Below are 54,643 nucleotides of genomic sequence, written 5' to 3' on the forward strand. Positions count from 1 at the left end.
GAAGGGCGTCTCGCCCACCGTGGTCGACGACCAGATCGGCCGGCTCACCTTCACCGACACGCTCGCTGCCGCCACCGCTCACCTGCTGCGGTCCGGGGCTGCGTACGGGGTCTACAACTGCACCAACGCCGGGGAGCCGTGCTCGTGGCGGGACGTCGCCGCCGAGGTGTTCTCACTGTCGGGGCGTGACCGGGCCGATGTGGGCGCCACCTCGACCGAGGCGTACTTCGCCGGCAAGGACGGCGTCGCGCCGCGACCGCTCAACTCGGTGATGTCGCTCGACAAGCTCGCCGCCACCGGCTACGAGCCCGAGGACCATCTCGAGGCTCTCCGCCGCTACCTGAAGGCCTGACGCATCCGCTGGTCGAGCCGCCGGAGCCGCTAGGCGGAGGCGTGTCGAGACCAACACGGTCCCCTCTGCGCTCGACAGGACTGTGTTGGTCTCGACACGCTCGGCCGCAGGCGGCCTCGCGGCTCGACCAGCGGGCTGCTACTTCTCGGAGCGCTCCGGGAGCCGCCAGGCGGCGGCGTTGTTGTCGAAGGCGTCCAGGCCGCGCGACTGGCGGATGAAGCCCCACAGGAGCGGGCCGAGCAGCAGCATCGCGCCACCGAGGAGCAGCAGGAAGGTGGCATCGGCGCCGAGCATCTTGGCGCCCGAGAGCGTCAGCATGATGACGATGCCGCGCCGGATGACCGACTGGGAGACCCAGCGGGCCATCCGGGAGCCGAGGAAGGTGCCGGGGGTGCCGCCGAGGATGAGCGGGATCAGCACCGCCCATTCGACGCCGTGGTTGATGACCTGGCCGATCGCGGCCGCCAGGACGAGCGGCACCGCCTGGAGCAGGTCGGTGCCGACCAGCTTGACCGCGGAGAGCGTCGGGTAGACCAGCAGCAGAGCGATCATGATGACCGAGCCGGAGCCGACCGAGGTGATGCCGACCAGGAGACCGCCGAGCGCGCCGATGACGATGGTGAGCAGCGGCTTCAGGCGGGGATCTTCGTCGGGAGCCTCGTTGCCGGCAGCGACCTGGCGCAGCTGCAGGTACATCCGGAACATGTAGGACGCCGCCGCGAACAGCAGTGCCCCGCCGAGGACGAGCTTGAGGAAGTGGTCGGTGTCGCCGGGCGCCAGCTTGTGGACGAAGGTGCCCAGGAACGCGCACGGCACCGAGCCGATGATGAGGTAGGTCGCCAGCCGTACGTTGGGCGAGCCGTGGCGCCAGTGCACCGCGGCACCGACCGACTTGTTGACCGAGGCGGCGACGAGGTCGTTGGCGACCGCGGTCGTCGGGGGCACCCCGAGGAAGATCAGCGCCGGCGTCATCAGGGCGCCTCCGCCCATGCCGGTCAGCCCGACGACGATGCCGATGCCGAAGCTGACCACGAGCACGCTGAGCGCGTCTTGGGTGAGGAGGTCGGCGAACACGGGGCAACTCTCACATAGTCTCGCCCCCATGCCAGCACCCGTGCCGTTCGCCGAGATCGTCCGCTCCGACTTCGTCGAGGGACACCACTACGGATCAGTCGTCTCCCTGGCCGCCGACGGCACCGTGAGCTGGTCGCTCGGTGACGTCGACTCGCCGATGCTGCCGCGCTCCTCGAACAAGCCGGTCCAGGCCCTCGCGATGGTGATCCTCGGCCTCGACCTGGCGCCCGACCTGCTCGCCCTCGCCTGCGCCTCGCACTCGGGCGAGGAGTTCCACCAGGAAGGCGTACGCCGCATCCTCGCCACCGTCGGCCTCGACGAGTCCGCGCTCGGCAACATCGAGGACTACCCGTTCGGGGTCGAGGCGCGGGAGGAGGCGCTCCGTCGCGGCGAGCCGAAGACCCGGCTGGCGATGAACTGCTCCGGCAAGCACGCCGCGATGCTCGCCACCTGCGTTGCGGCCGGCTGGCCGCTGGAGGGCTATCTGGACCCGAAGCACCCGCTCCAGGAGGGGATCTGCGAGGTGCTCGAGGCGTGCACCGGCGAGGTCGCGTACGCCACCGTCGACGGCTGTGGGGCGCCTGCCCTGTCCACGTCGCTGACCGGGCTGGCGCGGGCGTTCTCGACGATCGGCTCGGCGGTGGACGGTCCGGCCGCGCGGGTCGCCGAGGCGATCCGGTCCCACCCCGAGTACGTCTCGGGCACGACGCGCGACGAGCTCGCGTTGCACCGTGCAGTACCCGGGCTGATCGGCAAGCTGGGTGCCGAGGCGGTCTATGCCGTCGCGCTTCCGGACGGCCGCGCGTGGGCGCTGAAGGCCGACGACGGCGGTGACCGGGCGCGGGCGGCGGTGATGGCCGCCGCGCTGCTGCGGGACGGGGTCGGTGACCTCGACGGGGTCGACGCCGACGCGTTGCGGGCGACCGGGGACGCACCGGTCCTCGGTGGTGGGCTCAGGGTGGGGGAGATCCGCGCGCTGTTGTGACCTGCTAGCGGCGCGCTAGCGAGTCGGGGATGCCGTGACTGCGCGTGTTTGCCCCGGTTGACGAAGCAACTAGTGGGTGATGTGTGTCACTTCGGTTGCCCAGGACTTGTGATTGCTAGCAATTGTTAGCACACTGGAGTCATGGTCAAGAGCAAGGTCACGAGTGCGGTAGGCACTCTCGGCGAGTATCTGAAGGAACAGAGGATCTCGGCCGAGATGTCTCTGCGTCAGCTCGCCGACCAAGCAGGTGTGTCCAACCCCTACCTCAGTCAGATCGAGCGCGGTCTGCGCAAGCCATCGGCTGAGGTCCTCCAGCAGATCGCCAAGGCGCTGCGGATCTCGGCGGAGCAGGTCTACGTCCGTGCCGGGATCCTCAGCCCCGACTCCAACGTCGGGGGGTCCGTGGAGCTCGCGGTGCTCGCCGACCCGAACCTGACCGAGCGGCAGAAGCACTCGCTGCTCGACGTCTATCACTCGTTCCTTGCTCTCAACAGTCGTGTCACCGACGATGCGCCGGCCGCCGATGAAACCGCTGAACCCCATCACGAGGAGAACCCAGATGCCCACGCTGCCCAAGATTGAGACCACCAAGCCCCTCAACGCCGTCGCCGGCGTCGCGGACCTCGCCTACGAGACCGTCAAGGGCTACGCCACCGACCTGCAGAAGAAGGTCGACGACTACCGCTCCGAGGCGACCACCAAGCTGACCGACGCCCGCTCCAAGGCGACCGAGAAGGCCACCGCCTACCGCACCCAGGCGACCGAGAAGGCGACCGCTGCCAAGTCCACCGTGACCGGCTTCGACCCGAAGTCCCTCCCGGCCCTGGCCAAGGAGCAGTACGCCGTCCTGCCCGAGAAGCTGAAGACCACCGTCAAGGCCAAGCTCGACGAGACCACCGGCTCCGCCACCGGCACTTACGACAAGCTCGCCACCCGCGGTGAGACCTTCGTCGCGAAGTTCAAGAAGGCCGAGACCGAGACCCCCGTTGCCGAGGCTCCGAAGGCTGAGGCTCCGAAGGCTGAGGCCCCCAAGGCCGAGGCTGCTCCGGCCGAGAAGCCGGCCCCCGCCAAGAAGGCTCCGGCGAAGAAGACGGCTGCCAAGAAGGCCTGATCCTGGCCCTGTACGCCCGACGGCTCACCGAGGTAACTCGGTGAGCCGTCGCTTATTTCGTGGAGTTCCACGAGGTGGGTGACCGTTGACCGAGTTGCCTCGGTGAACATCCCGCCCGAGGCGATGTCCTGAGCTTGTCGAAGGGTCAGCTCGGGTAGTCGGCACCCGCGGCCTGGCGGGCCTCCCAGGCGGTGGCGACCATGGAACGCAGGTCGTGGCGCATCTCCCAGTCGAGGTCGCGCCGGGCGAGCTCGCCGGTCGCGACGATGCGGGCGGGGTCACCGGGACGACGCGGCTTGATGACCGGCTCGAAGTCGATGCCGGTGACCTCGCGGATGGCGTCCATGATCTGGCGTACGGAGGAGCCGTCGCCCGAGCCGAGGTTGTAGACCGGCTCGAGGTCCTTGCCCTCGGCGAGCCGCTTGGCGGCGACGACGTGGGAGTGGGCGAGGTCGGCGACGTGCACGTAGTCGCGTACGCAGGTGCCGTCGGGGGTCGCGTAGTCGTCGCCGTTGATCTGCGGTGTCTTGCCCTTGGCCAGCGCGTCGAAGACGAGCGGGAAGAGGTTGTGGGGGCTGGTGTCGTACAGGTCCTTCGAACCCGAGCCGACGACGTTGAAGTAGCGCAGGCTGGTGTGCGCGAGCCCCTCGGATCGCGCCACGTCGGCGATCAGCCACTCGCCGATCAGCTTCGACTCGCCGTAGGGGCTCTCCGGGTTGGTCGGCGTGGTCTCGGTGACCAGGTCGACGTCAGGGGTGCCGAAGGTGGCGGCGGAGGACGAGAAGACCAGCTTGTCGACACCGGTGGCCGTCATCGCCTCGAGGAGGTTGGCGGTGCCGGTGACGTTCTGGGCGTACGTGTGCAGCGGCCGCTGCACCGAGACGCCCGCGTACTTGAAGCCGGCGAGGTGGATGACTCCCTCGACGCCGTGGTCGGAGATCGCCTGCTCGATCGCGGACCTGTCCAGCAGCGTCGCCTCGACGAAGGCGACGTTGTCGGGCACGAACTTCGAGAATCCCGAGGACAGGTCGTCGATGACGATCGGCTCGATGCCTGCGTCGAGCAGTGCCTGCACGACGTGCGATCCGATGTAGCCCGCGCCTCCGGTAACCAACCAACTCATGCGATGAAGATAGCGGGCTGTCCTGAGCGGTTAGGTTTGCGGGGTGAGGCTCCTGCACGGTGACGGCGACCCGACGACCCCCGAAGGCCTGCGCGCCATCTACGCCCCGCCGCGCCTGCCGTGGCTGCGGGTCAACATGGTCAGCTCCCTGGACGGTGCGGCCACCGGCTCCGACGGCCGTTCCGGCACGGTCAACAACGCCGTCGACGTCGACGTCTTCCACGTCCTGCGCGACCTCGCCGACGCCGTCCTGGTCGGTGCAGGGACCGCCGTCGCCGAGACGTACGCCGCCACGGGGGCGCCCATCGTCATCGTCTCCCGCCGCGGCCGGGTCCCCGACGACCTGCGCGGCTGCGAGCCCGGCACGGTCCGGCTCGCCACGGTGGCCGAAGCGCCCGGCCTCGACGCCGCGCGCGACGAGATCGGCGAGGAGAACGTCTACGTCACCGGCACCTCCGAGGTCGACCTGCAGGCGCTCCGCGACCGGTTGCACGAGGAGGGCATGCGTCACGTGCTCTGCGAGGGCGGGCCGAGCCTTCTCGGCTCGCTGCTCGAGGCAGGTGTGGTCGACGAGCTCTGCCACACGATCACGCCCAAGCTCCTCGCCGGCGACGGCAGACGGATCGTGACCGGGCCGCCCACCGACGTACCGGTGTCGCTCGGCTCGCTCATCGAGCACGAGGGCACGTTGCTCGGACGTTGGCTCGTAATCAGATGACGTTCACGGTCAGTTTCCGGTAACGAAATCTTGAGACCGAGAGTTTTACTCTTGACGGGGTCCGACCCAGCCGCTTGACTCACCGATCGTGCCAGGTATGACGGCCGTCACGACCAAGCGACCACGTCAGGCACTCTCGGGAAGACGCTTACGGGAGTGGCTGATCTTTCTGGCGTTCGTGGCACCCAACGTCGCGCTGATCGTGGTCTTCACCTATCGGCCGCTCCTTCAGAACATCTACTACTCGACGCTCAACTGGACGCTGGGATCGAAGTTCGCGACCCCGGTCGGGCTGGGCAACTACCGCGACTTCTTCACCTCCGGCGAGGCGAGGGAGGTGCTGACCACGACCGCGATCTTCACCGTCGCGACCGTCGGTCTCACCCTCGCCCTGGGCCTCGGCGTCGCACTGGCGCTCAACCGCAAGCTTCCCGGCGCCGGGTTCGCGCAGGCGACGGTCTTCGCGCCCTACATCCTCTCCGGCTACGGCGTCGGGCTCGCCTGGCTGTACATCTTCGACCCCAACATCGGCGCGCTCTCGGCGATCCTGCGCGACGTCGGCCTGAACAGCCCGGAGTGGATCAACTCGCCCCGCTGGACGCTGACGATGGTGATCATCGTCTACGTCTGGAAGAACCTCGGCTACGCCGCGGTCATCTACCTCGCGGGCCTCCAGGCGGTGCCGGGCGACGTGCTGGAAGCGGCCGATCTCGACGGTGCCGGTCCGGTGCGGCGGTTCTTCACGGTGACCCTGCCGCTGCTGTCGCCGACCACGTTCTTCCTGCTGGTCACCACGATCCTCAACAGCCTGCAGGCCTTCGACCTGCTGATCGCGATGGACAAGCTCGGCCGGGGCGCCCGCACCCTGATCTTCGACGCCTACCTGACCGGCTTCAAGGAGCAGAGCCAGGCGGGCTACTCCGCGATGCTGTCCACCGTGCTCTTCGCGATCCTCGTGGTGATCACGCTCATCCAGCTGATCGTCGTGGAGAGGCGGGTCCACTACCGATGAGCACGACGACGGCTCCCTCACGCAAGCTGCGGCTGACGCCGCTGACCGTACGCGACTATCTGGTGCTCCTGCTCGCGGTGCTCGTCGTCGTGCTGCCGCTCGGCTACATGATCCTGGCCTCCTTCAAGGGCGCAGGCGACCTGGCGACCACCGACCTGGTCGTCTTCCCCGAGGTCTGGAAGCCGGAGAACTACTCCGAGGCCGCGGTGAAGGTCCCCTTCGGACGCCTCTTCCTCAACTCCACCATCGTCACGGTCGTCGGCGCGGGGCTGAAGGTGCTGCTGGCGATCCTGACGGCGTACGGCCTGGTCTTCTGCGAGTTCCCGGGCAAGAAGTACGTCTTCTGGGGCGTGCTCGCCACGATGATGGTGCCGCCGCAGGTCACCGCGCTGCCCAACTACGTCTTCATCAGCAGCCTCGGCGGCGAGAACACCTACTGGGGACTCATCCTGCCGGGCCTCGCCACCGGCTTCGGTACGTTCCTGCTGCGCCAGGCCTTCATGCAGCTGCCCTACGAGGTGATCGAGGCGGCTCACCTCGACGGCGCCGGCCACTGGCGGAGGCTGTGGCACTGCGTGGTGCCGATGTCGCTGCCGTCGATCGCGACCGTGGCCCTGGTCAACGTGGTCTACGAGTGGAACGACTACCTGTGGCCGCTGATCATCATCACCGACCCGGCGATGATGACGCTGCCGCGCGGTCTGACGCTGCTGCAGAACAGCGAGTCCGCGGCCAGCTCGTTCGGCGTCCTGATGGCCGGCACCGTGATGGTGCTGCTGCCGATCCTCGTCGTCTTCGCGTTCCTGCAGCGTCACATCGTCAACGGCTTCACCCAAGGCGGCGTCAAAGGCTGACGTTCTCAGCCCACAGTTGGCACAACAGGGAAAGGATGCTTCATGAATACCTCGTCCAACCTGCATCGCTCGGGTCTGATCCTGGACCGACGACGGTTCCTCGGCCTCAGCGCCCTGGGCATCTCGGCGGCGGCGCTGTCCGCCTGCGGCGGCGGGCCCTCGACCAGCGGCGGCGGAGGTGCCAGCGCTGTCGAGCAGATCGACTTCAGCGGCGTGAAGCCGGCCAAGGAGGTCACCTTCTGGACCTCCAACCCCGGTGACTCGATCAAGGTCAGCACCGAGATCGTCAACGCCTTCAACGCCTCCCAGTCCGACATCACCGTCAAGCTGGTCACGGCCGGGGCCGACTACGAGGAGATCGCGCAGAAGTTCCAGACCGCGCAGACCGGAGGCGACCTGCCCGACATCATCAACCTGTCGGACGTGTGGTGGTTCCGCTACAAGATGAACGACCAGATCATCCCGCTCGACTCCCTCTTCGAGGCGCTCGAGTTCGACACCGACGACTACGTCGACTCGCTGCTGGGCGACTACCTCTACGACGACGCCCACTGGGCGGTTCCGTGGGCACGCTCGACGCCGCTCTTCTACTACAACAAGGACCACTGGAAGAAGGCCGGACTCTCCGACCAGGGCCCGCAGTCCTGGGAGGAGTTCGACGAGTGGAAGACCAAGCTCGCCGCGACCAGCGGTGCGAAGTTCGCCTTCCAGTTCCCGGCCCTGGCGGGCTACGCCGGCTGGACCCTGCAGAACAACCTGTGGGGCTGGGGCGGCGGCTGGTCGAAGGAGGAGTCCTTCGACATCACCTGCAACTCGGCCGAGGCGGTCGAGGCGCTCTCCTTCCTCAAGGACTGGGTCTACAAGGACAAGGTCGCCGGGGTCGCCGGCGTCGACCAGATCCAGGACTTCGCGGCGGGTGTCGCCAGCGCCACCGTCGGCTCGACCGGTGACCTGATCAACGCGATCACCTCGGCGAAGTTCGATGTCGGCGTCGCGCCGCTGCCCGCAGGGCCGGCGGAGAGCGAGCGGATCTGCCCGACCGGCGGATCCGGCGTCGGCATCCCGAAGGACATCAGCCCCGAGCGGCAGCTCGCGGCTGGCACCTTCATCAAGTTCCTCACCGAGCCCGAGCAGGCGATCAAGTTCTCCGAGGCGACCGGCTACGTGCCGATCCGCAAGTCCGCCGACCCGGCGGCGATCCTGGAGAAGACCCCGCAGGCCCAGGTCGCGATCGACCAGCTCCCCAACACCCGCTCGCAGGACTACGCCCGAGTCTTCCTGCCCGGCGGCGACCTGGAGATGGCCAACCACATGGCCTCGATCCTCACCGAGAACAAGGACGTCCAGGCAGAGATGGACAGCCTGAAGACGGCGCTGGAGAAGATCTACACCGACCAGGTCAAGCCGCACATCTGATGAACACGGCGTAGGGCACCCCCACGGGGTGCCCTACGCTCGGTTCTCGTGAGCGAGGACTTGGTAGTGGAGCGGCGCCCGGGCGTCGTGCAGGTGACCTTCAACCGGCCGCAGAAGCACAACGCCTTCACGCACGCGATGTACGGCGCGCTGCACGACCTGTGCGACGAGCTGGCCACCGACGAGTCGGTGAAGGTGCTGGTGCTGACCGGCACCGGCGGTCGGGCGTTCGCCGCCGGCAACGAGATCTCCGACTTCCTCTCCCGCGACGCGGTGGACTACGAGGACTGGATCCGCTCGCTGCTCGAGAAGCTGTTCGCGCTCCCGCAGGTCACCATCGCCGCGGTCGACGGCGTCTGCGTCGGCGGTGGGCTCGCGGTCGCGACCCACTGCGACCTGCGGGTCGCGACGCCGCACTCCCGCTTCGGCTACCCGATCGCGAAGACCCTCGGCAACGCGCTCGCGGCGTCCATCGTCTACCGCGCCGCCGCCGTCTTCGGCGAGCCGGTCGTGCGCGAGATGCTGCTCGCGGCCCGACTGGTCGGCGCCGACCGTGCCTATGCCACCGGCGCGCTGACCGCCGTCACCGACTCGCTGGCCGAGGAGGTCGACGCCCTGGTCGAGGGCATCCTGCCGCTCTCCGGCGTCACCGTTCGTGCCACCAAGAGCCAGCTCGCCGCCTTCGCCGCCCGGGCCGAGACCTCGCCCGAGGGCGACGAGGACCTGCTGCGCGAGGTCTACACGGGTGCCGACTTCAAGGAGGGCGTACGCGCGTTCCTGGCCAAGGAGAAGCCCGCCTTCCGGTAGTCCGTTTAGTCCGTTGACGGCATCGCTGGGTGGGCCGACGATGGCGTATGCCTTCCGAGCAGTCTGAACAGACGAAGACGTACGTCGACAGCGACCGGTTCCGCGACGCGCTGATCCAGCAGAGCGATGTCGGTGGCCTGGAGATCCGCGACTGCTGGTTCGAGGAGCGGGTGAAGATCGTCGACTGCTGGGGCCCCGAGGTCTATCTCGCCGGGGACATCGGGCGGATCGTGGTCAACGACGTCGACGTGACGGCGTACGTCCAGGCCGAGCTCGACCGGGTCGAGCCCAACCGGGTGCTGGCCCGCGAGGCGCGGACCGCCGACGAGATCCGTGCGGCGTGGACGGCGGTCGAGGAGACCTGGGCGGCGACGGTGTCCCAGGTGCGGGAGATGCCCGAGGAGCTGCACCGCCGGCGGGTCGACGACGAGTGGTCGTTCGTCGAGACCCTGCGGCATCTGCTCTACGCCAGCGACAAGTGGTTCGGCAACCCGGTCCTCGAGGAGGATGCGCCCTACCACCCGCTCGGCTACGGTCCCGGCGGCGATCCTGACGGAGTTCCCGGAATCACCGTCGACGCCGACCCGTCCCTCGACGAGATCTTGGCGCCACGTCTCGCCCGGATGGCCACCATCCGGGCCTACGTCGCGACGGTCACCGATGCGGACCTCGACCGGCTCTGCACCCGCAAGCCGATCGGCAACGACCCCGAGGCCGACTACTCCGTACGCCGCTGCCTCAAGGTCGTGCTCGCCGAAGAAGCCGAGCACCACCGCTACGCCGCGCGTGACCTGGCCGTTCTCGCGGCGGGCTGAGGGCGACGATGAAGGTGTTCGGATGGTCCGTGCTGACCCTGGTGTTCCTCGACGAGCTGCTGGCCATGGCCGCCTTCGGGGTGTGGGGCTGGCAGCAGGAGCCTCGGTGGCTGCTGGTCTGGCTGCTGCCGGTTGCGGCGATGTTCGTCTGGTGGCTGTTCGCCTCGCCGAAGGCGGCTCGTGGCGGGCCAGTGATCCGGCCGGTCGTGAAGGTGATCGTCTTCGGGCTCGCCTCGCTGGCGCTCCTCGATGCCGGTCACCCCGGCTGGGCGCTCGCGCTGCTGGTCTTCTCGGTCGTCGTCAACGGTCTGGCCCAGATACCGGCGATCAGCCGGCTGCCCACCGACGTGCCTCGAGGAGACTCGGTCCGTACCAGGTGATCAGTCGGCCGCTGACCAGCTCGGTCGGCGTCCGGGTGAAGGCCTCCGGGCCGTCTGCTTCGGTGAAGACGTACGGCTCGTCGGGCAGCAGAACGACGTCGGCCCCGGCGCCGTCGACCTCGGCCAGGTCGACGTGCGGATAGCGGTCCGCGTGACGGCCGAAGACGTTCTCCCAGCCCAGCCGCCGCAGCAGGTCACCGGTGAAGGTCCGTGAGCCGACCACCATCCACGGGTCGCGCCAGATCGGCACGACGACCCGGCGGGTGACCCGGGGGAGCGGCCCGCACCACTGCTGACGGGCCTCGGTGAGCCAGTCGGGGCGGTCCCAGCCGAGCCCGTCGAGGAGCCGTTCCATCGAGCTGATGGCATCGGGGACCGTCTCGATGTCGGTGACCCAGACCTGGACGCCGCGCTCCCGCAGCCGGCGTACGTCCAGCTCCCGGTTCTCCTCCTTGTTGGCCACCACCACGTCCGGCGCCAGCGCCGCGATCGCGGCCAGATTGGGGTTCTTGGTGCCCCGCACGCGCGGCACGTCCAGGTCCGACGGATGCGTGCACCAGTCCGTCGCGCCGACCAGCCGGTCCGCCGCGACCGAGGCGAGCGCCTCGGTCAGTGACGGGACCAGCGAGACCACCCGGGTCGCGGGGGTCGGGCCGTCGTACGCGGTTCCCAAGTCGTCGCGCGTGGCCGGATGCTCACCGAGGTAACTCACTCAACGCTCGCTTCCTTCGTGGAACTCCACGCGGGAAGTGGCTGTTCACCGAGGTACCTCGGTGAACAGCCACACCTCACACGTTCCGCCGATACTGCCCGCCCACCTCGAAGAACGCCTCGGTGACCTGCCCGAGCGAGCAGACCCGAGCTGCGTCCATGAGCGCGGCGAAGACGTTCTCGTCGGAGGTGGCGGCCTGCTTGAGACGTACGATCGCCTCTTCCGCCTCCCGGGAGTGGGCGGCCTGGAAGGCGTGGACGCGGTCGAGCTGGGACTTCTTCTCGGTCTCGGTCGCCCGGGCGAGCTCGACGGGACCGGCCGGCTCGCCGTCGGTGGAGCGTACGAACGTGTTGACGCCGACGATCGGCAGGGTGCCGTCGTGCTTGCGGTGCTCGTAGAGCATCGACTCGTCCTGGATCTTGCCGCGCTGGTAGCCGGTCTCCATCGCACCGAGCACGCCGCCGCGCTCGGAGATCCGGTCGAACTCCTTCAGCACTGCCTCCTCGACGAGGTCGGTGAGCTCGTCGATGATGAACGAGCCCTGCAGCGGGTTCTCGTTGAACGCCAGGCCCCACTCGCGGTTGATGATCAGCTGGATCGCCAGCGCGCGCCGTACCGACTCCTCGGACGGGGTCGTCACGGCCTCGTCGAAGGCATTGGTGTGCAGCGACTGGGCGTTGTCGTAGATCGCGATCAGTGCCTGCAGCGTGGTGCGGATGTCGTTGAAGTCCATCTCCTGCGCGTGCAGGGACCGGCCGCTCGTCTGGATGTGGTACTTCAGCTTCTGCGAGCGCTCCGAGGCGCCGTAGCGGTCCCGCATCGCGACCGCCCAGATGCGGCGCGCGACCCGGCCGATGACCGAGTACTCCGGGTCCATGCCGTTGGAGAAGAAGAACGACAGGTTGGGCGCGAAGTCGTCGATCGACATCCCGCGGGCGAGGTAGGACTCGACGTAGGTGAACCCGTTGGCCAGCGTGAAGGCGAGCTGGGAGATGGGGTTCGCCCCCGCCTCGGCGATGTGATAGCCGGAGATCGAGACCGAGTAGAAGTTGCGCACCCCCTGCTCGATGAACCACTCCTGGATGTCGGCCATGCAGCGCAGCGAGAACTCCGTGGAGAACAGGCAGGTGTTCTGGCCCTGGTCCTCCTTGAGGATGTCGGCCTGCACCGTGCCGCGGACCGTCTGCAGCGCCTTCGCCGGGTCGACCCCGCGCTCGCGCGCCTGGTCGATCACCGTGTTGAGGAAGAAGGCCAGGATCGTCGGCGCGGGACCGTTGATCGTCATCGACACCGAGGTCGTCGGGGCCAGCAGGTCGAAGCCGTCGTAGAGCGCCTTCATGTCGTCCAGCGTCGCCACCGAGACGCCGGAGGTGCCGACCTTGCCGTAGATGTCGGGGCGTACGTCGGGGTCACGGCCGTAGAGCGTCACCGAGTCGAACGCGGTCGAGAGCCGGGTCGCGGGCTGGCCCTCGGAGAGCAGCTTGAAGCGGCGGTTGGTGCGGAACGGGTCGCCCTCGCCCGCGAACATCCGCGCCGGGTCCTCGTTGGCCCGCTTGTAGGGGAAGACGCCCGCGGTGAACGGGAAGAACCCGGGCAGGTTCTCGTTGCGCAGGAACCGGGTCAGCTCGCCGCGGTCGGTGTAACGAGGGGTCGCCACCCGCGGGATGTAGTTGCCCGCCAGCGATGTCCGGCCGCTCTCGTCGGCGGCGTACGTCTCCGTGGTCTCCTGCCACGACGAGAGCTGTGTGCGCAGGTCGTCGGGGAGGTCGCCGGCGGGTGCCTCGAGCTCGGGGTGGTCCTCGGCGACGATCTCGTAGGCCTGCTCCTTGCGCGCCGCGGTGACGAGCTCGTCGGTGCGCGCGTGGTAGTCGCGTACGTCGCCCGCGATCTCGGCCAGGTAGCGCACCCGCTTCTCGGGGATGATCGGGTGCAGGCCCGTCGAGTGGCGGGTCGAGACGCGGGGGAGGACGCCCTCGCCCATCGTGAGCCCGGCCTCGGCGAGGAGCCCGCGCAGGTGCTGGTAGAGCGCGGTGACGCCGTCGTCGTCGAAGGCGGCGGCCGAGGTGCCGAAGACCGGCATGTCGTCGGGGGAGGAGGTGAAGGCCTCGCGGTTGCGGACGAGCTGGCGCGACACGTCACGCAGCGCGTCCTCGGCCCCGCGCCGCTCGAACTTGTTGATCGCCACCACGTCGGCGAAGTCGAGCATGTCGATCTTCTCCAGCTGGGACGCGGCGCCGAACTCGGGCGTCATCACGTAGAGCGAGACGTCGACGAAGTCGCTGATCCCGGTGTCGCCCTGGCCGATGCCCGGCGTCTCGACGATCACGAGGTCGACGGCTGCCTTCATCACGGCGAGCACGTCGGCGAAGTGCTCGGGCACGGTGTGTCCACCGCGGGTGGCCAGGGAGCGGTAGAACGTCGTCGAACCGCCGTCGGTGATGGCGGCGAGGGAGTTCATCCGGATCCGGTCGCCCAGCAGCGCCCCGCCGCCGCGGCGACGCGTCGGGTCGATGGCGAGGACGCCGATGCGGAGCTTGTCCTCCTGGTCGGTGCGCAGCCGTCGGACCAGCTCGTCGGTGAGCGAGGACTTGCCGGAGCCGCCGGTGCCGGTGATGCCCAGGACGACCGCCTGGCCCGCCGCGCGCAGCGGGTCCGCGATCTCCGCGGGCAGCCGGCCCTGCTCGGCCGCGGTGATGGACCGCGACAGGGAGAGGGGGCAGCCGGCGAGCACGTCCTCGGCAGCGAAGTTGAAGGTGGGCCACAGGTCGCGGTCGACGTCGCGCACGACCGTGTTGATCATCCCTGGAAGCCCCAGCCGCTGGCCGTCCTCGGGGGAGAAGATCTTGACGCCGGAGTTGGCCAGTCGCTCGATCTCGTAGGGCACGATGACGCCGCCGCCCCCGCCGACGACCTTGACGTGACCGGCGCCGCGCTCCTTGAGCGCGGTGACCAGGTACTCGAAGAACTCCACGTGACCGCCCTGGTAGGACGAGACCGCCACGCAGTGGGCGTCCTCCTGGACAGCAGCGTCGGCGATCTCGGTCACCGAGCGGTTGTGGCCGAGGTGGATCACCTCGCACCCCTGGGCCTGGAAGATCCGGCGCATGATGTTGATCGCCGCGTCGTGACCGTCGAACAGGCTGCTCGCGGTCACGATCCGTACGTGATGCTGGGGGATGTGGAGGTCAGACATCGGCGGTGCTCCCAGGGAATAGTTGGACGTCTAAGTATTTCCAGGATAGGTCGTCCTTCGCATACTCGCCAGTACGCGAAGACTAAGTTTCAGCCGACCGTGTCCCCGGAGGCCGCACGGAGCTGGGTGAGCAGCGCGGTCAGGTCGTGCACGTCCTCGATGCCGGGCTTCTCGAAGACCTCGCTGTTGAGCGAGATCGTGGCCGCCTCGACCGTCTCGCGGCCGGTGTCGGAGATGGCGGCGAGGACCACGCGTCCGTCGGCGGCGGAGCGGCTGCGGCGTACGAAGCCCTGCTTCTCCAGCCGGGCGACGGCGCTGGTCACCGAGGCCGGGTGGACCTGGAGGCGGGAGCCGAGCTTGGCCATCGGGAGCTGGCCGTCCTGGGTGAAGGAGAGGAGGCGGAGCACCTCGTAGCGGGCGAAGGAGAGGTCGTGGGGTCGCAGCGCCGAGTCGACGCGCTCCATCACCAGCTGGTGCACGCGCACGAGCGAGGTCACCAACGCCATCCCGTCAGCGGCGTCGGCCCAGCCGTGCGCGATCCACTGCCGTTCTGCCTCGCGGATCGGATCCATGCGGGCCAGCATCACACAGTTGGCTTGATGATCGTCCTACGACGGCGTGCCGAACGTCCCGAGCAGGTTGAGAATCACGGCGAGGCCGATGACCGTCGCGATCACCGAGAGCGTCACGACCAGGCCGACCGCGACGGAGAAGCCCGCCCCTTCGTGCCGGGCGCCGCGCTGCTGCAGCGCGTAGAGCCGGGCGACGCTGGTGATCAGCGTGCGGCCCTCCTCGGCGTCGAAGCGGAACTGGTCCAGGTCGGGGACGGCCTCGGGGTCGTGCACGGTCCACACGCCTTGGTCGGTCTGCTCGTCATCGGCCTCGATGCGGCGTACGCCGGTCCTCTGCGTGTGGGGCACGTCGCCGAACCAGACGAGGCTGCGGGTGTCCTCGATGATCGCGTACGAGCTCCGGGTCGGCATCGAGACGTGGTAGGTGAAGACCCAGTGCAGCTTGGCGGCCAGCAGCGTGGAGTGCCAGCGTTCGTCGGCCAGGTCGAGCTCCACGTCGAAACCGCGCGCCGTCTCGGTCGCCTTGTAGGGCGTTCCGTCGCACACGCGCGCGACATGGTCGAAGAAGGGCCTCGCATGAGGGGACACGAATCAACAGGTTATCTGTTCCGGGAGCTCCGTGGGCTCACTCCGTGGCGTTGGGCGGCACGTCGATCTGGAAGTGGACCCGGCCACCGTCGACGTCGTCGACGGTGATGATCGCGTCGTACTTCTCACCCTCGGAGGTGAGGACGCAGGTCATCTCGGTGCCGACCTTGCCCTCGAGGTCGCCGGGGCAGTCCAGGTCCTGGGGGGTGACGCCGATGGCGTTGGTGAGCTGCTCGGTCGCGATTCGCTCGACGGTCTTCTCCTGCACGTAGTCCTCGCTCGAGCCGCCGCACGCCGTCAGGGCGAGCGACAGCACGAGCAGAGCCGCGCCGGTCAGGGCGCCCGAGAAGGCGCGGGTACGTGTCATGCGCTCAGCCTAGGGGTAGGCAAAGATCAGGCAGACGTACGCCGCACCCGCTCGGGCGCGAAGACGCGAAGACGCGAAGACGCGAACGGCCGAGGGGTCAGCCCACCGGAGCGAAGTCGCGCGCCCCGATGAACGTGGGCCGCGGCCTCGGCGCCGAGAACGGCTCGACCGCGGTGTTCTCCACGCTGTTGAACACCAGGAAGACGTTCGAGCGCGGGTATGGCGTGATGTTGCCGTTGGACCCGTGCATGCAGTTGCAGTCGAACATGACCGCGCTGCCGGCGGCCCCGGCCAGCACGTCGATCCCGTAGGTGTCCGCCATCTTCGTCACCGTCTCCTGATCCGGGGTGCCGGCGCCCTGCATCACCAGCGAGGACCTGTAGTTGTCCTCGGGAGTGGCGCCCCCGCACGAGACGTACGTCCTGTGCGTGCCGGGCATGATCATCAGCGGCCCGTTGTAGGAATGGTTGTCGGTCAGCGAGATCGAGATGCTGGCGGTCCGCATCCGGGGCAGACCGTCCTCGGCGTGCCAGGTCTCGAAGTCGGAGTGCCAGGAGAAGTCACCGCCGCCGAAGCCGGGTTTGAGGTTGATCCGGCTCTGGTGGATGTAGACGTCCGAGCCCAGGACCTGCCGGGCCCGGCCGACCACGCGCGGATCGGCCGCCAGCCGGGCGATGAGCTCGCTGGTCCTGTGCACCTCGAAGATCGAGCGCACCTCCTGTGAGGCGGGTTCGATGATGGTGCGCTGGTCGGCCCGGATCTCGGGGTCGTTGCTGAGCCGGTGCAGCTCGGCGCGCAGCTCCGCGACCTCCTCGGGCGTGATGAGGTCGGGGACGGTCAGGTAGCCGCGCTCGGCGTAGGAGTCGAGCGTCTGCTGGTCGATGGGCCCGTCGGCCGCGGTACCCCAGACGACCTTGTCCTGGCGGGGGAGCGTGCTGAAGCCCTCCTCGAGGCGGGTGGGGTACACGTCCTCGACGTGCTCGGTTGCAGCGGTCATGCAGTGACCTCCTCGGTCTCGGTGAGAAGTGGGTAGACGCCGTCGTCGTCGTGAACCTCGCGGCCGGTGACCGGTGGGTTGAAGGTGCAGATCAGGCGCAGATCGGTCCTCGCGGTGACGGTGTGCTTGTCGTGCTTGTCGAGCAGGTAGCACATCCCGTCGCGGATCTCGTACGTATCTCCCGTCTCGCGGTCGAGGAGCTCGCCCTCACCGCCGACGCAGTAGACGCACTCGATGTGGTTGGCGTACCAGAACTCGTTCGTCGTCCCGGCGGGGATGTTGGTCTCGTGGAAGGAGAAGCCGACGCCCTCGCGGGCCAGCACGATCCGGCGGCTGCGCCAGGTGCCGTGCTCGGACTCGACGCGTACGTCTCGGTCGGTGTCGTCGAGGTCTTCCAGATAGGTGACGCGCATGTTGTCTCGTTTCAGGTGTCGGGGGAGTTCAGGCAGCGCTGTCGCCGAGGACGGCCGCGGTGGCCTCCTCGAGGATGGCGATGCCGCGGGCGAGCTCCTCGGAGCTGATGGTCAGCGGCGGCATCGTCTTGAGCACCTCGTCCTCGGGTCCGGAGGTCTCGACCAGCAGGCCGCACTCGTAGGCCGCGGTCGCGATCTTCCCGGCCGAGCTGGCGTCCGGGAAGGCGATGCCGGTCAGGAGGCCGCGACCGCGGACGGTCGCGCCCTCGTACCGCTCGGCGATCTCCGTCAGCCCCGTGCGCAGCTCGGCGGCCTTCGCCTGGACCTCGTTCTGGAAGGAGTCATCGGCCCAGTAGGTCTCCAACGCCACCTTGGCGGTGACGAAGGCGAGGTTGTGGCCGCGGAAGGTGCCGTTGTGCTCACCGGGCTCGAACTGGTCCAGCTCCGGCCGGATCAGGGTCAGCGCCATCGGCAGACCGAAGCCGGAGATCGACTTCGACAGGCAGACGATGTCGGGGGAGAACCCGGCCTCCTCGAAGCTGAAGAACGTGCCGGTACGCCCGCAGCCGGCCTGCACGTCGTCGACGATCAAGATGATGTCGTGCGCGCGGCACAGGTCCGAGAGCGCCTTGAGCCACTCCAGCCGGGCGGCGTTGAGGCCGCCCTCGCCCTGGACGGACTCCACGATGATCGCGGCCGGCTTGTCGACGCCGGAGCCGCTGTCCTCGAGCACCCGCTCCAGCCACATGAAGTCGTCGACGGCCCCGTTGAAGTAGTCGTCGTAGGGGATCTTCGAGCTGTTGGTCAGCGGGATGCCCGCGCCCTTGCGTTTCATCGAGTTGCCGGTCACGGCCAGCGAACCGAGCGTCATCCCGTGGAACGCGTTGGTGAACGACAGTACGTGCTGGCGCCCGGTCACCTTGCGGGCCAGCTTGAGAGCGGCCTCGACGGAGTTCGTGCCGGTCGGACCGGGGAACATCACCTTGTAGTCGAGGCCGCGCGGCTCGAGGATCAGGTCGGAGAAGGCCTGCAGGAAGTCCCGTTTCGCGCTGGTGTGCATGTCCAGCGAGTGCAGGATCCGGCCTTCGCGCAGGTAGTCGAGCAGCGGATCCAGCAGGGCGGGGTTGTTGTGCCCGTAGTTGAGAGCGCCGGCCCCGGCGAAGAAGTCCAGGAACTCACGCCCGTCCTCGCTGGTGAGGGTGGAGCCCTGGGAGTGGGTCATCACGGCCGGCCAGCTGCGGCAGTAGCTGCGGACCTGCGACTCCAACGAGTCGAAGATCGCGGTGGCAGGTTCGGTGGTCGTCGTCATGGACATGACACCTCCGGGTGTGGTCGATCGTGCGGTCGAGAACGGGCCGATGCGGAACAACAGCTCCGGGTCGTGCCCGTCGGGGAACATCGCGGCCTCGAAGAGCGGCGTGCGCTCGATCGGGGCGCTGCGGGCGTTCGCGAACGAGGTGAACAGCGCGATGGAGGCGCTGTTGTCCGCGGTGATGGTCGTCTCCAGGCGGCGTACTGCGGGGTCGCCGGAGAGGCGACGTACTGCGGGGTCGCCGGAGAGGCGACGTACTGCAGGGTCGCCGGAGAGGCGACGTACTGCAGGGTCGCCGGAGAGGCTGTCGACGAGCTCGTCGAGCATGCGGCGGGCCAGGCCCTGGCCGCGGTGCCGCTCGTCGACGGCGACCTGCCAGATCATCAGGGTCTCTGGCTCGTCCGGACGGCGGTAGCCGATGACGAATCCTCCTGGATCGTCATCGACGGTCGCGACGATCGATGTCGCCGCGAAGTCGCGCGCCCACAGCAGGTAGGCGTACGAGGTGTTGACGTCGAGTACCCGAGAGTCCCGTGCCATCCGCCACAGATGCTGACCGTCCTCGAGGTTCGGTGAGCGGAAGTCGACTCGGGTGGCCGACTCCGGGCGGGGCACGCTGCCATTCGAATTGCGATGTGGCATCGCTCCACGACGCTAACAGGATGCAGGACCTGAGGCCCGCGGCGAGTCCGCACTCCGATATGTGGGGCGGATGAGTCGCATATCGGGTGCCGGTCTCCCGCGGGAACGGGTAGGGTGTTCATATAACGCACACATTTGAGAAGGGTCGTCTTCAGATGCTTGAGTCCGCGCCGCCGGCCGGTGCGCAAACGATCGATCGTGGTCTGCGGGTGCTGTGGTACCTGGCCGAGCATCCTCTGGGGGTCACCCTCGCGTCGTTGAGCCGGGACATGGGGATGAACCGGACGGCCCTGCATCGGCTGATGGAGACCTACCGAGCCCACGACATCGTCCGCCGCGACGAGAACAAGTGCTTCCACCTGTCCTACGGGCTCGTGCAGCTCGCCTCGCACGTCGACAGCGACCTGCACCGCATCGCCTACCCGGTGCTGGCCGAGCTGGCGGACGCGACCGGTGGGACCGCGCACATCATGGTCCCGGTCAGCGACAACGAGGTCCAGGCGATCGCCGTCGTGGAGCCACGCAACGCCGCGGTCCATCTCTCGTTCCGGACCGGGCACCGTCACCAGATAGATCGCGGCTCGGGTGGGATCGCGATCCTCGCCGGCCGGCCACCGAGCGAGGACGACTCCGAGGAGGTGCGCGAGGCCCGACGCCTGGGGTACGCACTGTCGTTCGAGCAGATCATCCCCGGAGTCGCGGGGGTGTCGGTGCCGGTGCCCACCCCGGCCAAGATGCCGGAGGCGTGCATCGGGATCTCGCTCGTGGACCGGAACGCGGCCGATCGCGCGGCCCCGCTGGTGGTCGAGGCGGCCGAGGAGCTCAGGTCGCTGCTGCTCGTGCACGGTGGCCAACGCTGAGAACGGCAGGATCCCGGGCCTCGGGCGACGTGCCTCGAGACCCGGGATCCGATCCGGGGCCGTGCCTCGGTCAGGAGTAGACCGGATCGCTCATGTCACGCCGGGAGGCGACCCACGCGGGATCGAGCTGGTCCACCATCGACACGGTGCGCGACTCGTCGAAGACGACGACACGGTCGGCGATGGCCCACCGGCCGTCACGACGTTCGAACCGGTCGACGTAGCGGCAGCGGATGACCGCGAGATCCTGTTCGGCCGCCCCCGGCGCCGGCTGCTGGCGCAGGAAGCACAGACAGTACGACTCGACGCCTGCCGTGTCGTCGTCGACGAAGTCGATCAGCACGTTGCTGATGAAGTGCTGGGACGAGTCGATCGTCCGATGGCGTTGCCGGATGTCCTCGACCAGCCCGGCCGCGTCCCCGGTGTAGCCACCGTGCACGTCGATCGCGTCGTCGAAGTAGCACGCCGCGATCGCGTCGTAGTCCAGCCGGTCGACGGCGCGCGCATACCGGAACAGGACGTCCTGGATCTCGAACCGGTCCTCGATGCGGCTCATGCGTCCGCGACCTCCTTCTGCCTCGGGGTGATCTCTGCCGCGCGCCGGGCGCTCTCGCGTCCGGCCACCCGGCCGAGCACCAGCGCGTGCGCGACCGAGTTGCCGCCGCCGACGTAGCGTTCGCCGAGGATGCCGCCGGCGGCCTCACCAGCCGCGAACAGCCCCGGAACCGCGCGGCCATCGGTCCTCACGACGCGCGTGCGCGCATCGATCTGGAGTCCGGTGTGGGTGCAGACCAGCTCGGCCGGCAGCATCCGGACGGCGTAGAACGGGCCGGACCCGATCGGGTCCAGATGCGGTCCGGCGCCCTTCGCCGCCAGTGTCTCGTGCCGGAGGAAGTCCTCGTCGCGCCCGTCCCGGAAGAGCTCGTTGAACCGCTCGACGCTCGCCGTCAGGTTCTCGGCCGGAACCTCCATCAGGCCCGCGAGCTCCTCGAGGGTCTCGGCCCGGCGAACCACGCCCGTGCCGACCTCTTCGGCGATGCGGTCAGGCGTCCAGTCGGCGTACCCGTCCGGCAGGGACGTCCGGGCTCGTTCGTCGAAGACCGACCAGACCCACCCGCCGTGGTCCTTCAGGATCCCCGGACTGACCGCGTACGGCGCGTCCTCGTCCATGCAGCGACGGCCGTCGGTGTTGACGTGGATGCGGGACGCCGGCGGGAACCCGCTCTGCCAGTGGTGGAAGCGCTGGAACTCGGCGGTGACCAGGAGCAGGCCCCAGCCGTCGCCGAACAGGGACAGGTCGTGCCGCTCGGCGATGCCGATGTGGTCGCCGCGCGAGCCCGGAGCGGCGACCACGAAGAGCGCGTCGCCGGCGACCGAGGTCTCGGGGAAGTACTTCGCCACGAGCCCGGGGTCGGCCGCGAGACCGCCGGAGGCGATCACGACACACGGTGCGGTGATCTCGGTGTCCTCGATGACCACGCCGGCGACCTCGCCGTCACGGATGAGCACGTCCTCCACCCGGCTGCCGAGAGCCAGGTCCACGCCCAGTCGTTGGCGCGCCTTGTCCAGCGCCTGCACCAGGCCGTACCCCTGGTCCTTGGGTACGTGGCCGCGCCAGACGTCCTCGACACCGGCTCGGGTCAGGCCCGGCATGTGCGCGTTGTGGGAGATCTGCGCGGGGATCTCGACGCCCAGGTCGACGACCCAGTCGACGATGGTGCTCGACTCCTCGCAGAACATCCGGACCGGGCCCGGAAGGACGCGCCACTGGTTGAGATCCATGTAGTGCTGGAACATCCGAGCGGGGGAGTCCTCGATGCCGAGGGCGTCCTGGACTCCTGTGCCGGCCGCGGTGAGCAGGCCCGCGGAGAGCTGGGTCGACCCGCCGATCTCGGCCTCCGACTCGAGCAACAGGACCCTGGCCCCGTCCTGGGCGGCCGCGATGGCCGCGGCCAGCCCGGCACCGCCGGCGCCGACGACGATCAGGTCGTAGTCGTACGGCTCAGACATGCTGCGAGCCACCGTCCACCGGGATGTTGGTTCCGGTGATGTAGCGAGCGCTGTCGGAGAGCAGGAAGTAGAGGGCGCTGAAGACCTCGATCGGGGCGCCCAGGCGGCGCAGCGGGACGGTGCTGAGCGCGCGGTCGAGCGCTACCGGGTCCTCCTGGACCCACCGGGTCATCTCGGTGTCGATGAAGCCGGGAGCGATCGAGTTGACCCGGATGTTGTCCGGGCCGAGCTCGACGGACATGCAGGTGGTCAGGTGCTTCACCGCGGCCTTGGAGGAGTTGTACGTCGCCCGGGTGACCCGAGCACGCACAGCCGCGACCGAGCCCATGTTGACGATCACGCCGCCGCCGACGGTGCGGAAGTGACGGGCGGCGGTCTGGCCGCCGTAGACGACTCCGTTGAGGTTGACCCCGTAGGTCAGGGCGAGCTGATCGGGGGAGATGTCGGTGAACTCGGCCTGCGGGAAGACCCCGGCGTTGTTGACCCACATGTCCAGCCGGCCGAACTCGTCGAGCGCCGTGGCCGCCATCGCGTCGTGAGCGGCGGGGTCGGTCACGTCGGCGCCGATCCCGACGACGCGGCCCGCGTCGGGGACCCCCGACAGGTTGGCATTGATCTTGTCCGCGACCGCAGCCATCGCGTCGCCGTCGAGATCGCCGCCGACGGCGTTCACACCGCGACGGGCGAGCTCCTCGACGAAGAGAGCGCCCATCCCTCGGCCTGCCCCGGTGACGACGACGGTACGTCCGCTGAGCTCGGGGTTGAGGGCCGGCAGCGGGGAGAAGTCGACGCGGCCGGGATTCGAGGTGGCACGTTCGTCAGTCATGGGTGGAGCTCCTTCTTGAGTGGGTCCGGCTGTCCGTCGCGGACGACCAGACGGTGGTGAAGCCGCAGCTCCGGCAGCCGCCGGAACTGATCGGTGATGGTGGTGATGCGCTCGATGCGCGCTCCACCGGTGGTGAGGTCGTGGGTGGTGACGATGAGGAGGTTCGCTCGTACGAGGACCGTGTCGCCGGTGACCTCGTCGAGCGCCACGTTCGTCACGATGTGATGCAGATGCGGGTTGCCTCGGTGCACCGTCCGAGCGAACTCCTCCAGGGCCGACGTACCGACGACCGGATCGGGGTAGGTGGGGGAGTCGAAGACGCCGTCCGTGGTGAACATCGCGGCCCAGTCGGCGGCCTCGCCCCGGTCGATGGCCAGGGACTGCCGTCCGTAGAAGTGCTGGACCTCGACGAAGGCCTCGAGCTCGGGACTCATCACTCGGCCTCCAGGTCGGCGAGGATCCGGTGGTAGAGCCCGCCGGAGGTCAGCCCGCCGTCGGCGACCAGCTCGGCTCCGTTGACGTAGGACGACGCATCGGAGAGCAGGAAGCACACCACGGCGGCGATCTCGTCCGGTGATGCGAGCCGCCCCTCCGGCACGGCCCGCAGGCTCGCGTCCACGAAGCTGCTGTCGGGTGCCTGATGCAGCAGCGGAGTGCCGGTCAGCCCGGGGTGGACCGAGTTGACCCGCACCTTACGGTCCGCGTACTCCAGGGCGCCGACCTTCGACAGCCCCCGCACACCCCACTTGCTGGTGCCGTACGTCGCGGAGAAGTAGCCGACCAGCCCGGCGATGGAGGAGACGTTGACGACCGAGGCGCCGTTCGCGCTGGTCAGGGCCGGAGCGAGGAACTTCATCCCGTAGAAGACGCTGGACAGGTTGATCGCCATCACCTGGTTCCACTGCTCGACGCTGGTCTCGTCGATGCCGAGGCGCAGGCTCACGCCGGCGTTGTTCACCAGGCCGTGCAGGGGGCCTTCCCGCTCGACCTCCTGCGCGACCCGGGCCCACGACTCCGGGGCGGCGACGTCGAGGGAGACCGCCCGCGCCGAGCCGCCGGCCGCCGAGACCTCCTGTGCCAGGCCTCGAGCGCCGTCCTCGTCCAGGTCGGCGACCCACACGTGTGCGCCGCGTCCCGCCAGCGCGAGGGTGTAGGCGCGGCCCAGTCCGCCGGCGGCACCGGTGATGAAGACGGACCTGCCGTCGAAGTCGCGGGTCTCGGTCACAGCTCGAGCTCCTTGCCGCGGGTCTCGGGGAGGAAGAACGTGGCGACGAACGACAGCACGGCGGTGAACAGCAGGAAGCCGGCCGGCGCGAGGTTGTTGCCGGTCAGGCTGATCAGGAGCGTCGCGATGAAGGGAGCCGTCCCGCCCAGGGTCATGTTGGTGAAGTTGTTGGCCAGCGCGATGCCGCTGTAGCGGTAGCGGGCGCGGAAGATCTCGGCGTACGTCGAGAACGAGACGCCGTTGTTGCAGCCGATCACGAAGGCGAGGGTCGCCTGGGCCGCGATCGCGGCCCCCACCGAACCGTCACGCATCAGCAGGAAGGCAGGGATCGTCAGGACGACCACCAGGCCGGAGCTGGTGAAGAAGACCGGTCGTCGTCCGAACCTGTCGCCGAGGTAGCCGGCGATCGGCAGGCTGATGACGGCGGCGACCATCGCGATGCACGTGGAGGTGAAGGCGACGTCCGCGGAGTGGCCGCCTTCGGTCTGCAGGTAGCTGGCCGCGTAGACGGAGCAGATGTAGTAGCCGCCGACGATGAGCGCGCCGAGCCCGACCACGAGGAGGACCTGGCGCCAGGCGTGCCGGAGCACGTCGGTGATGGGGTACGCCGACTGCTCGATGTCCTCGGACTCCTGGACGGCTTCGAACTGGTCGGTCTCGTGGAGCTGGCTGCGGATGTAGAGGCCGACCAAGCCGATCACCAGGCTGATCAGGAACGGCACGCGCCAGGCCCACTGGCTGATCGTGTCCTCGCTGAAGGCCGTGTTGACGCCGAGGGCGACGAGCGCGGCCAGCAGGGATCCCAGATAGGTGCCGGTGTTCACGAACGAGGTCTGGAAGGCGCGGTGCCTGGCCGGGGCGTTCTCCGCGACGAACGCGTTGGCGCCGCTGAGCTCGCCGCCCGCCGCGAAGCCCTGCAGGCAGCGGCACAGGACCAGGACCGCCGTCGCCCAGACGCCCAGCGTGGCGTACGTCGGCAGGATCCCGATCCCGGCGGTGGCGATCGCCATCAGCAGGATCGTGTAGGTCAGGGAGCGCTTGCGGCCGTACTTGTCACCGATGTGCCCGAAGAAGATCCCGCCGGGGACGCGCAGGAAGAACGCGACCGCGAAGGCGGCGAACGTGTTCAGCAGCGCGGTGGTGGGGTCGCTCTCGATGAAGAAGTGGCTGGCGATCATCGTCGCCATGTAGCCGTAGATCGCGAAGTCGTAGTACTCGACCACGGTGCCGAGCACGGCCGCCCGGATCACCTTGGCGGTGGACTGGGTGGGACGGCTGGTCTCGGTCGGACTGCCTGCGGTGACGGAAGGACTCATTACTGCCTCTCGGACGTTCAAATAACGAACGAAGCGTTCAATTATGCGTCACCATAACCACCAATGTGTGATGGGCGCAACACCTGCCGGCGGATCGGTGGCCGCGCTCGGCGCCGTGGCCGGTGGCGATGGTTGTGCGTGGAGACGTGCTCTAGTCTGCGGCTGGGGGCTGCTGCGTCCCCGTCGGCGACCCGGATCGGGAGGATGATGATGGCCACGCTTCAAGGCTTGGATCGTGGGCTGGCGGCGCTGGCCTTCGTCTCCCAGAACCCGGCCGGCGTCACGGTGGCCGACGTCGCCGCTCACCTCGGCGTCGACCGCGCGATCGCCTATCGCGTCGTCGCCACGCTGGAGGCGCGTGCCCTCGTCACGCAGGGGAGCAACAAGCGCCTGCGCCTCGGCGCCGGCGTGGTCGCGCTGGCGGGTCGCTTCTCGGCCCAGCTGATCCAGGCGGCCGAGCCTTCGCTGCAGGATCTCGCCGACGCGGTCGGCGCCCCGGCGTTCCTGACCCTCGCGCACGGCGAGGACGAGTGCGTCCCGGTGCTCGAGGCCGACCCGAAGGTCGGCCAGGGGCCGGTGCGCGTCGGCTATCGGATCGGGCTGCGCTACCCGCTGGACAAGGGTGCGAGCGGGATCGCGATCCTCGCGCTCGCCGGGCCGCAGCCGGACGACTCCGCGGCGGTTCGGGAGGCGCGCGAGCTCGGCTACAGCCACACCGCGGGCGAGCTGCAGCGCGGCGCGGTCGGGATCGCCGTCGGCTTCGAGGCTCCCGGGTCGCTGCGGGCGTCCGTCGGCATCGTCACGATGGACGACATCGACCCGACCGAGGTCGGACCGCTGGTGGGCGCCGCCGCTCGGCGCCTTGCCGAGCTCGGCCTGGGCTGAGTCGGCCCTCTCTTGACGGCGCACAGGCCGTCGTCCTACTTTTGCGCTTAGAGCGCACATAAATGTGCGTTCAACGCACAAGGAGCACTCATGCCGTACTACCACTCCGCCGGCGCCGTTCCCCCGAAGCGGCACACCCAGCACCGCGACGAGGCCGGGAACCTCTACTTCGAGGAGCTCATGGGGGAGGAAGGCTTCTCCTCGGACTCCTCGTTGCTGTACCACCGGTACATCCCCTCAGCCGTGAGTGAGTACCGCGCGTGGGAGCTGAGCGACCAGTCCCTCGTGCCCAACCACCCACTGATCCCGCGGCACCTGTCGACGCACAAGGTCTTCGCGGAGGGTGCGACCGGCATCGACGCCGTGACGGGTCGTCGGCTGCTGCTCGGCAACGATGACGTACGGCTGTCCTACGTCGTCGCCGACGCGGTGAGCCCCTACTACCGCAACGCGCTCGGCGACGAGTGCCTCTACGTCGAGGACGGCGCCGGACGGGTGGAGACCGTGTTCGGCGACCTCGAGGTGGGGGACGGCGACTACGTGATCATCCCGCGCGCGACGACGTACCGGGTCGTTCCCGACGGTGTGCTGCGCATCTACGCGATCGAGGCCAACTCCCACATCGGGCCGGCCCGGAACTACCTGTCGAAGCACGGTCAGCTGCTCGAGCACGCCCCCTACTGCGAACGCGACCTCCGGCTGCCCGAGGGACCGAAGGTGGTCGAGGGCGAGAACGTCGAGGTTCACATCAAACACCGCGGGCCGGACGGGATCGCCGGCAGCATCCACGTGCTGCCCCACCACCCGTTCGACGTCGTCGGGTGGGACGGGTGCCTCTACCCCTACGTCTTCAACATCAGGGACTTCGAGCCGATCACCGGCCGGATCCACCAGCCGCCGCCGGTGCACCAGGTCTTCGAGGGCAACAACTTCGTGATCTGCAACTTCGTGCCGCGCAAGGTCGACTACCACCCGCTCGCGATCCCCGTGCCCTACTACCACTCCAACGTCGACTCCGACGAGGTGATGTTCTACTGCGGCGGCGACTACGAGGCGCGCAAGGGATCCGGCATCGGCCAGGGGTCGATCTCGCTGCACCCGGGTGGTCACCCGCACGGCCCGCAGCCGGGCGCGTACGAGCGCAGCATCGGCGCGGAGTTCTTCGACGAGCTCGCCGTCATGGTCGACACCTTCCGGCCGCTGCTGCTCGGCGAGGCCGGCCGCGCGACCGACGACGGACAGTACGCCTACTCCTGGGTGCGCAACCGATGAGAACGCTGGCCGGGCTGCTCGACGACGCGGCCGTGTTTCCGCCCGGGAACGCGCCGCTCGAGCAGGCCGTCGACGCTCACGTACGTCACCTGCGGTCGGTCCATGCCGGCCTGGTCGGGCCGCTCGTCCTGGCCGCCAAGGACCTGGGTGCGCTCGAGGTCGTCCTGGGAGATCGGCCCGGGCACTCCGTCGACCTCACCCTGACGGTTCCGCTGCCGGGGCTCGTCGCGGCGGTCGCCACGGCACGAGCCGTCCGGTCCGTCCGCCTCTTCGGACTCGAGGTGGCGCTTCCCGACGGGGTCACCGCCGCTGAGGCCCTGGCGGCGCTCGACGCCGCCGACCTCGACGCCGACCTGACCACCTATGTCGAGGTGCCCCGGGACGGTCGCCGCGCCGACCTGCTCGCGTCGCTGGCACGCACGAGCTATCGCGCGAAGCTGCGCACCGGCGGCGTCCGGGCGGACCTCTACCCGGACGAGACGGAGCTGGCCGCAGCGGTCAGGTCAGCGGTCTCCCTCGGGGTGCCGTTCAAGGCCACCGCCGGCCTGCACCACGCCGTGCGCAACACGGATCCCGCGACGGGGTTCGAGCAGCACGGCTTCCTCAACGTCCTGGTGGCGACCGGGTGCGCGCAGGACGGTGGCGACGACACCGAGGTCGCGAAGCTGCTCGCCGAGCGGGACGGAGGCCGTCTCGCCGAGCAGGTCCGAGCGCTCGAGCCCTCGGTGCGAGATGCGTTCTGCTCCTTCGGCACCTGCTCCATCGACGAACCCGTCACCGAGCTGGTCGACCTCGGCCTGCTCGACCCCCGATACAAGAAGGATCTCGCGTGACCACCATCAGCATTCCCGACGGCTCGCTCTTCGGCCTGGCCAACCTTCCCTACGGGGTCTACTCCGTCCCCGGCCAGGACCCACGGGTCGGCGTCCGTCTGGGCGAGCACGTGGTCGACCTGGCCCTTCTGCTCGGTGACGACGTGTTCGCCGCCGGCAGCCTCAACCCGTTCATGGCGCAGGGCTACGAGCGCTGGGTCGAGGTGCGCGCGTCGATCACCGAGAGGGTCCAGGGCGACGTGCCCGACGAGGCCGTGCACGACCTGCGGGACGTCACGCTCCACCTCCCCTTCGAGGTCGCCGACTACGTCGACTTCTACGCCTCCGAGCACCACGCCGCCAACCTCGGTCGACTGTTCCGCCCGCAGGTCGCTGAGCCGTTGATGCCGAACTGGAAGCACCTGCCCGTCGGCTATCACGGCAGGTCCTCCTCGATCGTCGTCTCCGGCACCGAGATCGTCCGTCCGTCCGGGCAGCGGAAGGATGCCGCCGACGAGCTGCCGGTCTTCGGCCCGTCCACCCGGCTCGACATCGAGGCCGAGCTGGGCTTCGTCGTCGGCACCGGGAGCGCGATGGGGTCCAGCATCCCCGCCGGCGATGCCGAGCGACACATCTTCGGCGTGGTGCTGTTCAACGACTGGTCCGCGCGCGACATCCAGGCCTGGGAGTACGTTCCGCTCGGCCCGAACCTCGGCAAGTCGTTCGCCTCGACCGTCTCGGCCTGGGTCGTCCCGCTCCTCGCGCTGGAGTCCGCACAGGTCCCGACGCCCGCACAGGAGCCCGCGGTCCTGCCCTACCTGCAGATGCCGCGTCCCTGGGGGCTGGACATCGAGCTCGAGGTGGTCTGGAACGGGCAGGTCGTGTCCCGGCCGCCGTACGCCGCCATGTACTGGTCACCCGCGCAGATGCTCGCCCACCAGACCGTCAACGGTGCCCCGAGTCGTACCGGTGACCTGTTCGCCTCCGGGACGATCTCCGGCCCGGACACGGACCAGCGCGGAGCGTTCATCGAGCTGACCTGGGGCGGCGCCGAGCCGGTCGAGGTCAACGGCACCCCACGTACGTTCCTGGAGGACGGCGACGAGATCACGCTTCTCGCCACCGCACCCGGTGCCGACGGCACCCGGATCGGGTTCGGGGAGGCCCGCGGCCGCATCGTGGGCAGGGCCTGACCGAACTCGATCAGGCAGACGTACGCCGCACCAGCTCGGGCGCGAAGACGACCCGACGCGGGATGGTGGTGGTGCCGTCGAGCTGGGCGAGGAGGAGCCGGGCGGCCTCCTCGGCCATGTCTCCTATCGGGTTCTTGACCGTGGTGAGCGGGGGAGTGGTGCGCTCGGCGATGCCGAGGTCGTCGTAGCCGACGACCGCGACGTCGTCCGGGACGCGGCGGCCGGCTCGCTCGAGGGTGCGGAGCGCACCCGCGGCCATCAGGTCGGAGGCGACCATGAGGCCGTCGATGTCGGGATGCCTGCCCAGCAGGATCTCGCAGGCGGCCTCGCCGCCGTCCTCGGTGAAGTCGCCCTCGACGACCGCGTCGGCGGCGAGACTGGCAGCGTCCAGGGCGGCCCGCCAGCCGGCCACGCGGTCGGCGCCCGCACTCATGTCGGCGGGGCCGGTGATGGTGCCGATCCGGCGGCAGCCGCGGTCGATGAGCACCTGGGTGACCTCGCGCGCGCCGGCGAAGTTGTCGGTGTCGGCGTAGGAGACCCGGTGGGCGCCGGTCCACGGGCGGCCGACGAAGGCCGCCGGCAGACCGAGGTCGGCGACGTGGTCGGCGAGCAGGTCGCTGCGGTGCGAGGAGACGACGATGGCGCCGTCGATGTGGCCACCGCGCAGGTAGCGCAGCAGCCGTTCCTCCTCATCACCCGGGCGGGCGATCAGCAGCACCACCTGCAGGTCGCGCGCCGAGAGGGCCCGGGTGACGATGCGCAGCGTACGGGCGAAGAACGGGTCGGCGAAGACCCGCTCGTCGGCCTCGGGGATGACCATGGCGACCGAGTCGGTACGCCGGGTCACCAGCGACCGCGCCGCCGGGTTGGGGGTGTAGCCGAGCGTGCGGACGGCCTCGGCGACGGCCTCCGCGGCCTTCGCGGAGACGCGAGAGCCGCCGTTGATCGCGCGCGACGCGGTCGCCCGGCTGACACCAGCCATCCGGGCGACCTCGTCGAGCGTGGGCATGTTCACGACAGTGCCTATTCCTTCCGGGCCGGCACCCGGTTGTTGGCGGCGACATCGGCGAACCAGAGGCCGCTGTCCTTCGGCGTACGCACCTGGGTCTCGAAGTCCACGTGCACGATCCCGAACCGGTGGGCGTAGCCGTAGCTCCACTCGAAGTTGTCGAGCAGGGACCAGGCGAAGTAGCCCTGGATGTCCGCGCCCTGCTCGATGGCGTCGAGCGTCGCGCGCAGGTGCTGGTCGATGTAGTCGAGCCGGGCGGTGTCGTGCACTGCACCATCCTCGACCACGTCGTCATAGTAGGCGCCGTTCTCGGTGATGTAGATCGGCGGGGCACCGTATTCGTCGCTGAGCCGGGTCAGCAGCCGGGTCAGCCAGACCGGGTCGATCTCCCAGTCGCGGGCGGTCGTGGGGCGACCGGTGCGCGGGGTCACGAACTCCGCACCGGGGTAGGGGTTGCCACGCGGCAGGTCGGAGTGCACCAGCCGGCTGCCCAGCACCTGGTCGGGGTCGATCTCGAACGGCTCCGCCGCGATGGCGTTGCCGAAGTAGAAGTTGATCCCGAGCACGTCGAGCGGAGCCGAGATGACCTCGAGGTCGCCCTCGAGCACCCAGTCCTGCCACGGCCGGCCCTGGAAGGTGAGGCCCTCGGTGTCGGCGGCCAGGTCGTCGGCGTACTTGCCTCGGAACAGCGGCTCGAAGAACACCCGGTTGTGCAGACCGTCGATCCGCCGGGTCATGTCCACGTCCTCGGGACGGTCGGCGTCGTAGGGGTCGACGACCGTCGGGTTGAGGGTGATGCCGAGCGACTTCCCGTTCTCCGGCGTCGCGCCGCGGCTGCGCAGCTCGTTGACCACCAGGCCGTGTCCGAGCATCAGGTGGTGAGCCGCGACGATGCCGGCCACGCCCTCCTGGCGACCCGGCGCGTGCTGGCCACCGGAGTAGCCGAGGAACGCCGAGCACCAGGGCTCGTTCAGCGTCGTCCAGTTGTCGACGCGGTCGGAGAGCGCGTCGTAGACGGTCGTGGAGTACTCCACGAACCGGTAGGCCGTGTCGCGGCTGGTCCAGCCGCCCTGCTCCTCCAGCGCCTGCGGCAGGTCCCAGTGGTAGAGCGTGATCCACGGCGCGATCTCGGCCTCGAGCAGCTCGTCGACGAGACGGCTGTAGAAGTCGAGCCCCGCCTGGTTGACCTTCCCGCCATCGGGACGGATCCGCGGCCACGCCGTCGAGAACCGGTACGAGGCCAGGTTGAGGCGCTTCATCAGCGCGACGTCCTCGGGCACCCGGTGGTAGTGGTCGCACGCCACCTCGCCGGAGTCGCCGTTGAGGATCGCTCCCGGCACCTTGGCGAAGGTGTCCCAGTTGCTGGGCGTACGTCCGTCCTCGTCGATGGCTCCCTCGATCTGGTAGGACGCGGTCGCCGCGCCCCAGAGGAAGTCCTTCGGGAACGTACGTTCGGCGTGGGTGGGGTTTGTCGAGAGGGTCATCCCTTGACGGCTCCTTGCATGATGCCGGACACCAGGTGGCGTCCGGTGGCGATGAACAACAGCAGCAACGGGATCGTCGCCATGATGGTCCCGGCCTGGAGCAGAGCGAGGTCGCTCAGCCCCTGCCCGGGTGCGATCTTGAGCTTGTCGAGCGCGGTCTGGAGGGTCTGGACGTCGGAGTTCTGCAGCACCAGCAGGGGCCACATGAAGTCCGTCCAGACGCTCATGAACGTGAACAGCGCCAAGATCGCCATAGCCGGACGTGCTGCCGGGACGGCAACTGTCCAGGCGATGCGGATCTGAGAGCAGCCGTCGACGCGGGCCGCGTCGATCAGCTCGTCGGGGATCGCGTCGACGAGGTACTGACGCATGAAGAACACCCCGAACGCGGTCACCAGCCACGGCAGGGTGACCGCCGTCAGGGTGCCGTCGAGGCCGAGGTTGCTGAACTGCTTCAGCATCGGCACCAGCGCCAGCTGGGTCGGGACCGCCAGCGTCATGACGATGAACGCCATCAGCACGTTGGACCCCTTGAAGCGGAGCTTCGCGAACGCGTAGCCCGCCAGCGTCGAGAACGCCACCACCGAGAATGCGCCGATGCTCGAGACGATGACCGAGTTGAGCAGTGCCGACCAGAAGTCGATCTGGTCGAAGACCCGCTTGGCGTTGTCGATGAAGTGGCCGCCGGGCACCAGCGGGGGCGGCGACTGGAGGGTCCTCTCCTTGGTGACCGTGCCCATGACGTAGGACCAGTAGAGGGGGAAGACGGAGCCGAGGACGAACGCGGCGAGCAGCGCGTAGACCAGGAAGCCGGGCTTGTTGATGCTGTGCACCTTGCCGCTCATCGGGCACCTCTGTTCTGGATCGCGCGGGTGATCACGAAGTTGAGCAGGGCGACCCCGACGATGAGCAGGAACAGCAGCCAGGCCGCGGCGGCCGCCCGGGGATAGGGATCGGTCGCGCTGTTGGCGGTGTTGAAGACGTACATCGTCAGGGTCTGGAACTGGTAGTTCGCTCCGCCCTGGTGCTGCAGGTTGGTGTCGAAGAGTCGCGGCTCGGTGAAGATCTGCAGGCCGCCCATCGTCGAGGTGACGATCACGAAGATCATCGTCGGGCGGATCGAAGGCAGGGTGATGTTCCAGAACTGGCGTCCGCTGCCGGCCCCGTCGAGGGAGGCGGACTCGTAGAGGTCGCGGGGGACCGCCTGCATCGCCGCCAGGATGATCAGCGTGTTGTAGCCGGTCCAGCGCCAGTTGACCATCGTCGCGATCGCCGTCCAGCTGGCGAAGCGGTCGGTGTGCCAGCCGATCGGGTCGATCCCGATCACGCCGAGCATCTGGTTGGCGAGCCCGGACTTGTCGGCGAAGATCGCGCTCCAGATGAGCGCGGCCGCGGCGGGGGCGACGACGTACGGCAGCAGGACCGACATCCGCCACCAGGAGCGTCCGCGCAGGTTGGTGTCGAGGAGCGCCGCGATGACCGTCGCGATGATCACCTGCGGCACCGAGGAGAGCAGGAAGATCCCGACCGTGTTGACCAGGGCCTTGTGGAACACCGGGTCGGTGATGACGTGGACGTAGTTCGCCCAGCCGACCGGGTCGCCGACCGTGCCACCGAAGCGCGGCCAGGAGAAGAAGGACAGGTAGCCCGTGTAGAGCAGCGGGTAGAGGCCGATCGCCGCGAAGACGATGAAGAACGGCGCGACGAAGAGGTACGGCGCGTACTTCACGTCCCAGCGGCTGAGCCGCTGCCGCAGGGCCGAGGGGCCCTGCGGCGAGCGGCTCGCCTGAGGGGATGTCTTGAGCATCTTCAGATCAGAGGTTGCCCACGGCGCCGACGAAGGTCGTCCAGGACGTCTCGGGGTCCTCGCCCTCGTCGACACGCTGGATCGCGGTCTGGAAGAGGCCGAGCACGTCGGAGTACTTGTCACCCTTGAACGGGACGCCCGGCGTGACCGCAGCGGCGCGGTTGGTCAGGATCTCGGTGGTCTTGGCGTTGCCGAAGTAGGGGTCCTCGGCGTTCTCGGACTGCAGGGTCTTCTGCGCCTCGAGGTTGCCCGGGAAGTTGCCGGCAGCCTTGGACGCGGAGACCTGCGAGTCGGCGTTGGTCAGGTAGTTGGCGACCTCCTGGGCCTCCTCGGTGTGCGCGCCGCTGGCCGGGACGGCGAGGAACGAGCCGCCCCAGTTGCCGCCGCCACCCGGGAAGGCGTCAGCGATCCGCCAGCCCGTCACGTCCGGCGCGGAGGACTTGATGTTGGCGAACATCCAGCCCGGGCACGGCATCGTGGCGAAGCCGTCGTTGGTGAAGTTCGCCTGCCAGTCCTCGCCCCACTGGACGACCTTGGTGGACAGGGTCGGGGAGTACTTCGTGACGGTGTCGTAGACGGCCTTCAGCTCGTCGTTCTCGACGTTGACCTTCTGGTCCTCGGTCTGGAACGGGAACTCGACCTGGTTGAGCATGGCCTGTGCGACCGAGCCGGAGGCGTCGTACCACTTCGTCTGGGGGACCTTCTTGGTGAACTCCTCGCCGGTCTTGTAGTAGGTGTCCCAGTCCTTGAATAGGGCTGCGGCGTCGGCGGGCTCGCTCGGGAGGCCGGCCTTCTCGAAGAGGTCGGCGCGGTAGCACATCGCCTCGGGGCCGATGTCGGTCGGGTAGCCGATCTGCTTGCCGTCGGTGGTCTGGCCGGCCTTGTAGGCGTATTCGACCCAGCGGCCGTCGAGCTCGGGATCGGAGATGTCGGCGAACTGCTCGTTCGCGCCCTCGGCGACCAGCGCCGCCATGGCGTCACCCTCGACCGCGATCACGTCGGGGAGCTCGGTGCCGGCCTGGAGGGCCTTGGTCATCGACTCCTTCCAGGTGTCCCACTCGGCGATCTTGGTCTGCTTGATCTTGAAGGGACGCTCGGGGTCGGCGTTCCACTTCTCGATCTGCTCGTCGTAGCCGAACTCGCTGAAGGTGGTGATGGTGAGCGTGTCGTCCTTACCGAGAGAGGACTGCTCGTCGCCGTCACCGCCACCGCAGGCCGTCAGGCCGGCGACGAGAGAGGCGACGGCGCATGCGGCCAGGGCGGTTCTGGGCCGGCGGTGCCAGGGCTTGGAGTTGTTGGACACGGGAGTGCTCCTGCACGTCTGTGTGGGGAGTGAGAGCGCTTCCACTCTCGGGGTTACGGAGAGTGTGATTGCGCTCACAGCCTTCTGTCAAGTAGCCGGGTGGTAACGATTTCGTGATTGTGGGAGCGCTTCCACCAGAATGGGGAATCCGGGCGTGGGTCAGCCCGAGATGACGGTGAGGAGCCGAGCGGTCTCGGCAGCCATCGCGTCGCGGCCGGCGCCGAGGTAGCGGCGCTGGTCGACCAGGTTCGAGTCGGCCCCGAGGGTTTCGCGGACCGCGGCGGTGAAGGCCTTGTTGAGCTGGGTGGCGACGTTGATCTTCGTCATCCCGGCGGCGATGGCGGCCCGGAGCCCGTCGTCGCTCACGCCGGAGGAGCCGTGCAGGACCAGCGGGACGTCGACGGCATGGTGGATCTCCGCGATCAGCGCCTCGTCCAGGGCCGCGTCGCGGGTGGTCATCTTGTGGCTCGAGCCGACCGCCACGGCGAGGGCGTCGACGCCGGTGCTGGCGACGAACGCGGCCGCCTCGGCCGGGTCGGTGCGTACGCCGGGAGCATGTACACCGTCATCTCGACAAGCTCGATACATCGCTTTGCCGCCGACCTCGCCCAGTTCGGCCTCCACGTGGGCGCCACGGTCGTGGCAGCGGCGAGCGACGGTAGCGGTGCGGGTGAGGTTGTCCTCGTAGGGGAGCTGGGAGGCGTCGTACATCACCGAGGAGAAGCCGAGATCGACCGCGATCCCGACCAGACGCTCGTCGGTCGCGTGGTCCAGGTGGAGCGAGATCGGCATGGTGGACGCCGACGCGACCGCGATCGCGGCGTGTGCCAGCGGTGCCAGGCCGCCGTGGTAGCGCACCGCGTTCTCGCTGATCTGGACGATGACCGGCCGGTTCGCGGTCTCGGCTCCGGTGGCGATCGCTTCGACGGTCTCCAGGTTGATCGCGTTGAAGGCGGCGACGCCGCGGCCCTCCTCGTAGGCCGAGCGGATCAGCGAGGCGGTGGTCGTGAGGGTCATGGTCGAAGTGTCGCAGGCAGCCCACGACGTGAACGGCCGCCGACCCATGGGGTCGGCGGCCGTTAGGAGAAGCCGATCAGGACTTGTTGGCCTTGCGCGCTCGGCTCGCGATCTTGGCGCGGTCGTTCTGGTCGAGGATGACCTTGCGGATCCGGACCTGCTCGGGGGTGACCTCGACGCACTCGTCCTCGCGGCAGAACTCCAGGCACTGCTCGAGGGAGAGCTTCTTCGGCGGGATGAGCTTCTCGAAGTTGTCGGAGGTGGCGGAGCGGACGTTGGTCTGCTGCTTCTCCTTGGTGATGTTGACGTCCATGTCGTCGGCGCGGGAGTTCTCGCCGACGATCATGCCCTCGTAGACCTCGGTGGTCGGCTCGACGAACATGACCCCGCGCTCCTGCAGCGACGTCATCGCGTAGGCCGTGGCGGCACCGGAGCGGTCGGCGACGAGCGAACCGTTGTTGCGCGAGCGGATCTCGCCGGCCCAGCGGTCATAGCCCTCGGAGATGTGGTGGGCGATGCCGGTGCCGCGGGTCTCGGTGAGGAACTCGGTGCGGAAGCCGATCAGGCCGCGCGCCGGCACGATGAACTCCATCCGGACCCAGCCGGTGCCGTGGTTGGTCATGCCCTCCATCCGGCCCTTGCGGTTGGCGAGCAGCTCGGTGATGCTCCCGAGGTATTCCTCCGGGGCGTCGATCGTCAGGCGCTCGAACGGCTCGTGGAGCTTGCCGTCGACCTCCTTGGTGACCACCTGCGGCTTGCCGACGGTCAGCTCGTAGCCCTCGCGGCGCATCTGCTCCACCAGGATCGCCAGCGCCAGCTCGCCGCGGCCCTGGACCTCCCAGGCGTCGGGACGCTCGGTGTTGAGGATCCTCAGGGAGACGTTGCCGATGAGCTCGGAGTCGAGGCGGTCCTTGACCAGGCGCGCGGTCACCTTGCCGCCCTTGACCTTGCCGACCAGCGGCGAGGTGTTGGTGCCGATCGTCATCGAGATGGCGGGCTCGTCCACGTGGATCAGCGGCAGCGCGACCGGGTTCTCCGGGTCGGCGAGGGTCTCGCCGATGGTGATCTCGGGGATGCCCGCGACGGCGACGATGTCGCCCGGGCCGGCCTGCTCGCCGGGCTTGCGCTCGAGTCCCTCGGTGATGAGGAGCTCGGTGATGCGTACGTTCTTGACCTCGCCGTTGCGCTGCATCCAGGCGACGTTCTGGCCCTTCTTCAGGGTGCCCTGGTGGATGCGGACCAGCGCGAGGCGGCCCAGGAACGGGGAAGCGTCGAGGTTGGTGACGTGAGCCTGCAGCGGCGCGCCGGCCTCGTAGGTCGGGGCCGGGATGGTCTCCATGATCGTGGAGAAGAGCGGCTCGAGGTCCTTGGAGTCGGGCAGCTCGCCGTTGCCGGGCTGCACGAGGGAGGCGACGCCCGCCTTGCCGGAGGCGTAGATCACCGGGAAGTCGAGGGCGTCTTGGCTGTGGGAGTCGTCGAGCAGGTCCATGAAGAGCTCGTACGTCTCGTCGACGACCTCCTCGATGCGGGCGTCGGGGCGGTCGACCTTGTTGACCACCAGCACGACCGGCATGTCGGCGTTGAGCGCCTTGCGCAGCACGAAGCGGGTCTGGGGGAGGGGACCTTCACTCGCGTCCACCAGGAGCACGATCCCGTCGACCATCGACAGGCCGCGCTCGACCTCACCACCGAAGTCGGCGTGGCCGGGGGTGTCGATGATGTTGATCGTCATCCCCTCGGGCGCGCTCGGCCCGTTGTAGTGGATGGCGGTGTTCTTCGCGAGGATGGTGATGCCCTTCTCGCGCTCCAGGTCACCGGAGTCCATGACGCGGTCCTCGACCGACTCCATGGCGTGCTCGGAGAAAGCACCGGCCTGCTTGAGCATGGCGTCGACCAGCGTGGTCTTGCCGTGGTCGACGTGCGCAACGATGGCGACGTTGCGGAGATTGGCCTTGAGGATCTCGGACATGTGCGAAGCGGCTCGATTTCTGGCGCGGGACGGGACGTCTGATCTTATCCGCCGTGACCTCCTTGACCCGCATCCGGAGATGACGGTTGGCTGAGGCACATGACTTCTCGGAAACACCTCTGCCAGATCGTGCCCCCGTATCTCGTGCAGCGGCTCAACGCTGGTCGCCTCGACCAGGACAACGCATTCCGAGCCGCCCGGACCGAGCACCTGACCAGGTTCCTCGCCCAAGGCGCCAGCCCGGAGGCGGTCGAGACCACCGCCGAGGCCGGGGACTGGACGGTCTACACCGCGAACAACGGCACCGACCTGCCCGGGGAGAAGGTCCGCGCCGCGGGCGACCCGGAGTCGGGCGACGAGAGCGTCGACGAGGCGGCGACCGGCATCACCGGCTCGCTGGCGCTCTTCGAGGAGGTCTACGGCCGCGACTCCTACGACGGCCGGGGCATCGAGGTCGTGATGACCGTCCACTACGACCGCGACTACGCCAACGCCTTCTGGGACGGTACCCAGCTGGTCTTCGGTGACGGCGACGGCGAGATCTTCCAGCGGTTCACCAAGGCAGTCGACGTGATCGGTCACGAGCTCTCCCACGCGGTCACCGAGCACACCGCCGGCCTCGTCTACCAGGGCCAGCCCGGCGCGCTCAACGAGTCGATGTCGGACGTGTTCGGCTCCTGCCTCAAGCAGCGCCTGCTCGGCCAGAGCGCCGAGGAGGCCGACTGGATCATCGGCGCGGGCCTCTTCACCGAGTCGGTCCAGGGGGTCGGGTTGCGGCACATGCTCGAGCCCGGGACCGCCTACGACGACCCCACCCTGGGCAAGGACCCGCAGCCTGCCCACATGGACGACATCTACGACGGCACCGACGACAACGGCGGCGTCCACATCAACTCCGGCATCCCCAACCGCGCCTTCGCCCTCGCCGCCAAGGCGATCGGTGGGAACTCGTGGGACGGCGCCGGCAAGATCTGGTACGCGGCGCTGACCAACGGCGCCGTCACCACCGACACCGACTTCGCCGGGTTCGCCGCGGTGACCGTCGCCGAGGCCGGCGATCAGGCCGAGGCGGTCACCACCGCCTGGTCCGAGGTCGGGGTCACCCCGGCCTCCGGGACCCCGGCGCCCGACGGTGAGGGGCCGACCCTGGTGCGGGTGCGCCGTAGCGGCGGTTTCCTGGGGCGTACCAAGGAGGGGGCCGCGGAGCTCGCGCCCTCGGCCGCGCAGGTGGCCACCGTGCGCAACCTGGTCGCCGGCGGAGCCACTCCGTCGAAGCCGAAGGGGGCCGACCGTTACATCTACGAGTTCGAGGTCGACGGCCGGACCGCCGTCGTGCACGAGGGCGACATGAGCCCTGAGCTGCGCGCCGTCGCCAACGAGCTGCTCGAGAGCTGATCCCTAGGGGAGGGCGCGGTCCAGCGCGGCCTCGACGTGCACGGTGATCGCGTCGAGGATGGGTACGTCGACATCGCTGGGCCGCACGAGGAGGCTGAGCTCGGAGGCGCCGAGGATCACGCCGTCGGAGCCCGCGTCCCACAGCTCGTGGACGACCTCGAGGACCCGCTTGCGGGAGCCCGCGACGACGTTTCGGTGGATGAGCTCCTCGTAGATGATCGAGTCGAGCATCTCCACGTGGAGGGTGTCGGGCAGGTTCACGTCGACGCCGTGGTCGGAGATGCGCTGGGCGAAGAAGTCGTTCTCCACGGTGTAGCGGGAGGCGAGGAACCCGGCCTTGGTGATGCCGAGCTGCTTGGCCTTCGCGGCGAGCTCGTCGGCCAGGTGCAGCACGGGTACGTCGACAGCGGCCGCCACCTCGTCGTAGACCTTGTGGAAGGTGGTGGTGCACAACAGGATGAAGTCGGCGCCGCCGGCCACCACGCTGCGGGCCGCGGCGGTCAGGATCTCGGCGACCTGGTCCCAGGACTCCTTCTCCTGAAGGGCCGTCAGCTCGGCCAGGTCGACGGAGGCCAGCACGATCTTGGCGGAGTGGAGACCGCCGAGCCGCTCCTGGACACCCTTGTTGAGTCCCTCGTAGTAAGCGGCGGTGCTTTCCCAGCTCATGCCGCCGATGAGTCCGATCGTCTGCACGTCATCGAGTGTGACACCGTCGGAGGCTGCGTACGGAATCCTCGGCGCCCCTGACCAGCGCAGATGTCGGTCAGCCCTCGCGGTGCACCTTGTGCGGGGCGGCCTGGGCGCGCGGCTTGATCACCAGTTCGTCGATGTTGACGTGAGCCGGGCGGGTGGCCATCCAGACGATCGCGTCCGCGATGTCCTCGGCGACCAGCGGGTCGGCGACGCCCTGGTAGACCTTGTCGGCCGCCGCCTGGTCGCCGCCGAGACGTACGAGCGAGAACTCCTCGGTCTGGACCATGCCCGGGGCGATCTCCATGATGCGCACCGGCTTGTCGACGATCTCCAGACGCAGCGCCTCGGTGACCGCGCGGGTGCCGAACTTGGCCGCGTTGTAGCCTGCGCCGCCCTCGTAGGCGCGCCGGCCGGCGATCGAGCCGACGTTGATGACCGCGCCGGCTCCCGAGGCGACCAGCGCGGGGAGCAGCGCCTTGGTCACCCGGGTCAGGCCGATCACGTTGACCTCGAACATCGCCTGCCACTTGGTCAGGTCGGCCTCGGCCACCTGGTCCACGCCGAAGGCGCCGCCGGCGTTGTTGACCAGCAGTTCGAGACGGTCCCCGACCGCCTCGACGAGCGCGGCGACGGAGTCGTCGGAGGTGACATCGGTCGCGATCGCGGTGCCGCCGATCTCCTCGGCCAGCGCCTCGATCCGGTCGGCGCGGCGAGCGGCGAGGAAGACGTGGTAGCCCTCCTTGGCGAGCTGGCGGGCGGTGGCGGCGCCGATCCCGCTCGAGGCGCCGGTGACGACAGCATTCTTGGACGACATGGAGCCATTCTCTCGTCGCTCGCTCGACTTTGCCCACCGGGTCCCACGATCGAAGACGTTTCACGCGGGTTCGCGTAGCCGGGAATGATGGACGAGGTCCGCGTGTTGAGAGACGGGACCACAGGCGTACACACAAAGGGGCAGGAATGATCCACCGCGTAGCGATGGTCAGTCTGCACACCTCTCCGCTCGACCAGCCCGGCACCGGTGACGCCGGCGGCATGAACGTCTACGTGCTCGAGCTCTCCCGGCGGCTGGCCACCCAGGGCATCGCGGTCGACATCTTCACGCGCGCGACCTCCTCGCGCCTGCCGCAGGTCGTGGAGGCGTACGACGGGGTGGCGGTCCACCACGTCCATGCGGGTCCGTTCGAGGGGCTGGCCAAGAGTGACCTTCCCGGACAGCTGTGCACGTTCGCGCGTGAGGTGCTCCGCGCGGAAGCGTCCAACCCGCCGGGCTACTTCGACGCGGTGCACTCCCACTACTGGCTCTCCGGCCAGGTCGGGGCGCTGTCCCGCGACCGCTGGGGTGTGCCGCTGGTGCACTCGATGCACACCATGGCCAAGGTCAAGAACGAGGCGCTGGCCGAGGGCGACAACCCCGAGCCGGAGGCTCGCGTGATCGGGGAGGAGCAGGTCGTCGAGGCGTCCGACATGCTGATCGCCAACACCGACCTCGAGGCCAAGCAGCTGATCAACATGTACGACGCGGAGCCGGGTCGTGTCGCCGTCGTGCACCCCGGGGTCGACCTGCGCGTCTTCCGTCCGCGCGGGCGGGCCGAGGCGCGTGCCGCGCTCGGGCTCCCGGCCCGGGCTCACGTGCTCCTCTTCGCCGGTCGCATCCAGCCGCTCAAGGCTCCGGACGTGTTGTTGCGGGCGGCCGCGGTCATGCTCGCCCGCGACCCGTCGCTGCGCCGGTCGCTGGTGGTGCCGATCGTCGGGGGACCCTCGGGCTCCGGTCTCGAGCACCCGACCGGGCTGGCCGATCTGGCCGCTGAGCTGGGGATATCCGACGTGGTCCGGTTCGTCCCGCCGGTGCGCCAGGACGAGCTCGCGCTCTGGTACTCGGCCGCCTCCGTCGTCGCCGTACCCTCCTACAACGAGTCGTTCGGTCTGGTCGCCGTCGAGGCCCAGGCCTGCGGCACGCCCGTCGTCGCGGCAGCGGTCGGCGGTCTGACCACGGCGGTGCGCCACGGCCGCAGCGGTCTCCTGGTCGATGGGCACGACCCGGCGCAGTGGGCCGACGCGCTCACCAACGCCGTCTCGTCCCACTCGCGCTGGTCGGCGCTGGCCGACGGCGCCCGCGAACACGCCCAGGACTTCTCCTGGGATCTCACCGCACGCAATACGCTCGAGGTCTATGAAGAGGCCAAGATGCTGATGCGTGAGGAGCTGACGGCATGACGGATGGTTCGCGAGCGGACCTGGAAGAGGTCGTACGCGGCTGGCTGAAGTCCAACGACCTGACCTGGGACGAGACGTCGCTGCCGTCGGGCGACCTGACCTTCTCGTTCTCGCTCCCGGGCGAGCGCAAGCTGCAGACACCGGTCCGGATCGACCTGGGACAGCATGCGCTGGGCGTACACGCCTTCGTCTGCCGCCGGCCCGACGAGAACTTCGAGACCGTCTACCGCTGGCTGCTCGAGCGCAACCTGCGGCTCTACGGGGTCGCGTTCGGGCTGGACCGGCTCGGCGACATCTACCTCGACGGCCGGCTGCCGCTGGCCATGGTCGACCCAGACGAGCTCGACCGGCTGCTCGGCTCGGTCCTGACGTACGCGGACGAGTCGTTCAACACCATCCTCGAGCTCGGCTTCGCCTCCTCGATCCGCAAGGAGTGGGAGTGGCGCAAGCTGCGTGGGGAGTCCACCGCCAACCTCGAGGCGTTCCGGGGCTGGCTCGAGGCGACTGATCAGCCCGACTGATCAGCCCGACTGATCAGCCCGACTGATCAGCCCGACTGATCAGCGCGGCCGGCGGCGGGTGATCAGCACACCCGCGATGCACATCGCGCCACCGACGAAGGCGAGCGCCGGCGGCACCTCGTCGAGCACCAGCCACGCCATCAGCGCGGTGATGAACGGCACCAGGAACGTCGACTGTGCGAACTTGCCGGCGTCGGAGTGGGAGAGGGCGTACGCCCAGGTCACGAAGGCCAGGGCGCTCGGGAAGAGGCCGAGGTAGACGATCCAGCCGATGTTGCCGACGCTGATGTCGGGGATCGTGGTGGCCAGCTCGAACGACCACGGCAGGCAGATGACGAGGCCGGCGACGGCGTACCAGAACGTCAGCAGCAGTGCGCTCATCGTGGGCAGCAGCTTCTTCTGGGTGAGAACGCCGACCGCGAAGGTGAGCGCCGCGACGACCGAGAGGGCGACGCCGATCCAGTCGCCGGTGTCACCGTTGGCCGAGGCGCGGCCGATGACGACGACCCCGGCGAAGCCGACACCGGTGCCGATCAGGATCCACCGGTGGATCGTCTCCTTGAGCACGAGGCCGGCCAGCAGCGCCACCACGATCGGTCCGACCTGCACGATCAGTGCCGCGGTGGCGGCGTCGATGCGTCGCTCCGACTCGTTGAGCGCGAGGTTGTAGATGCCCAGCCACGAAGCGCCGCCCAGCGCGATCAGCGGCCACTCGCGCCTGGTCGGCAGCCGGAACCCACCCTTCAGCGCGAGATAGGCCCCGAGCGCCGCCACCATCACGATCAGCCGGCCCAGCGACAGGCTTCCCGGGGGGACGGTGTCGCCCAGGTGACGGATCCCCACGAACGCCGATGCCCACAGCACCAGCGTGATCCCGCAAGCCACCAGCGGCTTCCAGAGCGGTGTGGTCGTGGAGGGGGCCGGGTCGATCGTCGTCGTCACGGTAAAAGGCTAAAGACCCGTACGTCTCGAGGCGAGCGGATATCGGCCAACCATGTCCGACATCCCGCCATCCCACCCCCGCCGAGACGTCACTCGCGTCGGCCGAGGCGTCGCTTGCGTCGGCCGAGAGGTCACGTCGGTGCCATCTCGGCCGACCGGAGTGACGCCTCGGCTGGTGTTGTCAGCCGCGGAAGGTGCGGCGGTACGCGGTGGGGGTGATGCCGAGGGCGGCGTGGAAGTGGAGGCGGAGGGACTGGGCGGTGTTGAGGCCGCAGCGAGCGGCTACCTGTTCCATGCTCAGGTCGGTGGTCTCGAGGAGGGTGCGGGCGAGCTCGATGCGCTGGCGCTGCAGCCAGCGGCCGGGGGAGTCGCCGGTCTCGTCGCGGAATCGCCGGGTGAAGGTGCGTACGGACATCGAGACCTGGGAAGCCATCGCCTCCAGGCTGAGGGGCTGGTCGAGATGGGCGAGGGCCCAGGCGGTCGCGGCCGAGATGCCGGTGTCGCCGGAGGCGGGTGCGTGGTGCCGGATGAACTGCGCCTGCCCACCGTCGCGGTGGGGAGGTACGACCGTCACCCGGGCGACGCGGTTGGCGACCGCGGCGCCGTGGTCGCGGCGTACGACATGCAGGCAGAGGTCCAGGCCGGAGGCCACGCCGGCGGAGGTGAGGATGTCGCCGTCGTCGACGAAGAGGACGTCAGGGTCCAGCTTGACCTGCGGAAACAGGGCCCGGAAGTCGTCGGTGTGCGCCCAGTGGGTGGTCGCCGGTCGGCCGTCGAGAAGGCCTGCCGCGGCGAGCGCGAAGGCACCGGTGCAGATCGACATGATCCGGGTGCCGGGGCGGATCATGTCGAGCGCCTCCTTCAACGGCGCCGTCAGTACGCCGTCCGACACGGTTTCGTCGTACGCCCCGAACTTCGGGATCACCACGGTGTCCGCGTCCGCGAGCGCCTCGGGTCCGTGCGGCGCGAGCACGACGACGTCCGAGTCCGACTGCACCGGTCCCGGACCGCCGGTGGTGCAGGTGACGACCTCGTAGAGCAGCCGGTCCTCGCTGTCGCGTGCCTTGCCGAAGATCCGGTGCGGGATGCCGATCTCGAACGGGATGAATCCGTCCTGGATCAGCACCGCGACCCGGTGCGGAGAAGTCACCCCAACGTCGCTCATGGCTGGATCTTACCGATAGATGTCAATCAGGCCACTGTCCAGCGGGCCGCGCACGCGTAAGGATCATCCCCATGTCCCAGACGACGACCCCGCCGCCTGTCGGCCGCACCTCCGCGCGCCGCCCCCGCATCCACCCGGCCTGGTGGGTGGCCGCCATCGCGTTCGTGACCATCGTCGGTGCCGCGGCCTTCACCGCGGCACCGGGCCTCTTGGTCGGTCCGCTGCACGACGAGTTCGGCTGGTCGCGCGGCACGATCGGTGTCGGGATCACGCTGCAGCTCGCGCTCTACGGCCTGACCGCCCCGTTCGCCGCTGCCCTGATGGACCGCTTCGGGATCCGCCCGGTGGTCGCCGTCGCGCTCACCATGATCACCCTCGGCTCCCTCGGCACCGTCTGGATGAGCGATTCGTGGCAGTTCGTGCTCGGCTGGGGCGTCCTGGTCGGCGGTGGCAGCGGCTGCATGGCGCTCGCCTTCGGCGCGACGATCACCACCCGCTGGTTCGTCAAGCGGCAGGGCCTGGTCAGTGGCCTGCTGACCGCCGGTGGCGCCTCGGGACAGCTGATCTTCCTGCCGGTGCTGGCAGTGCTCATCGGGGAGTTCGGCTGGCGGGCGGCCTCGGTCACGATCGCCCTGGTCGCCGCCGCGGTGATCCCGTTCGTGCTCCTGCTGCTCCGCGACTACCCGGCGGACATCGGCCTGGCGCCCTACGGCGCCTCGCAGATCGTGCCCCGGCCCGCACCCGCGACCGGCGCCGCGCTCCGGACCGTGCGGGTGCTCGGGATGGCGATGCGTACCAAGGCCTTCTGGCTCCTCGCCGGCGCCTTCGCGATCTGCGGGATCACCACGAACGGCCTGATCAGGACCCACTTCGTACCCGCCGCGCACGACCACGGGATGGCCACCGTCGCCGCCGCCTCGCTGCTCGCCGTGATCGGGATCTTCGACGTCGCCGGAACGATCTTCTCCGGCTGGCTCACCGACCGCTTCAACCCGGTCGTGCTGCTCGGCGTCTACTACTCGCTGCGCGGGATCTCACTGATCTTCCTGCCGATGCTGCTGGCGCCCGAGGTGCACCTCCCGATGGTGTTCTTCATCGTCTTCTACGGCCTCGACTGGGTCGCCACCGTGCCCCCGACGCTCGCCCTGTGCCGTGAGGTCTGGCCCGAGGACGCCCCGATCGTCTTCGGCTGGGTCCTCGCCTCCCACCAGGTCGGCGCCGGCCTGGTCGCCTGGGTCGGCGGCGTCGTACGCGACGTCACCGGCTCCTACGACCTGGTCTGGTACGCCGCCGGCGCGCTCTGCGCCGCCGCCGCGCTGATGTCGCTGGTGGTGCCGAGAGGGGTGCACCTCCAGCAAGGTATGCAGGCCGAGGAACACATCCCCAGCGGAGTTCCACTGGGGGAGTGAGCCTTCGGCTGCATACCTTGACGAAGGAACCGCCTCAGAGGTCGAGCTTGTAGCCCAGCCCGCGCACGGTGACCAGGAACTTCGGCTCGGACGGATCCGGCTCGAGCTTGGCGCGCAGGCGCTTGACGTGGACGTCGAGGGTCTTGGTGTCGCCGACGTAGTCGGAGCCCCAGACGCGGTCGATGAGCTGGCCGCGGGTGAGGACGCGGCCGGGGTTGCGCAGGAACATCTCCAGAAGCTCGAACTCCTTGAGCGGCAGGCGCTGCTCGGACCCGTCGACGGTCACGACGTGGCGCTCCACGTCCATCCGGACGGGGCCGGCCTCGAGCGTCGCGGGGGCCGCGTCGGGCTCGGTGCCTCGCCGCAGGACGGCGCGGATCCGGGCGACGAGCTCGCGCGGGGAGTAGGGCTTGGTGACGTAGTCGTCGGCGCCGAGCTCGAGGCCGACGACCTTGTCGACCTCGTCGTCCTTGGCGGTCACCATGATGACCGGGACCGACGAGGTGGCCCGGATCTGCCGGCACACCTCGGTGCCGGAGAGGCCGGGAAGCATCAGGTCGAGCAGCACGATGTCTGCCCCGTTGCGGTCGAACTCCTTCAGTGCGTCGGTGCCGTCCTCGGCGACGGCGACCTCGAAGCCCTCCTTGCGGAGCATGTAGGACAGTGCCTCGCTGTAGCTGGCTTCATCTTCGACGACGAGTACCCGGGTCACGGGCGTTCCTCCTTGCTTGTGCCGGACTTCCCGGCAGTTGGTAGGTGCTGGGGCAGCGTGAGGGTGAAGGTGGAGCCCTGACCCTCCTGCGACCAGACCTTGACCTCGCCACCATGCGTGGCGGCGACGTGCTTGACGATCGACAGGCCGAGCCCGGTGCCGCCGGTGGAGCGGTGGCGAGCCGGGTCGACGCGGTAGAAGCGCTCGAAGATCCGGTCGATCTCCGTGGACGGGATCCCGATTCCCTGGTCGACCACGGAGATCTCGACGGAGCCGTCGGTCGCGCGGGTCGAGACGGTCACGGTCGAGCCCGGGTCGGAGTAGGCGACCGCGTTGGAGACCAGGTTGGTGACCGCGGTCGAGACCTGCTCGTCGTTGCCGAAGACGTGCAGCCCGGCGGTGCCGGCGCTGACCACGTTGATGCCCTTGGCACTGGCGTCGACGGTCGAGCTGTCGACAGCGGCCGCGATGACCTTGTCGACGTCGACCGCGACCGGTGCCTCCAGAGGTTCGTCACCCTGCAGCCGGGACAGCTCGATGATCTGCTGGACGAGCTCGGTCAGGCGCTCGGACTCGGTGATCATCCGGTGGGAGAAGCGGCGTACGGCCTCGGGGTCGTCGGAGGCCTCGGTGACCGCGTCGGCGAGCACCCTGATCGCGCCGACCGGTGTCTTGAGCTCATGGCTGACGTTGGCGACGAAGTCGCGGCGTACGGCCTCCACGCGGCGCTCGCGGGTGCGGTCCTCGACCAGGGCGAGGGCCAGGCGCGTGCCGAGCGGAGCGACGCGGGCGGTGACGTGTCGCGAGGCCCCGTTGGCGCGCGAGATGACCAGCTCGGTCTCCCGGATCTGGCCGTCACGGCGCACACCGTGGACGAGCTCGGAGAGCTCGGGTGAGACCAGCGAGGTGCCGCGCACCAGGCCCAGGGCGTACGCCGGTGCGCTGGCCTTGAGCACGGTGTCGTGCTCGTCGACGACGACCGCGCTGCTGCGCAGGACCGAGAGGACCGCGGCCACCTCGGAGGGAACCTTCGGGGGCTCGACCTCCGGGATCCGGCGGCGGGAACGCTCGCTCATCGCCCACGCAAGCACCGCCGCTCCGGCGACGACAGCGCCGAGGAGCGCAGCAAGAAAGGCCTGCGTCGTCGAGTCCACACGATCAGGGTAAGCCCATCAAACACCCAAACTTCGCCTCTGGACGTCTCCGCGCCGAACGTTCACCGTCGGTTCACTCGGGATGGAGATCAGTACATCTGGTGTGTCTAGGATCGGGCTCATGCGCGCTGCTTTCCATGAGGACCTCGATGCCATCTTCACCGATCTCACCAACGTCTGTGAGCTGGTGTCGGTGGCCGTACGCGACGCCACCACCGCTCTCCTCGAGGCCCGCAACGACCTCGCCGAGCAGGTGATCGACAAGGATGTCGAGATCGACGACGCCCGCGAGCGCATCGAGGAGAACGCCCTCGAGCTGCTCGGTCTCCAGTCGCCGGTCGCCGGCGATCTCCGCGTCGTCGTCGCCGCGCTGCGGATGATCTCCGACCTCGAGCGGATGGGTGACCTCTCCGTCCACGTCGCCAAGATCGCCAGGCTGCGTACGCCGAACAAGGCCGTCCCCGAGCTGGCCCAGCCGACCATCGCCAAGATGGCCGAGATCGCCGAGCAGATGGTCGAGCGCACCTGCGAGATCCTCCGCACGCGTGATGTCTCCGCGGCTCAGGACCTGGTCGCCGACGACGACGAGATGGACCAGCTGCGGCGCAAGTCGTTCGCCGAGCTGCTGGGCCAGGACTGGACCCACGGCGTCGAGCCCGCGGTCGACGTGGCCCTCCTGGGCCGCTACTACGAGCGCATCGCCGACCACGCCGTCACCGTGGCCAACCGGGTCGTCTTCGTCGTGACCGGCGAGACCCCGGCCGACTCCTGACCCGCCGAGTCGGCTCGTACTTACCGAAAATCCCGCCGAGTCGGCTCGTCAAGACGAGCCGACTCGGCGGGATCGGTGTTGTTACTGCTTGCCTTGGTTGGCGACGGCCTCGGCCGCGGCGGCCGCGGCCTCGGGGTCGAGGTAGGTGCCGCCGGCGACGACCGGCTTCAGCGACTCGTCGAGCTCGTAGACCAGCGGCTGGGCCGTGGGGATGTTGAGCTTGGCGATCTCGGTGTCGGAGATGTTGTCGAGGTGCTTGACCAGCGCGCGCAGGCTGTTGCCGTGGGCGGTGACCAGGACGGTCTTGCCTGCCTGGAGGTCGGGCACGATCGCCGACTCCCAGTAGGGGATCATCCGGGCGACGACGTCCTTGAGGCACTCGGTGGCGGGCACGTCGATGTCGGCGTAGCGCGGGTCACCGGCCTGGGAGTACTCGGAGTCGGCCTCGATCGGCGGTGGCGGTACGTCATAGGAACGACGCCACAGCTGGAACTGCTCCTCGCCGAACTTCTTCAGCGTCTCGGACTTGTTCCTGCCCTGGAGCGCACCGTAGTGACGCTCGTTGAGGCGCCAGTCGCGGCGCACCGGGATCCAGTGGCGATCGGCGGCGTCGAGGGCGATGTTGGCGGTGTTGATCGCGCGGCGCAGCAGGCTCGTGTGGACCAGGTCGGGAAGGATCCCGGCATCGGTCAGCAGCTTCCCACCGTTGACGGCCTCGGCCCGGCCCTTGTCGGTGAGGTCGACGTCGACCCAGCCGGTCGACAGGTTGAGCGCGTTCCACTCGCTCTCGCCGTGACGCAGGAGGACGAGCCTGTAGGTCATCAGTGACCTTCCTCGGCGCCGGGCAGGGCGGCCGGGGGGAACTCGCACGAGTAGGGGTCCTCGGAGCTGGTGCCGTGCGCCTCACCCTCGGCCTCGGTGGCGTGCTCGCCCTCGGCGGACTCGTCGGCCGGCAGGGTCGACGCCTCCTCGGTGCCCTCGGCAGTGCTCTCGCCGGCGGCGTCCTCGGACGCCTGGTCATCGGCGTTCTTGCCCTTCTTCGCGGGCTTCGTGGTCTCGTCGGCGGCCGCGGCGACGACGTCGACGTACGGACCACACTGGGTGACCACCGGGACGTTGATGGTCCGCTCCTCACCGTCGGAGAAGGTGAAGGTCATCGGGATGCTGTCGCCCGGCTTGAAGTCGCCGGTGACCGCGATGCCACCGACGGTCGGGTCGGCCAGGTTGATGATGCCGGACTTCGGCAGCTCGATCGGGGTGAACGACTCGGGCGTGACCGTCTCCTCGGCCTCGGACCCCGTGGCGATGGAGGTGACCGACGGCATCGCCTCGCCGGCGACCGCCGGGTTGATCGCCGGGTCGAGCGAGAAGGTGCCGACCAGGACGCCGGAGCCTTCCTGCGCGGTCACGATGCGAGCGGCGTTGATCCGGATGGCACCGTCGAGCGTCGAGCCACCGTGGGTGATCTCGTTGGGCCGGTCGGTCGCGTAGTCGAAGCTGCTGCAGGCGGTGAGCGCCGGGAGGGCGAGAGCCACGAGTGCGCCCGTCACTGCGAGCCGCTTCTGCATAACCTTGGTCGTCACGCGCGACACTCTATCCGCCCGATCCTGCAATCTCGGAAAAGGGTCAGGCACGTAGTCCGACGGCGCTCGCGGCGTACAGCATCCCGCCGATCACTGCGGCGATGTAGACCAGCGTGACGAGGAGCAGCTTGCCGGCGCCGAGCTTCAGTCCCGCCCTGAGCGGCAGGTACGTCCACTTGTCCTGGTTGTCGGCGACCAGGCCCCACAGCGCGGTCAGGAAGTGCACGCCCACGCCGAGAGCCGCGGCGAGCGCGACCATCACCCAGTGGGGCGGTCCGCCCGCGGACTCACCGGCCCAGCCGGCGTACGAGAGGTATCCGGGGTAGCAGGCGAAGGCCGCCGCCCACAGGACCCAGGAGAAGAGGCCCTTGCGCAGCAGTACGTTGGCGAGCATCCCGAGCACCAGCGAGCCGAGGTAGAACAGCCCCGCGACGGTGCCCGAGGTGACCGACAGCGGGATGACGAGCAGTACGCCGCAGCACAGTGCGAACCAGACGCCGCCCGGTTCGAGCCGGCCGTCCGAGATCGGCTTGCCCTCGCGCTCGTGACGACGGTCGACGACCTGGTCGACGAGGTCGTTGTGCCAGCCGAGGACGGCCTGGCCGACGAGCACGGTCACCGCGATCAGCGTCACCTCGCGTGTCGTCAGCCCGGCGAGGACGGCCGCCACCGACAGGCCGATGGCGGTCAGTACCGCCTGACGGGGGTGGGTGGAGCGGATGAGGAGGAACGGGGCCCAGTTGCCGATCTTGTCCATGACGCTTGCTCTGCCTGCCGGGGCATCAGGAACGGCCGACGCGCTGGCCTGCGTCTGTTCCGGGTCCTGATCCTGGGCGTGCGACGACACGGTGAAGATGGTCTTGGGGGCGCTCTGCGATGCATTCGCCATGGCGGCAGTATCGGGCACTCGGCCGACCCGCGCAGGACAACAGGCTGGCTACGGCGAGATTTCGGCGTCGTTTCGAAATCAGCCATGCTGCCACGCTCGACGGGCCTGCGCGCGCGGAACCACACAAGTTGTCCATCTGTCAACCCCAGATTGAGCCCCTGACCTGCGCAAACGCGGAATCCGAATTCTAAGATCCGTGGTAGACTTATGGACCTAGGAAGGGGTACCTAAAAATATGACTTTCACCGTCGGCGAGACCGTCGTATACCCGAACCATGGCGCGGCCGTCATCGAAGACATCGAGATGCGCACCATCAAGGGCGAGGAGCGGCAGTATCTGGTCCTCCGCATCATCGCTCAGCAGGACCTCGTGGTGCGTGTTCCGGCCAACAACCTCGAGCTCGTCGGAGTTCGAGACGTCGTAGACAAGGACGGGCTTGATCGAGTCTTCGAGGTGCTTCGTGCGGAGCATGTCGAAGAGCCGACCAACTGGTCGCGTCGTTACAAGGCAAACCTGGAGAAGCTGCACAGCGGCGATGTCATGAAGGTCGCCGAGGTCGTGCGTGACCTGTGGCGTCGTGAGCGTGACCGTGGCCTCTCCGCCGGGGAGAAGCGCATGCTCGCCAAGGCACGCCAGATCCTCGTCTCGGAGCTCGCGCTGTGCGAGCACACCAACGAAGACAAGGCTGAAGTCCTCCTCGACGAGGTGCTGGCCAGCTGAGGCTGGTTTCGGTCTGCGTTACAGGCTCCGGGGAAACCCGGGGCCTGTTTCGCGCTTTTAGGCAGGCGCAGTGCTGCGGATACGGTGACTCCCATGGAGGACCCCTACGCCGACTACGACGAGATCGACGAGACCGTAGAGGTCCCGCCGGCTCTCGGGATCGTCGCGGACGACGCGCGCGGCTCGCTGCCGTTCGCGCTGATCCACGGTGAGGCGCTGGTCGCCGCGGCGACCTGGTCCCTCGGGGAGTCCGGCGTGACCCCCGTCGACTTCACCACCTCGTGGGAAGGGATGGTCGCGGCCGAGGAGCCGCTGGTCCTGCACGACTCGCTGTGCCCGATGACCCCGCCGGCCTTCATCGCCCACTGTGTCTCGACCGCGCTCGCGCGCGAGGCGGTCGTGGTCGGCGTACGCCCGGTGACGGACACGGTCAAGAAGCTCGCCATCGAGGACGGGGTGCCGGTCCTCGGCGAGACCGTCGACCGGTCAGCGCTCGTCTCGGTCACCTCGCCGATCGTGCTGCCCCCGGCCGTCGTCGCCGCCCTGGACGAGTGGCCGGCCGGAGACTTCGCCGACATCGCGGCCTCCCTGGCCCGCCGGTTCCCGGTCGTCTCGGTCGAGGCCCCACCGGTCGGTCGCCGGGTCGCGTCCGAGGATGACGTACGCCTGCTCGAGGCGCTCTCGCGCAGCTGAACCGTCAGCTGAGTAGAGCCGCGGTCGCCTGCAGGTCGTCGGCGAAGGTCACCTTGAGGTTCAGCGGAGAGCTGGGCACGGCGACGATGCGTACCCCGGACGCATAACGCTCCAGCGTCGCGCCGGTGTCGGTGCCGTCGAAGCCGTCCGCCGCGGCCCGGGCATAGGCGGCCAGCAGGTCGGAGGCCCGGAACGCCTGCGGGGTCTGTACGCCGACGAGAGCACCAGCCACCGGCTGCAGGTCGCGTGTCGAGAGGTGGGTGAGCGGCGCGGCGGGGATGGCGCCACCGTGCTCGCCGGCGACGGCGATGACCGCGACGAAGAGCTCGGGTGCGGCCAGCGGCCTGGCGGTGTCGTGGATCGCGACCACGTCGATCTCGCCGGCCTCGATGTCGGCCCGGAGCACGGCGAGCGCGGCCTGCTCGGAGGCGTGGCGGGTGTCGCCGCCGGCCACCATCGCGACCTCGCGGTCGCCGAGCAGGGGCTGGGCGACGGCCGCGACCGCCTCCTCGTCGCCGCTGCGTACGACCAGGACGAGGCGGCGCACGTCGGGCACCTCCAGGGCGGTCCGGAGCGAGAGGCCGAGGGCTGAGGAGGCCGGATCGTCGGACCCGTCGAGCGGGAGCAGCACCTTGTTGGTGGCGGCTCCGACGCGGGTGCCGGATCCGGCGGCCAGGAGGACGAGAGCGGCGGGCACCCCTGGAGGTTAGCGGTTCGGTGGGGTGTTTACGCACCCGTAACAAACCGAAACAGGAGGTGACCACGACGCCCCATAGCGTTCAAAATCCACCGACGGAAGGACCCGACGAATGTCGACGAAGCGGCTCGGGCCGACGACGTCATGAGTGAGCGTATGCAGGAGGATTGGCAGTCCGTCTGCCCGGTCGACGCGCTTGAGGTCAAGCGCGGTGCCACGGCGCTGGTCCACGGGCAGGCCATCGCCATCTTCCGGATGCCTGACGACGTTGTCTACGCCCTGGGGAACCACGACCCGTTCGCCAAGGCGTCGGTGATCGCCAAGGGCATCGTCGGGGTGCGCGACGGAGTGCCGTTCGTGGCCTCGCCGGCTCACCGGCACGGGTTCGACCTGCGTACCGGACAGTGTCTGGACGACGCGCACGTGAGCATCCCCGCCTACGAGGTCCGGGTCGTCGACGGGCTGATCCACGTCGGGCACCGGAAGGTCGCCTGAGAAGGGCCGTCTGGGAGACTGCGGAACGTGCAGCTTCCTCTGGTCGGCATCGGGACCGACGTACACAGCCTGGCCGACGGTGTCCCGATGCATGTGGCCGGTCTGGCCTTCCCTGACGAGAAGCAGGGCTTGGCGGGGCATTCTGACGGGGATG

The 54,643-nt window shown here is 69.0% G+C and carries 58 protein-coding genes (2 of these 58 running past the window's edge); 25 read left to right on the forward strand and 33 right to left on the reverse strand.

Going from position 1 to position 54,643, the window contains the following annotated elements; all coding sequences use genetic code 11:
• Window positions 1-352: the 3' end of a sugar nucleotide-binding protein gene (locus BLT25_RS12050; RefSeq protein WP_091046313.1), read on the forward strand. The gene continues 1,031 nt to the left of window position 1, outside the view; only the last 352 of its 1,383 coding nucleotides appear in the window; its start codon lies beyond the left edge, outside the window; it ends in the stop codon at window positions 350-352.
• A 138-nt stretch (window positions 353-490) separates the two neighbouring features.
• On the opposite strand, the gene BLT25_RS12055 is transcribed toward BLT25_RS12050, so the two are convergent.
• Window positions 491-1,426, reverse strand: coding sequence for a sulfite exporter TauE/SafE family protein (locus tag BLT25_RS12055; RefSeq protein ID WP_091045903.1), 936 nt, complete (start codon window positions 1,424-1,426; stop codon window positions 491-493).
• A 28-nt stretch (window positions 1,427-1,454) separates the two neighbouring features.
• Here BLT25_RS12055 and BLT25_RS12060 point away from each other — a divergent pair, with 28 nt between their 5' ends.
• The 3 genes from BLT25_RS12060 (at window position 1,455) to BLT25_RS12070 (ending at window position 3,522) form a co-directional block, all read left to right on the forward strand.
• Window positions 1,455-2,411: an asparaginase gene (locus BLT25_RS12060; protein WP_091045906.1), complete on the forward strand. Its 957-nt coding sequence runs from the start codon at window positions 1,455-1,457 to the stop codon at window positions 2,409-2,411.
• Between the two features lie 141 nt (window positions 2,412-2,552).
• Entirely contained in the window at window positions 2,553-2,993 is a 441-nt protein-coding gene (locus tag BLT25_RS12065) for a helix-turn-helix domain-containing protein (protein ID WP_091045907.1), read from the forward strand.
• Window positions 2,971-3,522 (forward strand): hypothetical protein, encoded by a 552-nt coding sequence (locus BLT25_RS12070; RefSeq protein WP_091045910.1) that lies wholly within the window; start codon window positions 2,971-2,973, stop codon window positions 3,520-3,522. Before BLT25_RS12065 ends, BLT25_RS12070 begins: the two co-directional genes overlap by 23 nt.
• Before the next feature lie 145 nt (window positions 3,523-3,667).
• Here BLT25_RS12070 and galE read toward each other — a convergent pair whose 3' ends face one another.
• On the reverse strand, window positions 3,668-4,645 hold the full coding sequence (gene galE, locus BLT25_RS12075) for a UDP-glucose 4-epimerase GalE (RefSeq protein ID WP_091045912.1): 978 nt from the start codon (window positions 4,643-4,645) through the stop codon (window positions 3,668-3,670).
• Between the two features lie 43 nt (window positions 4,646-4,688).
• Between galE and BLT25_RS12080 the strand changes: the two genes are divergently transcribed.
• From BLT25_RS12080 to BLT25_RS12110, 7 genes are all read left to right on the forward strand, one after another.
• A complete protein-coding gene (locus tag BLT25_RS12080) occupies window positions 4,689-5,363 on the forward strand; it encodes a dihydrofolate reductase family protein (RefSeq protein ID WP_091045914.1) in 675 nt (224 codons plus the stop codon).
• A gap of 178 nt (window positions 5,364-5,541) precedes the next feature.
• Window positions 5,542-6,375: a carbohydrate ABC transporter permease gene (locus BLT25_RS12085; RefSeq protein WP_256328557.1), complete on the forward strand. Its 834-nt coding sequence runs from the start codon at window positions 5,542-5,544 to the stop codon at window positions 6,373-6,375.
• The gene (locus tag BLT25_RS12090) at window positions 6,372-7,229 is read left to right on the forward strand and encodes a carbohydrate ABC transporter permease (RefSeq protein WP_091045919.1); all 858 of its coding nucleotides are present in this window, start codon (window positions 6,372-6,374) and stop codon (window positions 7,227-7,229) included. The genes BLT25_RS12085 and BLT25_RS12090 overlap by 4 nt, the downstream gene beginning before the upstream one ends.
• A 42-nt stretch (window positions 7,230-7,271) precedes the next feature.
• Complete coding sequence (locus tag BLT25_RS12095) at window positions 7,272-8,645, forward strand: ABC transporter substrate-binding protein (RefSeq protein WP_091045921.1); 1,374 nt, start codon at window positions 7,272-7,274, stop codon at window positions 8,643-8,645.
• Window positions 8,646-8,693: 48 nt separating this feature from the next.
• Window positions 8,694-9,452: an enoyl-CoA hydratase-related protein gene (locus BLT25_RS12100; RefSeq protein ID WP_091045924.1), complete on the forward strand. Its 759-nt coding sequence runs from the start codon at window positions 8,694-8,696 to the stop codon at window positions 9,450-9,452.
• Between the two features lie 47 nt (window positions 9,453-9,499).
• The gene (locus BLT25_RS12105) at window positions 9,500-10,267 is read left to right on the forward strand and encodes a DinB family protein (RefSeq protein ID WP_091045927.1); all 768 of its coding nucleotides are present in this window, start codon (window positions 9,500-9,502) and stop codon (window positions 10,265-10,267) included.
• A gap of 8 nt (window positions 10,268-10,275) precedes the next feature.
• Entirely contained in the window at window positions 10,276-10,647 is a 372-nt protein-coding gene (locus BLT25_RS12110) for a YrdB family protein (protein WP_091045930.1), read from the forward strand.
• Here BLT25_RS12110 and BLT25_RS12115 read toward each other — a convergent pair.
• The 8 genes from BLT25_RS12115 to ectB form a co-directional block, all read right to left on the reverse strand.
• Window positions 10,595-11,359, reverse strand: a complete 765-nt coding sequence (locus BLT25_RS12115; RefSeq protein ID WP_371113334.1) for a helical backbone metal receptor — start codon at window positions 11,357-11,359, stop codon at window positions 10,595-10,597. The two genes, BLT25_RS12110 and BLT25_RS12115, sit on opposite strands and share 53 nt — an antisense overlap.
• Before the next feature lie 76 nt (window positions 11,360-11,435).
• Window positions 11,436-14,552: a fused isobutyryl-CoA mutase/GTPase IcmF gene (icmF, locus tag BLT25_RS12120; RefSeq protein ID WP_091045932.1), complete on the reverse strand. Its 3,117-nt coding sequence runs from the start codon at window positions 14,550-14,552 to the stop codon at window positions 11,436-11,438.
• Between the two features lie 89 nt (window positions 14,553-14,641).
• On the reverse strand, window positions 14,642-15,124 hold the full coding sequence (locus BLT25_RS12125; protein WP_176883821.1) for a MarR family winged helix-turn-helix transcriptional regulator: 483 nt from the start codon (window positions 15,122-15,124) through the stop codon (window positions 14,642-14,644).
• A gap of 36 nt (window positions 15,125-15,160) precedes the next feature.
• A complete protein-coding gene (locus BLT25_RS12130; RefSeq protein ID WP_091045936.1) occupies window positions 15,161-15,712 on the reverse strand; it encodes a hypothetical protein in 552 nt (183 codons plus the stop codon).
• A gap of 37 nt (window positions 15,713-15,749) precedes the next feature.
• The gene (locus BLT25_RS12135; RefSeq protein ID WP_091045939.1) at window positions 15,750-16,079 is read right to left on the reverse strand and encodes a DUF4333 domain-containing protein; all 330 of its coding nucleotides are present in this window, start codon (window positions 16,077-16,079) and stop codon (window positions 15,750-15,752) included.
• A gap of 97 nt (window positions 16,080-16,176) precedes the next feature.
• A complete protein-coding gene (gene thpD / locus BLT25_RS12140) occupies window positions 16,177-17,076 on the reverse strand; it encodes an ectoine hydroxylase (protein WP_091045941.1) in 900 nt (299 codons plus the stop codon).
• Window positions 17,073-17,489 (reverse strand): ectoine synthase, encoded by a 417-nt coding sequence (locus tag BLT25_RS12145; protein WP_091045943.1) that lies wholly within the window; start codon window positions 17,487-17,489, stop codon window positions 17,073-17,075. The genes thpD and BLT25_RS12145 overlap by 4 nt, the downstream gene beginning before the upstream one ends.
• A 28-nt stretch (window positions 17,490-17,517) precedes the next feature.
• Window positions 17,518-19,416 carry a diaminobutyrate--2-oxoglutarate transaminase gene (gene ectB, locus BLT25_RS12150; RefSeq protein ID WP_256328558.1) on the reverse strand — a complete coding sequence of 633 codons (1,899 nt, stop codon included), beginning with the start codon at window positions 19,414-19,416 and terminating at the stop codon, window positions 17,518-17,520.
• A gap of 182 nt (window positions 19,417-19,598) precedes the next feature.
• On the opposite strand from ectB, the gene BLT25_RS12155 reads away from it, so the two are divergent.
• Window positions 19,599-20,303, forward strand: a complete 705-nt coding sequence (locus BLT25_RS12155; protein ID WP_091045945.1) for an IclR family transcriptional regulator — start codon at window positions 19,599-19,601, stop codon at window positions 20,301-20,303.
• A gap of 70 nt (window positions 20,304-20,373) precedes the next feature.
• Here the strand turns inward: BLT25_RS12155 and BLT25_RS12160 are convergent, their stop codons facing one another.
• Genes BLT25_RS12160 through BLT25_RS12185 form a run of 6 tightly spaced genes read right to left on the reverse strand, consistent with a single transcriptional unit; the run spans window position 20,374 to window position 25,680 of the window.
• Entirely contained in the window at window positions 20,374-20,859 is a 486-nt protein-coding gene (locus tag BLT25_RS12160) for a nuclear transport factor 2 family protein (protein WP_091045948.1), read from the reverse strand.
• A complete protein-coding gene (locus tag BLT25_RS12165; RefSeq protein WP_091045950.1) occupies window positions 20,856-22,313 on the reverse strand; it encodes an FAD-dependent oxidoreductase in 1,458 nt (485 codons plus the stop codon). The genes BLT25_RS12160 and BLT25_RS12165 overlap by 4 nt, the downstream gene beginning before the upstream one ends.
• The gene (locus BLT25_RS12170) at window positions 22,306-23,139 is read right to left on the reverse strand and encodes an SDR family NAD(P)-dependent oxidoreductase (RefSeq protein WP_091045952.1); all 834 of its coding nucleotides are present in this window, start codon (window positions 23,137-23,139) and stop codon (window positions 22,306-22,308) included. The genes BLT25_RS12165 and BLT25_RS12170 overlap by 8 nt, the downstream gene beginning before the upstream one ends.
• Window positions 23,136-23,573, reverse strand: a complete 438-nt coding sequence (locus BLT25_RS12175) for a nuclear transport factor 2 family protein (protein ID WP_091045954.1) — start codon at window positions 23,571-23,573, stop codon at window positions 23,136-23,138. The genes BLT25_RS12170 and BLT25_RS12175 overlap by 4 nt, the downstream gene beginning before the upstream one ends.
• Window positions 23,573-24,364, reverse strand: a complete 792-nt coding sequence (locus tag BLT25_RS12180; protein WP_091045957.1) for an SDR family NAD(P)-dependent oxidoreductase — start codon at window positions 24,362-24,364, stop codon at window positions 23,573-23,575. The genes BLT25_RS12175 and BLT25_RS12180 overlap by 1 nt, the downstream gene beginning before the upstream one ends.
• Window positions 24,361-25,680 (reverse strand): MFS transporter, encoded by a 1,320-nt coding sequence (locus BLT25_RS12185; protein WP_091045960.1) that lies wholly within the window; start codon window positions 25,678-25,680, stop codon window positions 24,361-24,363. The genes BLT25_RS12180 and BLT25_RS12185 overlap by 4 nt, the downstream gene beginning before the upstream one ends.
• A gap of 210 nt (window positions 25,681-25,890) precedes the next feature.
• On the opposite strand from BLT25_RS12185, the gene BLT25_RS12190 reads away from it, so the two are divergent.
• From BLT25_RS12190 to fahA, 4 genes are all read left to right on the forward strand, one after another.
• Entirely contained in the window at window positions 25,891-26,565 is a 675-nt protein-coding gene (locus BLT25_RS12190) for an IclR family transcriptional regulator (protein WP_091046320.1), read from the forward strand.
• Between the two features lie 90 nt (window positions 26,566-26,655).
• A complete protein-coding gene (locus tag BLT25_RS12195) occupies window positions 26,656-27,837 on the forward strand; it encodes a homogentisate 1,2-dioxygenase (RefSeq protein ID WP_091045963.1) in 1,182 nt (393 codons plus the stop codon).
• The gene (locus tag BLT25_RS12200; RefSeq protein ID WP_091045964.1) at window positions 27,834-28,670 is read left to right on the forward strand and encodes a hypothetical protein; all 837 of its coding nucleotides are present in this window, start codon (window positions 27,834-27,836) and stop codon (window positions 28,668-28,670) included. The genes BLT25_RS12195 and BLT25_RS12200 overlap by 4 nt, the downstream gene beginning before the upstream one ends.
• On the forward strand, window positions 28,667-29,842 hold the full coding sequence (gene fahA / locus BLT25_RS12205; protein WP_091045967.1) for a fumarylacetoacetase: 1,176 nt from the start codon (window positions 28,667-28,669) through the stop codon (window positions 29,840-29,842). Before BLT25_RS12200 ends, fahA begins: the two co-directional genes overlap by 4 nt.
• Before the next feature lie 10 nt (window positions 29,843-29,852).
• Here the strand turns inward: fahA and BLT25_RS12210 are convergent, their stop codons facing one another.
• The 7 genes from BLT25_RS12210 to typA form a co-directional block, all read right to left on the reverse strand.
• Window positions 29,853-30,851 carry a LacI family DNA-binding transcriptional regulator gene (locus tag BLT25_RS12210; RefSeq protein WP_176883823.1) on the reverse strand — a complete coding sequence of 333 codons (999 nt, stop codon included), beginning with the start codon at window positions 30,849-30,851 and terminating at the stop codon, window positions 29,853-29,855.
• 14 nt (window positions 30,852-30,865) lie between these two features.
• Window positions 30,866-32,335: a glycoside hydrolase family 1 protein gene (locus BLT25_RS12215; RefSeq protein WP_091045972.1), complete on the reverse strand. Its 1,470-nt coding sequence runs from the start codon at window positions 32,333-32,335 to the stop codon at window positions 30,866-30,868.
• Window positions 32,332-33,180: a carbohydrate ABC transporter permease gene (locus BLT25_RS12220; RefSeq protein WP_091045975.1), complete on the reverse strand. Its 849-nt coding sequence runs from the start codon at window positions 33,178-33,180 to the stop codon at window positions 32,332-32,334. Before BLT25_RS12220 ends, BLT25_RS12215 begins: the two co-directional genes overlap by 4 nt.
• Window positions 33,177-34,142, reverse strand: coding sequence for a carbohydrate ABC transporter permease (locus tag BLT25_RS12225; protein ID WP_091045977.1), 966 nt, complete (start codon window positions 34,140-34,142; stop codon window positions 33,177-33,179). Before BLT25_RS12225 ends, BLT25_RS12220 begins: the two co-directional genes overlap by 4 nt.
• 7 nt (window positions 34,143-34,149) lie before the next feature.
• Complete coding sequence (locus BLT25_RS12230) at window positions 34,150-35,445, reverse strand: ABC transporter substrate-binding protein (RefSeq protein ID WP_091045979.1); 1,296 nt, start codon at window positions 35,443-35,445, stop codon at window positions 34,150-34,152.
• A 159-nt stretch (window positions 35,446-35,604) separates the two neighbouring features.
• A complete protein-coding gene (locus tag BLT25_RS12235) occupies window positions 35,605-36,462 on the reverse strand; it encodes a class II fructose-bisphosphate aldolase (protein ID WP_091045981.1) in 858 nt (285 codons plus the stop codon).
• 76 nt (window positions 36,463-36,538) lie between these two features.
• Window positions 36,539-38,431 carry a translational GTPase TypA gene (gene typA / locus BLT25_RS12240; RefSeq protein ID WP_091045984.1) on the reverse strand — a complete coding sequence of 631 codons (1,893 nt, stop codon included), beginning with the start codon at window positions 38,429-38,431 and terminating at the stop codon, window positions 36,539-36,541.
• A gap of 99 nt (window positions 38,432-38,530) precedes the next feature.
• Between typA and BLT25_RS12245 the strand changes: the two genes are divergently transcribed.
• Window positions 38,531-39,826, forward strand: a complete 1,296-nt coding sequence (locus tag BLT25_RS12245; RefSeq protein WP_091045985.1) for a M4 family metallopeptidase — start codon at window positions 38,531-38,533, stop codon at window positions 39,824-39,826.
• A 3-nt stretch (window positions 39,827-39,829) separates the two neighbouring features.
• On the opposite strand, the gene BLT25_RS12250 is transcribed toward BLT25_RS12245, so the two are convergent.
• Together BLT25_RS12250 and BLT25_RS12255 are read right to left on the reverse strand one after the other, a co-directional pair.
• Window positions 39,830-40,519, reverse strand: coding sequence for an aspartate/glutamate racemase family protein (locus BLT25_RS12250; RefSeq protein ID WP_091045988.1), 690 nt, complete (start codon window positions 40,517-40,519; stop codon window positions 39,830-39,832).
• Between the two features lie 70 nt (window positions 40,520-40,589).
• Window positions 40,590-41,333: an SDR family NAD(P)-dependent oxidoreductase gene (locus BLT25_RS12255; RefSeq protein WP_091045990.1), complete on the reverse strand. Its 744-nt coding sequence runs from the start codon at window positions 41,331-41,333 to the stop codon at window positions 40,590-40,592.
• Window positions 41,334-41,479: 146 nt separating this feature from the next.
• On the opposite strand from BLT25_RS12255, the gene mshA reads away from it, so the two are divergent.
• Window positions 41,480-42,736 (forward strand): D-inositol-3-phosphate glycosyltransferase, encoded by a 1,257-nt coding sequence (mshA, locus tag BLT25_RS12260; protein ID WP_091045993.1) that lies wholly within the window; start codon window positions 41,480-41,482, stop codon window positions 42,734-42,736.
• On the forward strand, window positions 42,733-43,257 hold the full coding sequence (locus BLT25_RS12265) for a type III secretion system chaperone family protein (protein WP_091045996.1): 525 nt from the start codon (window positions 42,733-42,735) through the stop codon (window positions 43,255-43,257). Before mshA ends, BLT25_RS12265 begins: the two co-directional genes overlap by 4 nt.
• Window positions 43,258-43,296: 39 nt before the next feature.
• Here BLT25_RS12265 and BLT25_RS12270 read toward each other — a convergent pair whose 3' ends face one another.
• Entirely contained in the window at window positions 43,297-44,199 is a 903-nt protein-coding gene (locus tag BLT25_RS12270) for a DMT family transporter (protein ID WP_091045997.1), read from the reverse strand.
• A gap of 181 nt (window positions 44,200-44,380) precedes the next feature.
• On the reverse strand, window positions 44,381-45,364 hold the full coding sequence (locus BLT25_RS12275; RefSeq protein ID WP_091046000.1) for a GlxA family transcriptional regulator: 984 nt from the start codon (window positions 45,362-45,364) through the stop codon (window positions 44,381-44,383).
• 71 nt (window positions 45,365-45,435) lie between these two features.
• On the opposite strand from BLT25_RS12275, the gene BLT25_RS12280 reads away from it, so the two are divergent.
• Window positions 45,436-46,773, forward strand: a complete 1,338-nt coding sequence (locus BLT25_RS12280) for an MFS transporter (RefSeq protein WP_256328559.1) — start codon at window positions 45,436-45,438, stop codon at window positions 46,771-46,773.
• 34 nt (window positions 46,774-46,807) lie between these two features.
• Here BLT25_RS12280 and BLT25_RS12285 read toward each other — a convergent pair whose 3' ends face one another.
• Both BLT25_RS12285 and BLT25_RS12290 read right to left on the reverse strand, forming a co-directional pair.
• Window positions 46,808-47,485, reverse strand: a complete 678-nt coding sequence (locus tag BLT25_RS12285) for a response regulator transcription factor (RefSeq protein WP_091046002.1) — start codon at window positions 47,483-47,485, stop codon at window positions 46,808-46,810.
• On the reverse strand, window positions 47,482-48,639 hold the full coding sequence (locus BLT25_RS12290; protein ID WP_091046004.1) for a sensor histidine kinase: 1,158 nt from the start codon (window positions 48,637-48,639) through the stop codon (window positions 47,482-47,484). Before BLT25_RS12290 ends, BLT25_RS12285 begins: the two co-directional genes overlap by 4 nt.
• 121 nt (window positions 48,640-48,760) lie before the next feature.
• On the opposite strand from BLT25_RS12290, the gene phoU reads away from it, so the two are divergent.
• The gene (gene phoU, locus BLT25_RS12295) at window positions 48,761-49,411 is read left to right on the forward strand and encodes a phosphate signaling complex protein PhoU (RefSeq protein WP_091046006.1); all 651 of its coding nucleotides are present in this window, start codon (window positions 48,761-48,763) and stop codon (window positions 49,409-49,411) included.
• Window positions 49,412-49,492: 81 nt separating this feature from the next.
• Here the strand turns inward: phoU and BLT25_RS12300 are convergent, their stop codons facing one another.
• Genes BLT25_RS12300 through BLT25_RS12310 form a run of 3 tightly spaced genes read right to left on the reverse strand, consistent with a single transcriptional unit; the run spans window position 49,493 to window position 51,883 of the window.
• Window positions 49,493-50,233, reverse strand: coding sequence for a phosphoglyceromutase (locus tag BLT25_RS12300; RefSeq protein ID WP_091046009.1), 741 nt, complete (start codon window positions 50,231-50,233; stop codon window positions 49,493-49,495).
• Entirely contained in the window at window positions 50,233-50,994 is a 762-nt protein-coding gene (locus BLT25_RS12305; RefSeq protein WP_143033726.1) for a hypothetical protein, read from the reverse strand. Before BLT25_RS12305 ends, BLT25_RS12300 begins: the two co-directional genes overlap by 1 nt.
• Window positions 50,995-51,037: 43 nt before the next feature.
• On the reverse strand, window positions 51,038-51,883 hold the full coding sequence (locus tag BLT25_RS12310; protein WP_091046013.1) for a UbiA family prenyltransferase: 846 nt from the start codon (window positions 51,881-51,883) through the stop codon (window positions 51,038-51,040).
• A 235-nt stretch (window positions 51,884-52,118) separates the two neighbouring features.
• Between BLT25_RS12310 and BLT25_RS12315 the strand changes: the two genes are divergently transcribed.
• Together BLT25_RS12315 and BLT25_RS12320 are read left to right on the forward strand one after the other, a co-directional pair.
• The gene (locus tag BLT25_RS12315; protein WP_008360791.1) at window positions 52,119-52,604 is read left to right on the forward strand and encodes a CarD family transcriptional regulator; all 486 of its coding nucleotides are present in this window, start codon (window positions 52,119-52,121) and stop codon (window positions 52,602-52,604) included.
• Window positions 52,605-52,697: 93 nt separating this feature from the next.
• A complete protein-coding gene (locus BLT25_RS12320; protein ID WP_256328560.1) occupies window positions 52,698-53,297 on the forward strand; it encodes a glycosyltransferase family protein in 600 nt (199 codons plus the stop codon).
• 4 nt (window positions 53,298-53,301) lie between these two features.
• On the opposite strand, the gene BLT25_RS12325 is transcribed toward BLT25_RS12320, so the two are convergent.
• Complete coding sequence (locus tag BLT25_RS12325) at window positions 53,302-53,994, reverse strand: IspD/TarI family cytidylyltransferase (protein WP_091046017.1); 693 nt, start codon at window positions 53,992-53,994, stop codon at window positions 53,302-53,304.
• 144 nt (window positions 53,995-54,138) lie between these two features.
• Between BLT25_RS12325 and nirD the strand changes: the two genes are divergently transcribed.
• Both nirD and ispF read left to right on the forward strand, forming a co-directional pair.
• Window positions 54,139-54,489: a nitrite reductase small subunit NirD gene (gene nirD, locus BLT25_RS12330; RefSeq protein WP_091046019.1), complete on the forward strand. Its 351-nt coding sequence runs from the start codon at window positions 54,139-54,141 to the stop codon at window positions 54,487-54,489.
• A 27-nt stretch (window positions 54,490-54,516) separates the two neighbouring features.
• A protein-coding gene (gene ispF, locus BLT25_RS12335; protein WP_091046022.1) for a 2-C-methyl-D-erythritol 2,4-cyclodiphosphate synthase crosses the window boundary here: on the forward strand, window positions 54,517-54,643 show its start. It continues 356 nt past the right edge of the window; only the first 127 of its 483 coding nucleotides appear in the window; the start codon lies at window positions 54,517-54,519; its stop codon lies off the right edge, out of view.

Origin of the sequence: Nocardioides sp. YR527, from assembly GCF_900101045.1 — a bacterium.
Taxonomy (GTDB): Bacteria; Actinomycetota; Actinomycetes; order Propionibacteriales; family Nocardioidaceae; genus Nocardioides.

What these genes read in the sequence shown, in the direction of transcription:
- BLT25_RS12060 (WP_091045906.1), top strand. Translation starts at nt 1,455, where the DNA reads ATGCCAGCACCCGTGCCGTTCGCCGAGATCGTCCGCTCCGACTTCGTC.
- BLT25_RS12065 (WP_091045907.1), top strand. Translation starts at nt 2,553, where the DNA reads ATGGTCAAGAGCAAGGTCACGAGTGCGGTAGGCACTCTCGGCGAGTAT.
- BLT25_RS12070 (WP_091045910.1), top strand. Translation starts at nt 2,971, where the DNA reads ATGCCCACGCTGCCCAAGATTGAGACCACCAAGCCCCTCAACGCCGTC.
- galE (WP_091045912.1), bottom strand. Translation starts at nt 4,645, where the DNA reads ATGAGTTGGTTGGTTACCGGAGGCGCGGGCTACATCGGATCGCACGTC.
- BLT25_RS12090 (WP_091045919.1), top strand. Translation starts at nt 6,372, where the DNA reads ATGAGCACGACGACGGCTCCCTCACGCAAGCTGCGGCTGACGCCGCTG.
- BLT25_RS12095 (WP_091045921.1), top strand. Translation starts at nt 7,272, where the DNA reads ATGAATACCTCGTCCAACCTGCATCGCTCGGGTCTGATCCTGGACCGA.
- BLT25_RS12105 (WP_091045927.1), top strand. Translation starts at nt 9,500, where the DNA reads ATGCCTTCCGAGCAGTCTGAACAGACGAAGACGTACGTCGACAGCGAC.
- BLT25_RS12110 (WP_091045930.1), top strand. Translation starts at nt 10,276, where the DNA reads ATGAAGGTGTTCGGATGGTCCGTGCTGACCCTGGTGTTCCTCGACGAG.
- icmF (WP_091045932.1), bottom strand. Translation starts at nt 14,552, where the DNA reads ATGTCTGACCTCCACATCCCCCAGCATCACGTACGGATCGTGACCGCG.
- BLT25_RS12125 (WP_176883821.1), bottom strand. Translation starts at nt 15,124, where the DNA reads ATGGATCCGATCCGCGAGGCAGAACGGCAGTGGATCGCGCACGGCTGG.
- BLT25_RS12135 (WP_091045939.1), bottom strand. Translation starts at nt 16,079, where the DNA reads ATGACACGTACCCGCGCCTTCTCGGGCGCCCTGACCGGCGCGGCTCTG.
- thpD (WP_091045941.1), bottom strand. Translation starts at nt 17,076, where the DNA reads ATGACCGCTGCAACCGAGCACGTCGAGGACGTGTACCCCACCCGCCTC.
- BLT25_RS12145 (WP_091045943.1), bottom strand. Translation starts at nt 17,489, where the DNA reads ATGCGCGTCACCTATCTGGAAGACCTCGACGACACCGACCGAGACGTA.
- BLT25_RS12155 (WP_091045945.1), top strand. Translation starts at nt 19,599, where the DNA reads ATGCTTGAGTCCGCGCCGCCGGCCGGTGCGCAAACGATCGATCGTGGT.
- BLT25_RS12160 (WP_091045948.1), bottom strand. Translation starts at nt 20,859, where the DNA reads ATGAGCCGCATCGAGGACCGGTTCGAGATCCAGGACGTCCTGTTCCGG.
- BLT25_RS12165 (WP_091045950.1), bottom strand. Translation starts at nt 22,313, where the DNA reads ATGTCTGAGCCGTACGACTACGACCTGATCGTCGTCGGCGCCGGCGGT.
- BLT25_RS12170 (WP_091045952.1), bottom strand. Translation starts at nt 23,139, where the DNA reads ATGACTGACGAACGTGCCACCTCGAATCCCGGCCGCGTCGACTTCTCC.
- BLT25_RS12175 (WP_091045954.1), bottom strand. Translation starts at nt 23,573, where the DNA reads ATGAGTCCCGAGCTCGAGGCCTTCGTCGAGGTCCAGCACTTCTACGGA.
- BLT25_RS12185 (WP_091045960.1), bottom strand. Translation starts at nt 25,680, where the DNA reads ATGAGTCCTTCCGTCACCGCAGGCAGTCCGACCGAGACCAGCCGTCCC.
- BLT25_RS12190 (WP_091046320.1), top strand. Translation starts at nt 25,891, where the DNA reads ATGGCCACGCTTCAAGGCTTGGATCGTGGGCTGGCGGCGCTGGCCTTC.
- BLT25_RS12195 (WP_091045963.1), top strand. Translation starts at nt 26,656, where the DNA reads ATGCCGTACTACCACTCCGCCGGCGCCGTTCCCCCGAAGCGGCACACC.
- BLT25_RS12200 (WP_091045964.1), top strand. Translation starts at nt 27,834, where the DNA reads ATGAGAACGCTGGCCGGGCTGCTCGACGACGCGGCCGTGTTTCCGCCC.
- BLT25_RS12210 (WP_176883823.1), bottom strand. Translation starts at nt 30,851, where the DNA reads ATGCCCACGCTCGACGAGGTCGCCCGGATGGCTGGTGTCAGCCGGGCG.
- BLT25_RS12215 (WP_091045972.1), bottom strand. Translation starts at nt 32,335, where the DNA reads ATGACCCTCTCGACAAACCCCACCCACGCCGAACGTACGTTCCCGAAG.
- BLT25_RS12220 (WP_091045975.1), bottom strand. Translation starts at nt 33,180, where the DNA reads ATGAGCGGCAAGGTGCACAGCATCAACAAGCCCGGCTTCCTGGTCTAC.
- BLT25_RS12225 (WP_091045977.1), bottom strand. Translation starts at nt 34,142, where the DNA reads ATGCTCAAGACATCCCCTCAGGCGAGCCGCTCGCCGCAGGGCCCCTCG.
- BLT25_RS12235 (WP_091045981.1), bottom strand. Translation starts at nt 36,462, where the DNA reads ATGACCCTCACGACCACCGCCTCGCTGATCCGCTCGGCCTACGAGGAG.
- typA (WP_091045984.1), bottom strand. Translation starts at nt 38,431, where the DNA reads ATGTCCGAGATCCTCAAGGCCAATCTCCGCAACGTCGCCATCGTTGCG.
- BLT25_RS12245 (WP_091045985.1), top strand. Translation starts at nt 38,531, where the DNA reads ATGACTTCTCGGAAACACCTCTGCCAGATCGTGCCCCCGTATCTCGTG.
- BLT25_RS12255 (WP_091045990.1), bottom strand. Translation starts at nt 41,333, where the DNA reads ATGTCGTCCAAGAATGCTGTCGTCACCGGCGCCTCGAGCGGGATCGGC.
- mshA (WP_091045993.1), top strand. Translation starts at nt 41,480, where the DNA reads ATGATCCACCGCGTAGCGATGGTCAGTCTGCACACCTCTCCGCTCGAC.
- BLT25_RS12265 (WP_091045996.1), top strand. Translation starts at nt 42,733, where the DNA reads ATGACGGATGGTTCGCGAGCGGACCTGGAAGAGGTCGTACGCGGCTGG.
- BLT25_RS12275 (WP_091046000.1), bottom strand. Translation starts at nt 45,364, where the DNA reads ATGAGCGACGTTGGGGTGACTTCTCCGCACCGGGTCGCGGTGCTGATC.
- BLT25_RS12280 (WP_256328559.1), top strand. Translation starts at nt 45,436, where the DNA reads ATGTCCCAGACGACGACCCCGCCGCCTGTCGGCCGCACCTCCGCGCGC.
- phoU (WP_091046006.1), top strand. Translation starts at nt 48,761, where the DNA reads ATGCGCGCTGCTTTCCATGAGGACCTCGATGCCATCTTCACCGATCTC.
- BLT25_RS12300 (WP_091046009.1), bottom strand. Translation starts at nt 50,233, where the DNA reads ATGACCTACAGGCTCGTCCTCCTGCGTCACGGCGAGAGCGAGTGGAAC.
- BLT25_RS12310 (WP_091046013.1), bottom strand. Translation starts at nt 51,883, where the DNA reads ATGGCGAATGCATCGCAGAGCGCCCCCAAGACCATCTTCACCGTGTCG.
- BLT25_RS12315 (WP_008360791.1), top strand. Translation starts at nt 52,119, where the DNA reads ATGACTTTCACCGTCGGCGAGACCGTCGTATACCCGAACCATGGCGCG.
- BLT25_RS12320 (WP_256328560.1), top strand. Translation starts at nt 52,698, where the DNA reads ATGGAGGACCCCTACGCCGACTACGACGAGATCGACGAGACCGTAGAG.
- nirD (WP_091046019.1), top strand. Translation starts at nt 54,139, where the DNA reads ATGAGTGAGCGTATGCAGGAGGATTGGCAGTCCGTCTGCCCGGTCGAC.